Consider the following 55,115-nt stretch of genomic DNA (forward strand, 5'->3'; position numbering starts at 1 on the left):
CCGCGCACACCCTCGGACAAGAAGACATATTTGCCGTGCAGTTCCATGCCCGGCTCGGTGTTGGGACCGTAGGAGCCGTCGGCTTCCAGACCAAAGACACCAGCAACCACGCCTTTTACTTCGCCGTTGTCACCGTAAACCAGTTCCGAGCAGGCCATGCCCGGGAAAATCTCAACACCCAGCTCTTCGGCCTGTTCGGCCATCCAGCGGCAGACATTGCCCATCGAGACGATGTAGTTGCCGTGGTTGTTCATCAGCGGCGGCATCGGGAAGTTGGGGATGCGGATCTTACCCGCTTCACCCAGCATATAGAAATTATCTTCGGTCACCGGCGTGTTCAACGGCGCACCTTTTTCCTTCCAGTCGGGAATCAATGCATCCAGACCGCAGGGATCGAGAACCGCACCCGACAGGATATGCGCGCCCACTTCCGAGCCTTTTTCAAGAACAACAACGTTCAGGTCGGCATCCAACTGTTTCAGACGGATGGCCGCCGACAGGCCCGCAGGACCTGCGCCCACGATCACCACATCGTATTCCATCGCTTCGCGTTCAATCTCGGCCATCGCGGGCTCCTTAGCTAACTTTCCGAATTGGCGCTCTCACCGCATGGTCTGCGCAATTTTGTTTCACGGCTGATTACCTGTTTGAAAAGACCTTGGTCAATCGAAACACGGCGTAACAAAGTCGCATTGCGGCAGTTTATGCCTCTGGCGCGTCCCCCAACAGGTATCTGGGACCACTTCCATGGGACTTAGCCCGATCATCCGGATTGTAGAGGGCGCATTTTGGCAGGCTCAGACATCCACAGCCAATGCAGCCATCCAAATTGTCGCGCAATCGCATCAAGGTGTCGATTCGCTGATCCAGATGGGAACGCAAGCTGACACTGATATCCTTCCAGTCTTTTGGCGTTGGGGTTCTATTTCCCGGCAGGCCAGAGAGAACCTCCCGGATCTCGGGCAGGGTCAACCCGAATTGCTGGGCGATCATGACAAAGCTCAGACGCCGAATGTCCGCCCGCTGATACCGCCGCTGCCCGCCAGCATTGCGCCACGGCGAGATCAATCCCTGCGCCTCGTAGTACCTTATTGCAGAAACCGCCAACCCGGTGCGCTGCGCCAATGCTCCGATTGCCAGGCCTTCAGAAACAGCCATCAGATCCTCAAAAAAAAAATATCTTGACCTAAAGTTAGGTTTAGAAATTACGGTGAGTCGAAGCAAGTCAAAAGTTGAAAAGGAAACACTATGACGGCGACACTTGAACACACCAACTTCACTGTAAGGGATCCAAAGGCATCTGCAGCATGGATGGAAAAAGTCTTTGGCTGGAAAACCCGCTGGGAAGGCGCGGCCATCGCGGGCGGCTACACGGTGCATGTTGGCGGCGCCCACACCTATCTGGCACTTTACGCCCCTTCCGATCCCAGGCCAGCAGGGGAAAGCAGCTACGATGTTGTCGGCGGGCTGAACCATGTGGGCGTTTTGGTGGAGGACATCGACGCCACCGAAGCCAAAGTCCGGGACGCCGGGTTCGACCCTCATAATCATGCCGACTACGAGCCGGGCAAGCGATTCTACTTCGACGATGACAATGGCATAGAATTCGAAGTCGTTCAGTATGATTGAGATGTTGTGGCTCGGAACCGACGCGCATCGGTGGCGACGGGGTGAGCTTCTGGGGCAACGCCACAGGCGATCCCCGCCACCTCCGAGACGGCGCTAAGTCGCGAATCCAGCGCCTCGCGGCCTTTGGCCTCTTGCAATTTACACGCCATTTGGGTCAGGTATTCGCCAACCTATCCTTCGCCCCGACGCTTTTGTGCGGCGGGGCGACTCAATTTTTGCGTGGACAAGTAGAGTATGGAAAAGATCCCAATGACGCCTTCGGGCAATGCCGCGCTCGGAGCCGAGCTTAAAAATCTCAAATCCGTCGAGCGTCCGGCGATTATCGAGGCGATTGCGACGGCTCGGGAACTTGGGGACCTGAAGGAAAACGCCGAATACCATTCGGCCCGCGAAAAGCAGGGATTCATCGAGGGCCGTATCAAAGAGCTTGAAGGCATTCTGTCGCTGGCCGATGTGATCGATCCGGCCAAGCTGTCCGGTGCGATCAAGTTTGGTGCCAAGGTCACATTGGTCGACGAAGATACCGACGAGGAAAAGACCTGGCAGATCGTTGGCGAATACGAGGCCAATATCGAAGCTGGTCTGCTGAACATTAAGTCGCCCATCGCCCGCGCGTTGATCGGCAAGGAAGAAGGCGACAGCGTCGAGGTCAGCACGCCGGGTGGCGTCCGATCTTATGAAGTTCTGAGCATCACATACGCCTGACCGGAGCACGCGTCATGTCAGGGTCAAAACCTGATCCGGAATCCGAACGACCAACATCGCTTGGCATCTACGACCGCCCTCGCGTGCCGTCTGTGACCGGAATCGAAATTGCAGCATTGGTACTCAGCCTGATCTGGCTGGTGGTGTCCGTTGTCTTTCTGGTTATGCCGGGTCAGGAACAGGGCAGCGGTCTGATTGTGACTTTTCTGGCAGTATTCATGCCTGTGGCAATGATCTGGGTTGCCGCCATGGCCATGCGTGCCAGTCGGATCATGCGCGAGGAAAGCGCCAGGTTGCAAACAGCGATTGATGCGATCCGCAATACCTATGTCATCCAACAACAGCGCGCCGCCAGCACATATGAACCGACTGTCAGCAAAAAGCTGGACGAAATTGCTCAAACCGCAAAGAAGACCGAGGATGCGCTGGCGACTTTCTCATCCAAACGCAGTGCGCCAGCGAGAGTTGCATTGCAACAGGCCGGCACCGGCGATCAAACCTCGTTGGAACTTGGCACCCCAGCAGAAGAAATCGCGCCGCCACTGACCACAGATGTTTTCGTCAAGGCCCTGAACTTTCCGGAAACGCAGGACGATACCGAAGGGTTCGACGCCCTGAGGGTGGCGTTGAAGGATCGTAAGACTGCGCAATTGGTCCAAGCCTCGCAGGATGTGCTGACACTGCTCAGCCAGGAAGGCATCTATATGGACGACCTGCGCCCCGACATGGCGAGACCTGAGGTCTGGCGGCAGTTTGCTCAAGGGGCACGCGGAAAGACGGTCGCAGCGTTGGGCGGTATTCGGGATCGTTCGTCTTTGGCACTGACCGCGGCTCGGATGAAACAGGACCCGATCTTCCGAGATGCCGCGCATCATTTTCTGCGCCGTTTCGACAATATGATTGTCGAGTTCGACTCGATCGCCAGTGATGCTGAGCTGACGGCATTGGGCGAAACCAGAACAGCGCGTGCGTTTATGTTACTTGGACGCGTGGCTGGCACGTTCGACTAGTCAGGAACAACCACCCAGCACATTTTAGTGGCGCTGTTGAACCCGAATATGTGTTTGAACGGGCCAGTCTGTTCCTGACCCATGGCCTGGAACCCTTCTCGTTCATACAAAGCGCGGGCACGTGGGTTGGTATCGATCACATCCAGTTGCACTTCGGTCATTCCGGCCTGCCGCGCCTGGGCTTTGATGGCGGCCAGCAGCGCTGTTCCCACACCTTGTCCGCGCGCCTTTGCTGCAACGAAGATGCCGTCCATCTGAAACACACCGGGTTTCAGGTCACGTTCCAGAACGCTCAGGATCAAACCGCGCCAGATCGCACCAAACCACCCGTAAACGCGGGCAAGATCGGTCATGCTGCCCCCTGCAAGACCGCCCTCTTTTGTCTTGAAGCCCGCAAGCCCCAACATCTGCCCATCCAAGTCGCGGGCAACAAGCGCGAAGTCCGGGTTCAATACGGTTTCGAAAAACGCCAAACCTTTGTCGTCGGGCCCCATGACCCGGCTCAGCTTGGCCGCGAAGGCCTGCCAGAACAGGGCAGCGGCCTGCGGTCTTTCAGCCGCAGTAAATCCACGCGAAATCGAAATTGTCACAACCCAAAACTTCCATATGGGATAAAGCGCACCAAGTCGCCGGGTTTGATATGACGTTCGCCATCTTCTATTTCAACCAACCCTTCGGCCCAACTGAGCCCGCTGATACGGCCTGACCCTTCCGAATGAAAAACTTCGACCTGACCCTCGCGAACGCGCGCGCGCAGATATTCCCGCCGCCCTGGCTTTTTGCGTTTTTCAAACGCCGCGGGAACGTCGAACCCTTGTGGTTCTGTCCAGCCCTGCCCCGACATCAGGCCCAGCGCCGGGCGGGCAAAGATCAACGTGCAGACCAGTGCAGCCACTGGATTGCCGGGCAGGCCGAAAACCGGCTTCCCCGACCACATGCCCAGAGCCAGCGGGCGTCCCGGCTTAAGCGCGATGCGCCATTCCTGCATGGCCCCAGCCTGCCGCAACAGAGCCGACACATGGTCTTCATCCCCTGCGGACGCCCCGCCGCTGGTAAGAATGACATCCGCCTGATCCGCTGCCTCATCCAAGCGAGCCTGCAGCTTGTCGCGGTCATCCGACACACGTCCCATATCAACCGGGATAAACCCTAATCGGTCAACCAGCGACAAAAGCATCGGGCGGTTGGCGTCAAAAATCTGCCCCGACCCTGCGCTGGCGCCCGGCTCCACCAATTCATCTCCGGTAGACAGGATAGCCACGCGCAACGGGCGGCGCACCAACACCTCGGAGACTCCAACCGCTGACATCAACGCCAGATCAGCAGGTGTGGCTTTACGCCCGGCACACAGGGCCACGTCGCCTTCGACCACATCCTCGCCTGGGCGCCTTGTGTTGGCGCCTTGTTTCATTGGGCCATGAAACGCAATCTGGTCATCCTGAACTGTTACGTCTTCCTCTAGAATTACAGAGTCCACACCTTTGGGCAGCGCGGCCCCTGTCAGCACGCGCAGGGCACTGCCTGCGGGGACCTCACCGGCAAACGGGATACCCGCCGCTGCGCGACCATGGGTCAACGGCATGATGCATACGCCTTCAGGGATCGGCCCCGCAAAACCATAACCGTCCACGGCTGTGTTAGGTTGCGGCGGGTTCGACCGGTTCGCAATTACATCCTCGGTCAGAACCCGCCCCATAGCTTTGGATACCGACACACGCTCAGACGATGTGACCGGGCGCAATCTGTCCTGCAATAGGGCCAGCGCCTCGTCGACCGGCGTCCAGGAGACGCCAGCGGGCAACGCGAAACAATCGTTTCGCAACGGCGGCGGTACGATGTTCGACTTGTCCTGAGATACGCCCAAAATCCAACCTTCCTCTGCGGCTGAGACATCCAATTGGCCCATCAATTCCTGATCTGTCAATTGCGACAGTGCCAGGGCGACCTGCTCGACCTGCCACGCATCCTTGATCCGTCCTTCTGGTGCAGCACCAAGGATTAGCGATGGCCAGATTTCGACGAACGCGACCGGTTTATCAAGTGGCTCGAATGGCCAGATCGACACTTGACCCTGAAACAGGCTCCGCAGCCGGTGCAACACCGGCAGACCCATCATCACCTGGCCGCCAACCGCACCTGCACCCGCCATTTGCCAGCATGTGAAGCTGCCCTTGGCCAGGCCTTCCACCTTTCGACGGTCGGGAAACGGGTTCTGATAGTCTGCTTTGGTGCGCGGCAACCCGTCGATATCCCGACGCAGGCCATTCATCCAGAACGGGCCTTTGCCGCCAAACTGCCTGTTGATCTGACCGGCTAGGTCAAAGCGATTATTGGCCGCTGGGGTGTCGCTGATATGCGCTTCCAACCACTCCCACAGGACAAGTGGATTGTCTGTCCCGGTAATCGCCTTTGCAAAGCCCGACGGGTAGCCGAATGGAAAGTCAAATCCCACAAGCACCTGTCGGTCAGCTGCAAGCTCACTTCGGATAAAACTGCTCAACCAGTCCTCAGCAACCTTCCGGTTGCGCAAATACACGGGGTCGCCTGATTGACCCCTACGCGCAACGCAAACCCAGATCGCATCCTTGCGAGGGCGTGGCCCGGTATCATTTCCACCGGACCAATCCACCATCACAAAGCTATGAAACAGTGTCACAAACCGACCTCGTCCAAAATAAAATCCGCAATTTTGGCGGTGGCGTTCAGATCAAAAACCGGGCGGTCCAGCTCCAGCGGCGTGTCGCTGGCAACAGCACGGATCGTTTCATCATCGGTGGCGATCGGAGTGTTGCCAGGTTCAGCGCGAAATGCCTCGATCTTGGGATGACCTGCGCGCTTGTACCCCTCGATCAACACGAGATCGACAGGAGAGAGACGGGCCAGCAGCGACTCCAGTGTAGGTTCTGGTGCGCCCCGCAGCTCTTGCATCAGCGCAACGCGCTGGCCCGAGGCTAATAGCACCTCATGCGCACCGGCCACCCGGTGGCGATGGCTGTCGCGGCCTGGCTGATCGACATCAAAGCTGTGGTGGGCGTGTTTGACGGTTGAAACAGTAAAGCCGCGCCCGGTGATCTCGGTCACCAGCCGCTCCATCAACCCGGTTTTACCGGCGTTTTTCCAACCGGTGACACCGTACAGCCTCATGAGTGTTCCAGCAGTTCTTTGGCCCGGTGCAGGTCTTCGGGTGTGTTGACGTTGAAGAAGGGATCAAAGGGCTCGGCCTCAAACAAGGCCTCGCGCCCGTCATGTTTGTCGGTCCACAACACCACTTTGCGCAGGCCGTTATTCAGCGCTGTGCGCAAATCATCGCGCAGGGCGACCGGCCAGAGGCCAAAGGTCGGGTGTCGATTTATCCTTTTCCTGCCGCCAGATTTCAACATGTCTTCCCCGGTCCGGGGGGTTGTCGCGAGTACAAGTGGATGTGCCTGGCCCTCAGAGGCCTGCACCAGACGAGCAACCAGATCACGTGGGAAGAACGGCGTATCCGCAGCCGCAGTGATGATGCTATCTGCCCCGAGTTCGGCAGCCCAGTCCAAACCTGCCAAAACCCCGGCCAACGGACCGGCAAAACCGTCTATCGAATCTGGAACGACCGGAAAATCCAAGTCGGCAAAACGCGCAGGATCGCCATTGGCGTTCAGCGCCAGACCGTCCACTTGGGGTCTAAGTCGATCAATGACATGGGCCAATAGGCTTTTAGTCCCGAGCTGTAGCAGGCCCTTGTCCCCACCGCCCATCCGGGTTGCCAAACCGCCCGCGAGGATCAGGCCTAATGGCTGTTTCATTTGGTGGCCCCGATCAATTGTTCACATCCTCAACTCCGCCCGGCACGATAGCGTATCTTCAGCTCAGCTGAAATGCAGATGGGTATAGGTGATGCAGAATAAACAACCACATAACCAACGTGCCTATCGAAAGCAGCGACGTCACTGAAACAGAGTGTGCCGCCAGCTCTGCTTTCTGGTCGTAGTGCTTGGCCAGAAGGAAAGCATGTTTTGCGGTTGGGACGGCGGCGGACACGGTCGCGGCAATAATCCAAAGCGGTGTCATTCCCAACGCGGCGGCGGTTACAAGCACCAAGCCGGGCAGCAAGATCAGTTTGATCAGCGATACGCCAAGGACGTACAGGCCGGTTTTCCTGATCGCCCCAAGCCGTGTTGCAAAGCCGATTGCAAACAGCGCCACTGCCGACAGCCCTTGGCCCAGGATATGCAAATAGTCGGACACGATGTCCGAAAACCCCAACCCTGTCAGCGAATAAAGAACACCCAGAAAAGCGGACAAGATGATTGGGCTTTTAAGTGCGTTGAACACCAGCGTTATCAGCCCAGCGCGGTTCTGATCCTGCGCCGACGACGCGTTTTCCAGCATCACAGTGACAACAAACAACAGAACCGCAATCACGACGATAGAGATTACTGCTGGCAGCGACCCCTTTGAGCCGAACAAGGAATGCAGAACCGGCAAAGCCACCAACCCTGCGTTTGAGGCGATAGCCAGATAAGCCAGCATCGTCGCTTCACCTGCGTTCCATCCCAGTGCGCGGCGGATCAAAATGTACAGCACCATGAACAAGCCGGCCGTCACGCCGCCGAAAGCAATCAGAAATCCGTAGTTCAAAAGCATGCTAAACTCTTCCTGCCCAATCAGCATAAACAACAGGGCTGGGATCAGGACATAAACGGCAAATTGCACAAGCACATCGGCCAGTTTCTCATCAAAAACCTTAGTGAGAGAAAAGAGGTACCCGGTGGCGATGACACCAAACACCGGCGCGATCAGGCTGACAAACTCCAAAAGTACTACCTCCGAAATTGATTGTGCTCACCAGTTCGGTCCTCGAACTGGCCATGCGCTTCTATGCGTTTCCCGAGGCGCTTTTCCTGCGGTGCTTTTTGTCCTCGACACTTACGCTCGCTGGATCCGCGTCGCGGACCAGGCGATCTTCACCCGCAAGACACACAAATCTCTGCCCTCGCATTCGGCCGATCAGCGTCAAGCCGACCTCGCGCGCGATTTCGACGCCCCATGCGGTGAAGCCGGACCGTGAAGCCAGGACTGGGATACCCATCATCGCGGTTTTGATTACCATCTCGGATGTCAAACGGCCTGTGGTATACAGGATTTTGTCCTCTGGTGCCTCACGCTCGGAGAGCATCCAGCCTGCGATCTTGTCAACGGCGTTGTGACGGCCAACGTCCTCCATGTAGACAAGCGGCCGGTTCTCCCGGCACAAAATTGTGCCATGGATCGCACCCGCCTCGAGATACAGCGACGGCGTGCGGTTGATCTTGGAGGCCAAGTCATAGAGCCATGAGGTTCGGACCGTGACCCGCGGCAGGCGCACGTCCTCCAGCCCCTCCATCATATCACCAAATACCGTCCCTACCGCGCAGCCGCTGGTGCGGGTCTTTTTCTTCAGTTTGTCTTCATACGAAGTCTCGCGCGCGGTGCGCACCACCACGGTTTCCAGATCGTCGTCATAGTCGACCCGCGTGATCTTATCATCTGATAGCAGCATCCCCTGATTGCGCAAAAACCCCAACGCCAAGTATTCAGGATAATCGCCGATGGTCATCGCAGTGACGATTTCTTGCGCATTGAGGTAAATCGTCAGCGGGCGTTCCTCGACCACCGAAATGCGGCTGACCTCTCCGTTCTGATCCACGCCCTCGACAGCACGGGTCAGACGCGGCGCACCCGGGTCTGGCGCGATGATGTAGTCCGTGACATCCAGTTCCGTGGACAATTGCAACCCTTTCCCAAGACGGCTACTGCTGCTGGCATCACCATAGGATTTAGCCATGGCAATCACCACACCCAAGTCATACTTCTGGAAGGGTTTTCGCGACGGGGCACCTTTCGTATTCGTCGCGGTTCCCTTCGGCACCTTGTTTGGCGTGTTTGCCACCGAAGCCGGGTTGAACATTATCCAGATTCTTGCCTTTTCGGCCACCGTCTTTGCAGGTGCTGCGCAATTCACGGCGCTGCAATTGCTGCAGGAACAAACGCCGACCGCGATTGTGCTGGCCTCAGCCTTGGCAGTGAACCTGCGAGTGGCGATGTATTCGGCATCTCTGACCCCCTACCTTGGGGCCGCCCCGATATGGCAAAGGGCATGTGCGGCCTATCTGACCGTGGATCAGTCTTACGCCTGCTCGATGATTCAGTTCGAAAAAGAACCTGAGATGTCCCTGCCGCAACGCATGGCGTATTTTTTTGGCTCGGTCACACCAATCACACCTCTGTGGGTGTTTGCGACCTATCTCGGGGCTGTACTCGGAACCCAGATCCCGGACAGCTGGGCGTTGGATTTCGCCCTGCCGATCACGTTTTTGGCCATGGTCGGGCCGATGATGCGCACCTTGGCGCATGTGGTTGCGGCGATTGTAGCCATTGCGGTTGCAATACTGACAGTCGGGGTTCCGTTCAACCTTGGCCTGCTGATTGCGGGTGCTGCAGGCATGATGGCGGGGGCACAGGCTGAAGTGATGATGGAGCGTCGGAAAGCATGACACAGATTGACGCGACCACCATCTGGTTCATCATCATCGGGCTGGCAATTGGCAGTTTTGCCTTGCGTTTTGCCTTTATCGGTTTTGTCGGCAATCGCCCTATGCCGCCCTGGCTGCTGCGCCATCTTCGGTACACTGCGGTGGCTATCTTGCCTGCCCTGATCGCCCCGTTGGTCGTCTGGCCATCGGCGACTGAAGGTCAGCCCGACGTGGCTCGTATGGCCGCCGCCGCCGTGACACTGGCGGTCGGGCTAATCACCAAGAGTGTGCTGGCGGCGATCTTCACCGGCGCAGGCACGCTCTATGGTTTGCTGTATCTATTGGGTTGACGTCGCGCTCAGTTGATTGAGGCGTGCATTGTTGGCGGCAAGACCTGCTTGCAGATCGGCATCATCGTTCTCGCGGTACTCTTCCGTGACAACACCGGGTATCTGGCCGAATTGTTCCGAGAGTTTGACGGGGAAAAAGGTGACGTCGATCTGTTCGAACCCGGGCACCTGCTTCAGGATGCTGGCCGTCGAGTTTGCGCAATATGCGCCTGCGACCGGACCACTCTGCTTGGCCAGTTGAAGTGCAATCTCAGCCTGCTGAGGCGTAACCTGGATCGTCTGGATACGAGCATAGTGCGTTTCGCGAGCATGCGAGCTTCGATAGGCCTGCTCGACAGCCGGAGTGATCCCATAAAGCACGTCATCGACAACCGGTACCACATCCGCCCGGAATGACCCCGCAGGATCGAAGATTACCCGTTCACTGCCGCCGATCATCAAAGACGTATGCGCCCCGGACCCGGTGCGCGTATTGATCATCGTATACAACGTCAGAGTTGATGGACCGGGATCGCGGTATGACCGGGCTATAACCTCAGCCTGATCCGCCTGCGGCCGCTTCGACCCGGCGCAACCTGCAACCGTGGCTGCCAGCAGGCAGACAATCAAAATCCTGAACACAGCCGCCCCCGGTAAAATCTACGACGCGAAGACTGCCAGAAACACGCAAAGGATTGCGATGGCGACTACGCACCATGTGGTGGCCTTGATAAACCCGTCAAATGTTTTGGTTTGAACGGTAATGTCCATGTCGCCGTGCTTGTGTTCAGCCATGTGTCTAAGATTCCCAATTCGCATGTTTGATATGTTGGATAATAGAAAACGAAGGGCCTGTCACCACGTCATTCGCGCGCAGGTCCGCGCTCTGCGAAAACCGAACATCCGGCGTAGCCAAAGCCCCACCGCCATGGAAGACCGCTGCACGGCCCTCCGCCGAAACGGACAGCCCCGAACATGGCATCGGCAGTTATGGAATGCACAGACCTGACTTGATCGGGCGTCAGGTCATAGCGTTGGGCGTACTCGTCGGCATGGCTATCGCCATGATCCCTAACGCAAGACCGTAAGGTCTCGTCAGCGGACAGTCGAGCATCATAGCTGTCTTCCGCCCGCAGCGCGCCGCCCGCATTGTGGTAGGCCCGATCATGGATCATACAGCAGTCTTCCCACGGCGGTTGTGTCTCATACAGCTCGCCAATTTGCGGGAACGTTTTGGCAACCCACCGCCAACTTGTCGACAACCCGCCCGAGCATCCGTCGGTTTCAAACGGTGTCAGATCAACCACGTCTCGCTGCGCTATCAAAGCGTGATGGGCCGGCATTTCAAAGCTGCGCATCAAGTCCTGAGCTGACGCGCAGATTGGCAGAACTAGAAAAACCAAGGCCAGGCTAGGGGCTTTCATCACGCATCGCCTCAGTATCGACCTGCATTCCGAACGTGGTGGCCAGCCACAGCATCAGCCTTTCACCGGGTCCCATTTCCGCGCGAACGCGCAGCACCTCTTTTGCCATGGCCGGGCGATCCGTGATCAGGCCATCCACACCCATCGAGGCCATTGCGGACATCTGCAGCGGATCATTCACCGTCCACACATAGATATCCTTGCCCGCTTCATGGACCGAGCGGACAAGACCCGGCGATACCATCGCAGCGTTGACAGCTACAAAGTCGCCCTCGAGCCCCGCCAGATCACCGATCGCTGTTGCAGCCAACACACCTGCTCGCCAATCCGGGCGCAGGGTCTTCATCTTTTGAACGGCGGGGTACTTCAGCGACATGGTGGCGATATCGTCCTGCATCCCCAATTCCTCGACCAAACCGGCGACCCGGTTTTCCAGATCAACGTCATGGCCATAATACTTCAATTCGATGATGACCTTGGCCCGGCCCTTTGCCGCAAGCAGCACGTCATGCAAAGTCGGAGAACGCTCCACGGCATATTCTGGTCCGTACCAACTGCCTATATCGATCTCCGCCACATCCTCCATCGTGGCATCCCACACCTTGAGGTTCACGCCAGCAAGTTTCATGAAATCGCTGTCATGGGCAACGATAACAACGTCATCTGCCGTTTCCTGCACATCGATCTCGACCCAGTCTGCGCCATCTTCGATCGCTTTCAGAACCGAGGCCATGGTGTTTTCGGGTCGCAATGCCGCCGCGCCACGGTGGCCAATGACATCGGCGTGATCCGGGGCCTGAACACGCTCTAGCAATCCCTGCCCTAACCACAGGCCGATCAACACGGCAGCAGCCGCCGCGCTGACGGTTACGAAAACGGGTGCCTTAATCTGTCGCGGTTCGGGATGCTGAAAGTCTTTTGTTTGGGTATCAAAAAAGCCGTCCAGCAGAACAGCCAGAGCCCCCAGCGCAGTGGCCGCCAAAATCAGACCTGCCAAGGACCACAACCCCGCGACAACCAAGCTGAGTATCAGCGCTAGTCTCAGGTTCACACCGTCTTGCAGCGGCACAAGCCCGAAAAGCACGCCAGCCACCGCAGCGATCAGCGCCGCAACAACCAGGCGCAGGCCCAACCAAAGGGCCAGCTCGACCTTCAGGCGACCGCGTTTCCCATCCATCCGCCGCGTGCTTTCGTCAAACGCCGCCTTGGGGGCACAATCTTCGAAAAGGACCAGATGCAAAGCCAGCGCCCAAGCTGACAGTCGACGGATCAGCACCCAGGCCAAAGAAAGAACCACGACGCCAATCAGAATGACCGCGAGCCAAAATGCTGGCGGATGAAACGTCAGGTAGTAGTTGATGTCATATTCGGTCAGCGTCCACCACGCGATCAAACCCGCAACGGCCACAAATGGCAGCGCCAGAAGCAACACGCGGAAAATGAAACGTACTGCGAACCCAAACAAAGCCGGCAGGCGGGACAGGATCAGGCCGATAGCCGCGCTGCCTGCTCGCCACGGGTCGCTTTCCCCCATGCGCAGCGATCCGGCCATGACCGAGAAGACAAAAACTTCGGCCAGCAAAAACAGACTGAGTACGACAATGGCCGCGATAAACCCGGCAGGTGAAAGCAGGAACATTGCGATGTCCTGGTCTGTCAGTGCGGACTGGTTGGACAAGGACACCGCAAGATTGACCGCGATGGCGACGCCCGGTGCGATCAATGCAACCAGCAACAATCGCACCGCAATATAGATCGGCCAGAACACCCGCCGCCGTTCCCAGGCCCCGGCATAGGCATTTGTAACGGCAGAGAAATAGCTCACGCGGCGGCCTCCTGAATGGTGAACTCATTCAAGGCTGCGCCAACGTGAATTGCAAGTCAGACGGTTAGGTTTCTTCCAGATCCGCGGCCAGCCGGAACCCGATACGATTGGCTGGTTTGTCTTCGACCGATTTTGGCAGGGCCCGCAGCATGACGTTCAGTTGGCTGACATGCTGCACCAGTTGGGTCCGCGCGCCTGTCCCGTCCGAGCCATAAAAGGTGATGATATCCGGGTCGAAATACCCCATCCCTTCGATGCGCATCACACCTGCATCACCTCCGGTAAAGCCCATGGCGACCTCCTGATCACCATCCAGCGTCTTTTCGAAATTCTGAATATAGAGGATCAGGCGCTCATAGGCCCATTGTGCCGGGCTTTTGTTGGCAACCGGTGTTTGCAGCGTTTCCGGCAGATCCTTCGATCCGGATTCAGCCTCGGGGTTCGAATGGACCTCATAACAACGCGGCAGCGCTGCTGCTTCGGCGGCCTCGGCTGACGTTTCGATCTTGTCCTGCATTCCTCATCCCTTGCGTTGGTACACCCACGCCCCATCCGCGCGGCGCGTCCGGGTTACAGCTCCAATGTGGTGAAGATGGTTCACGTGTGCAACCGCTTCGACCAAAGCAAGACCATACTCCTCTTCACGTATCGTGCGTTTGAACAAGGGTGCAAAGCATTCCGAGGCGGCTTTGGGCGTTTCCAGATCGTCCAACAGGCGCGTCAGCGCGCCGTGATGGTTATCAATCAATTGCCGCATCCGTGTCGGTAACCCGGTAAAAGGCAGTTTATGGCCACCCAGAACCAGATGATCGGGATGGGCCAACGGCTGCAACCTCTCGCAGGCCTCAAGCCAGTCCGCGACCGGGTTCGCCATGGGTTCGGTAGCGTACACACCCAGATTGGGGCTGATGGAGCTTAGGACCTGATCTCCGGTCAGGACAAGACTGTCATCCCGGCTCCAGAATGTCGCGTGTTCGGGTGCATGACCATTGCCCATATGCACATCCCAATCGCGGCCGCCCATGCGGATCACATCACCCTGTTTGATCCGAGTGAACCCCAGGGGCATAGGATAGACAGTGTCAGCAAAGTTGAACGGGCGATCCGCCATTCGTTTGGCCAAAATCTCGGGCGTCATGCCCGCGCTGCGATAGAACTCGAGCGTTTCCGAAGGCCAGTTTTCCTGCACGTCCAGCGTCAGCATGCGCGCAAACAGCCAGGCGGTGCGGCTTGCCACCAACTCAGCACCATGCTCGGACTGAAACCAACCGGCATTGCCGACATGATCCGGGTGATGGTGGGTGACCACGGCCCGGTTCACTGGTTTTCCCGCCAACGGGCCCGCCAGCAGTGTTTCCCAGATGCCCCGCGTCTTTTTCGACGACACGCCCGTGTCGATCACCGTCCAACCGTCACCATCGTCCAGCGCATAGACGTTGACGTGATCCAAGGCCATGGGCAGTGGCAGCCGCATCCACAACACACCCTCGGCGATTTCGATGGCCTCGCCGGATGCAGGCGGTTCAGACCACGGATATCGGATCGTCGGGGGGTGTTCGTCGTCCATCACGCAACCAAATCGTCGGCGCTGAGCGCAAACAAATCCTCTGCCCCGCTTTGTGCCTGGGCCAAAAGGCCCGAGTGTTCGGGAAGCAGTGCATTGATGTAATAGCGCGCCAGCTTGGCCCTTGGCCCATCAGGGTCGGCAAGTGCGGCAGACAGATGGTAATGCCCACCCAGCACACGCGCAAAGGCGTTCAGATAGGCCACAGCCCCAGCAAAACGGTTGTTCATGTCATCCTGCGAAACCAACCATTCTGTCGCCTCACGCAGCGACTCACTGGCTTCCCAGACCGGTCCTGCAAGCTCGGGCAGGGTTGCACGGGCTTTTTCCGCCTGGCCTTCAATCTCGTCCAACAGGCGCGAGGCTGCCTCACCGCCGTCCATCATTTTGCGAGCGACAAGATCCATCGCCTGAATACCGTTGGTGCCTTCGTAAATCGCCGTGACACGCACATCCCGATAATACTGCGCAGCTCCGGTCTCTTCGATGAAGCCCATGCCGCCATGCACCTGCACCCCGGTTTCAGCCACGCGCATGCCAGTCTGCGTGCCAAAGGCCTTACCGATCGGCGTCAGCAGAGCTGCGCGCGCAGCCCAATCCGCGTCACCGGTCGCATGTGCCATATCGATAGCGGCTGCGTTGGCCAGCATGATGGCCCGAGCGGCGAATACATCGGCGCGCATTTCGGTCAGCATCCGCCGCACATCCGCATGATCGATGATTGTGCCCGAAGGTGTTTTGCCCTGCTTGCGCTCCAAAGCGTAGGTCATAGCATGTTGATACGCACCTTCCGCGGCGCCAACCCCCTGCCCGCCAACGCCAAGGCGCGCGTTGTTCATCATGGTGAACATCGCCGCCATACCGCCGTTTTCCTTGCCAACCAGCCATCCGGTTGCGCCGTCATATTGCATCACACAAGTCGGAGAGCCGTGCAGACCCATCTTGTGTTCCAGCGACACAACTTTCAGATCATTGGCCACGCCCGGATTGCCATTTTCATCCGGCAAGTACTTTGGCACCAGAAACAGAGAAATCCCTTTTGTGCCCGGTACGGCATCAGGCAAACGGGCCAGAACGAGATGGCAAATGTTCTCGCAGAAATCATTGTCACCCCAGGAGATATAGATCTTTTGCCCGGCTACGGCATAGGTGCCATCCCCGTTCGGCTGGGCCTTCGAGGACAATGCACCCACATCCGAGCCGGCCTGCGGCTCTGTCAGGTTCATGGTCCCCGACCAGTCTCCTGAAATCAGTTTGGGCAGGTACAACGCCTTAAGCGCGTCATCCGCGTGATGTTCCAGTGCTTCAATCTGACCCTGTGTCATCAGCGGTGCCAATTGCAGTGACAGGCACGCGGCGCTCATCATTTCGTTCACCGCAGTTGTTACGGTCATGGGCAACCCCATGCCGCCATGCTCGGGATCACTGCTCATCCCGATCCAACCGCCTTCGGCGATTGCCTTCCATCCGTCGCCATATCCCGGTGACGTACGCAGCACACCGTTCTCTAGACGTGCAGGTTCAAGATCGCCAGGACGCTGAAGCGGGGCCAGAATCTCTTCGCACATTTTGCCCGCTTCGGACAGGATCGCACTGACAACATCCGGGCTGGCATCTTCGAATTTTTCGGTTGATGCAATCTGATCGAACCCCACCACTTTGCTTAGCAGGAATTCGTAGTCTGAAATCGGGGCGCGATATGGCATGGTTTGCCTCTGGGTATGTCTAAAAGGATTGCGCAGGTGGGCTTGGATTCCGTGTCCTACGCCGGTATTCATCTGTGCTTTGATGAATTACCTACCCTTCCCTATGTTGCAAGCAACCAAAACGCGGCGTCACCAGACATGATCCCCACCACACTTGACCTGACAGCCGACCCACAAGGCATAGCACGTGCCGCAGATCTGCTGCGGCAAGGCTTGCTCGTCGCCTTTGCAACCGAAACCGTCTACGGCCTGGGAGGAGATGCCCGGAACGGACTAGCCGTAGCTTCGATCTACGAGGCAAAGGGACGGCCCAGCTTCAACCCGCTGATTGCCCATGTCGCTTCGGTTCAGGCAGCACAACGGTTTGTAGAGTGGTCCGATAAGGCTCAAATGCTGGCGGATGCCTTTTGGCCTGGTCCTTTGACGCTGGTCCTGCCGCTGCGGGAGGGGAGCGGAATCTCCGCTTTGGTCACAGCAGGGTTGGATACTTTAGCTGTCCGTGTGCCTGCGCACCACACGGCCAGAGCCTTGCTGGCAGAGTTCGACGGCCCGGTGGCTGCGCCTTCGGCCAACCTGTCTGGTCAGATCAGTCCCACGACAGCCGAACATGCACGTGCGGGTCTTGGCGGGCGCATTGCCGCGATACTGGACGACGGCCCGTGCGGTGTAGGGCTCGAATCCACAATCGTTGGTCTTGTAGAAGAACCAACCTTGTTGCGCCCTGGTGGCGTCGCTCTGGAACAGATTGAGGCGGTTCTGAATGCCCGCTTACACCTGCACCAATCCGGCGACTTGCTGACCGCCCCCGGCCAATTGCAATCTCATTATGCCCCGGACGCGCCGGTTCGATTGAACGTGCGTACACGGCAGGGCGATGAAATCCTGCTTGGCTTTGGTTCTGTTGAGTGCGATTTGAACCTGTCAACCAAGGGTGATCTGACCGAAGCGGCATCAAATCTGTTTGCGGCTTTACACAAGTTGAACGAAACGGGCCGCCCGATTGCCGTGTCCCCGATCCCGAACACTGATCTGGGCGCCGCAATCAACGACCGTTTGCACCGCGCCGCCGCGCCGCGCGACAGCTGATCAGGCGCGACCGGCGCTAGCCGACAGTGTCAACGGATCAACACCAAGCGTCGCCAAAGCTGCCGCCCATTTTTCGTCATCAGGCACATCAAATACAAGATTCGATGTCGCCTCGGTCGTTAGCCAGCCATTCATTCCGATTTCGTCTTCCAACTGATCAGGCCCCCACCCGGAATACCCCAACGCCAGCATCGAATTCAGCGGTCCGCGCCCCGAGGACAGATCTTCAAGCACATCCAGCGTGGCTGTCATGCTGAAATCCTCGGATATCTGCATGGAGTGCAGATTGGCCTCATAATCTGCACTGTGCAGAACAAAGCCGCGCGACATTTCGACCGGACCGCCGAAATGGACCAGTCTTTCACCAACCACTGGGATATTGCATGCGATGTTCAGCTGGCCCAGCAGCGTTTTAATGCGTAGATCCGAGGGCTTGTTGATGATCAGCCCCATCGCACCATCTTCGCCATGGCTACACATATATACGACCGAGTGATCGAAGCGCGGATCACCCATGCCAGGCATCGCAATCAACAGTTTTCCGGTCAGGTCCATGGTCGGGCATCTCTTGATGTGTACCCTTCAACAATGACCCTGCGGCATGTGGATTGGCAAGGGAGCAACGGGTATTTCGCCAGATTTCATTCAAGTGACCGGAACGTGACTTGGAATCCGGCGCTGTACCGCGCATTTATAGGCTATGAAAACGTTGATAGGATCCACTGCTGCCGCTGCTTTGACGGTCTGCCTTTGTCTTGCCGCCCCCGTTTCGGCGCAAGGCTTGGATGGCGTCGTTCAACTGGACGTTCTGGATGGGGGGCGTACGGCCAAAGGCACCTATCTGGGTGCACTGCGCCTGACGTTGAAGGACGGGTGGAAAACCTATTGGCGCGCGCCCGGCGATGCCGGAATCCCGCCACAGTTTGATTGGACCGGATCGCGCAATGTTGGCGATGTCTCGATCACCTGGCCTGCTCCCGAAATCTTCGATCAAAACGGCTTGCAATCCATTGGCTACGAAGATCAACTGGTCCTGCCGGTCGAAATTACGCCCAAGAACCCTGCCAAAACCGTGCACTTGCGTGGCGAGATGGATTTGGGCGTATGTAAAGATGTCTGCATCCCCGAACGGCTGGGCTTCGATCATACTCTGGATGCCGACGCAGGGCGCAATCCGGCCATAGCGGCCGCGCTTGCACAGCGTCCGTATTCCGCCCGTGAAGGGCGCGTGTCCAAGGCCAGCTGCCGTCTGACACCGACGGCGGACGGAATGCAGATCGAAGCACGCGTTACAATGCCCTCAGCCGGAGGGCGCGAGGTTGCTGTGATTGAACCCGGCAACCCGGCGCTTTGGGCATCGCAACCGGATACGGTCAGGCAGGGCGATACCCTGATCGCCCGGTCCGAGATCATCAATGCCTCTGGTGCACCCTTTGCGCTGGACCGGTCCGAAATCCGGATCACCGTACTGGGTGCAAAGCACGCAGTGGACATCAAAGGCTGCAGCGCCGGTTGATTGCATGACACACACACCCAAGATCGGCGCTCTGGCCGTTGTTTTGCATCAGGGCCAAGTCCTTTTGGTGCAACGCAGCAAACAGCCCGATGCGGGTCTGTGGGGGTTTCCCGGCGGCCATGTCGAATGGGGGGAAACCGTGCTGCAAGCGGCGCAACGGGAGTTGCTGGAAGAGACCTCGGTCACCGCACACCCATCCCACTATCTGGACAATCTCGACCTGCTGCGTTGGAACGATGAAGGTCAGGTCGTATCCCACTATCTGCTGGTCGGGGTCGCATGCGCATATCAGTCAGGCGAACCAATCGCCGGTGATGACGCGCTGGATGCCCGTTGGTTTTCCATAGAACAGATAAGAAACGGGGACCTACTGATGAGCGACCGGGTTGTTGACCTGTTAGAACACGCTTTACGCGTAAGTTAAGCGCTGACCCGGCCTCTTAAGCGAACGTAAACCAGACCTGACATCACGACGCTCAAAATCACAATTGGGATCGCTCCGGCAAGAAACGCGCCAAGGCCCATTTGCAAAATAGCTGCACCATCATCACCTGGATACAGGCCCGACAACAGCCCGACCGGCGCATCCGCCACCATGGGCCAGACCATCGTCAGACCGAACCAGACCATTAGCACCAGACCGGTTCCGGCAAGCGCCCCCTGAACCACCCGATCCGGGGCCCGCATCGCGCGTCGCATCGCCGTCATCGGACGTGAAACGTCGTTCAGAATGGCAAGCAATGCAGGCACCAGAACCAGAACCAACAACATCCCGAATCCAAGCCCGTAAACCAGCGTAATGACGGTTGGTTTGAGGAATTGCGCCTGTTGTGAGCTTTCGTACAGCAGCGGCGTCAAACCCAGAACTGTTGTTAGTGTCGTTAGCATTACGGGCCGCAACCGATCTGCCGTACCTTCGACAATGGATGGCACCAGACCACGTTCCTGTTGATAGCCGTCGATGGTGGTCACCAAGACGATTGAATCGTTGATGATGATCCCCGTCATGCCCAGCAGGCCCACAACCGTAAACATACTCAGCGGCACGTCCCAGATGTAGTGCCCCCAAATCGCACCAACCAGACCGAACGGAATGATAGCCATCACCACCAATGGCCTGCTCCAACTGGCAAAGACCCAAGCCAGTACCAGATAGATTCCAGTCAGACACAGGATCAAACCAGTGGCCGCCTCGGACAGGAACTCATCTTCTTGTTCGCTCAGACCCGCCACACGCCATTCCACCTGACGTTCCGAGGCAATCTTCGGCAGGATTTCTTCGTTCAGTGCACGCTCAATCTCGACCGCGCGTGTGGGATCGTCTTCGGAAATGTCGCCGTTCACCGAAATCACCCGCAGACCATTTTCGCGCCGAACCGTCGAGAACCCCGATTTGCGCTCGACCGAAACGATGTCGGCCAGCGGCACATAGACCCCGTCTGGCGTTCGCATCAACGTTCGTTCCAGGAAGTCGGCGGTCAGCTCACCCTCGGGTAGTTCTACGCGTATCTCTGCGCTGCGCGGGCCATCAGGGAAGGTCGCGGCCTCAATCCCGTTCAAGCGGTTGCGCAGCACACGGCCCAGCGTTTCGATCCGGAAGCCCAGCGCCTGGCCCTGCGCCGTCAGGTCCAGAATGTATTCTTCCTTGTCATAGGCCAGATTGTCTTCCAGCGCCGAGACCTCGGTGTACTTCGACATCTCGGTTTGCAAATCCTCGGACGCGGCCTTTAGCGTATTTACATCAGCGCCGTAGAACTGCACATCAATCGCATCCCCACCCGGACCCGAGCGCCAGCCACGGAAGGTCAGCAATTCGACCTTCGGATGGCGCGGCACGAAATCCTGCAACTCTCCTACAAACTCAAAGCTGGAGTAGGGGCGCAGGTCGGCATCGATCAATTCGATGGAAATACCACCCAGCAGATCTTCGTCTTTGCCTTCGGCTGCAGACAATCCAAACCCGGCGCTGCCGCCAACCTCGGCCAAAACATAGTCGATCGGGTTACGACCATGTCGTTCTTCGTAGATCCGGCCCAGCTCATCCGTTGCGCGCTGCAATTGTTGCATCATCTCAAGCGTATCGGACCGGGTCGCCCCTTCGGCCATGATGAAATTGCCGGTGACCGAGCCTCGTTCAGGCGCATTGAAGAAACGCCAGTTCACATCCCCGCGAATGAATAGGGCAATCTGGCTGGCCAGGATCACGACCATCAACGCCACGACCACATATCGCGCCCAGACGACCCATGCGATGAGCGGGCGGAACAGATGATCACGCACCCATCGGAAGCCCCGGTTCACTACGCGGTTGGGCAGGTCGTACCAGTGCTCCTTTGCAGAATGCGCGATGGCATGTGCCATGTGGTTTGGCAGGATCAAGAAACACTCGATCAGCGAGGCGATCAGGACCGCAATCACCGTGAATGGAATATCGCGGATCAATTCGCCGAACCGCCCACCAACAAGGGTCAGGCCGAAAAAGGCGATTACCGTTGTGACAGTGGCCGCAAAAACCGGCATTGCCATGCGTCGGGCGGCGCGTTCAGCCGCAACCACCGGAGGTTCGCCCAAACGGCGCGCGCGAAAATCGGCGTGTTCTCCGACAACGATGGCATCATCGACAACGATGCCCAATGTTATGATCAGCCCGAACAGGGACACCATGTTGATCGACAGACCACCAAGATACATCAGTGCAATGGCAGCGGACATGGCCACTGGAATACCGGCAGCAACCCAAAACGCGATCCGGGCATTCAGGAACAAAAACAGCAGGCAGACAACTAGCCCAAGTCCCACGAGCCCGTTGTCGATCAGGATATCCAGCCGGTCGGTAATGGCCTGAGCCCGGGTTCGGATCAGTTCAACCGAGACCCCCTCGGGCAGGCTGGCCTGCATCTCGGCCACGACGTCTTCGACCGTGTGTTGGATGTCGATGGCATCGCCCTGGTTCGATCGGTCAACTCGAATGGACATGGCCGGGTCATCGCCAACAAAATAGCTACGATTGCGATCGACCCCTTCAACGCGGATCTGCGCCACGTCACCAACAAACAACTTGGACCCATCCGCAAAACTGCGCAGCGCGATCCCTTCTATTTCTTCCGGCGTACGTTTTTCTGCCCCCGTACGGATACGAGCATTGGCACCGGTCACATCCCCGGCCGGGTTGGCATTAACCTCGGCGGATACGGCGGATGCGATATCCGACATTGCAATATCGTTAGCGATCAATTGCGCTGTCGGTACCTCGACCACCACGCGGGGGGCGGCAATGCCCCGGATCGTCGTGCGGGTGACCCCCGCTGCAAACAACCGGTTTATCAACTCATCCGTGAAGTTTGCCAGCTGATCCGGTGCGACCGGCCCTGTCACAACCACATCGGTCACCCGGTCACGCCAGGCACCACGCCGGATCGTCGGTTCTTCGGCGTCTTCGGGCAGGTTGGTTACCCCGTCGACGGCCGTTCTGACCTCTTCCACTGCACGGGACATATCCCAGTTGGGCTCGAACTCCAGCCTGATGCTGGCTGACCCTTCTCGTGAGGTTGTATCCGTGCTGGCCACCCCTTCGACCGCCAGCAACGCGGGCTCCAGAACCTGGACGATGCCATTGTCTACATCCTCGGGGCCTGCGCCGTCCCATTCAACGCTGACATCAACGCGTTCAAGTATGACGTCCGGAAAGAACTGCGCCCGCATGTTCGGGATCGCTGCGGCACCCAGAACCAGCATCACCAGCAACAGCAAGTTCGCCACGGTGCGGTGTCGGGTAAAGTAGCTTAGGACGCCACCCGCCGCGCCGGGTATCTCGCGCATCATGGCGCCTAGCCCCCTGCCCGGTTTTCAATGCGCCGCACCAATGAGGCGGGGACTTTTGCCTCGCTTAGCTGACCCAGCACCTGCGTTTTGACGTCCCGTGGCATGGCTTCGCTGGCTTCAACTTGGGCGACCAGTTCCGCACGTTTGGCGTCCGTCAGTTCCACCATCTCAGCGTCAGCGCTGGCCTCAATCCTCAGGGGGCGCACGCGTACGCCAGCACCCAATAGGGGCGTTCTGCCAATGACCACCTCGCGCCCGTCCAACCCTTCACCACGCAGCAGCACTTCGTCGCCTTGTCTGCGGATCAGAAGCACGGGCAAAGCCTCAAGCCGGTCATCCGCACCAAGCACCAGAATCGAACCTGAGGCGTCGAGAACGGAAGAGGGCAGACGCACAACCGCCTGCAGCGGTTGTTCCTGGACAGTCACGGTTACAAAATCACCCGGCTTGAACCCCGAAGCGCTGTCCAGACGAGCATAGATCAACCGTCCGGTCTGCCCCTCACCTGCCGAGCCGCTATCGCGGCTGATACGTCCCGTTGCTGTCAAATCAGTACCAGTGACTTCTAATGAAACAGCGACAGGGGCGTTCATCAGCGCGCCAGTGTTGTTCAAAAGCCGAACATACTGCGCGGTCGACACCCGAAAGGCCACTTCCAGAGCATTGGGGTCCACCAGTTCGGCCAGTTTTTCATTGGCCGCAACCAGTCGCCCTTCGACAAGGGTCACGTCTGTCAGCGTTCCACCAAAACCGGCGCGAATTGTCATGTCGTCCAGATCGCGCTCGGCGGCCTCAAGAGCGATGCGTGCCCTCGCCAGCAGAGTCGTCGCCTGATCCACCCGGGATTCCGCTTGCGCCAAAGCGATACGGCGTGCCAGCACGGATTGCTGGGCAGAGGCCGCCGTAAGCTCGGCTTCTTCGACGCTTGCGGTCGCCCCTACGCCCCGCGACTCCAGATCGCGTTGTCGCTGCAGGGCCCGCTCGCGCAGATCGGCCTGCGCCTCGGCGGACTTTAACTCGTCCTGCGCCAGCAGCAGGGAACGTTCGGCGTCCCGTTCTTCGAATTGGGCATCCAGCAGATCGGACTTGGCGCGATCCAGTGCAGATTGCGTATCCGCCGGATCAAGTTCGACAAGAATTTCGCCCTCAGTCACAGACCCGCCATCTTCAAAATCTTCGGCAAGGGAAACCACGCGCCCGCCAAGGGCTGCGCGCAGTTCCAGGCGGCGGCGACTCTGCACCTCGCCAAAGGCTTCCAGATAGGGGGTTACAGTTTCCAGTTCAGCGGTTCTGAGTGTGACTGCGAACACGCGCTCGCGTGCTTGCGGCTGCGTTTTGTCGCGTGTCAGCACATCCTGCATCGCACCAACGATCATCTGAACGGCAACAAACAGCAGTGCCAGCGTCAGGGACGCCAGAAAGACACCGACAATACTCTGCCGTAGAAATCGCATTAATTACTCACCCCGGTTGCGTCAGGCTGCCTTCCGCAAGATGTAGCTGAAGCCGGAAAAATGCCAAGCCACAATGCGGTTACAAGGTATTGAACGTATGACCAGTCTACTTCCGTCGCAGATGTTCGTCCAATCTGGGCATTATCTCTACAAAATTGCAGGGGCGATGCCGGTAGTCGAACTGTTTTTCCAAAATGCCATCCCAGGCATCCTTGCAGGCACCCGGGCTGCCGGGCAACGCAAATAGATAGGTACCGCCAGCCACGCCACCTGTTGCGCGGGATTGTACCGCAGAGGTGCCAATCTTCTCCATCGACAGGATGGTGAAGACGGTGCCGAACGCTTCGATTTCCTTCTCGTAGACATCGCGGTGTGCCTCTACCGTCACGTCCCGGCCGGTCAATCCTGTTCCGCCAGTCGAGATCACGACGTCTATCTCCGGGTCGGCAATCCAGATGCGCAGTTGATCAGCGATCTGCCCACGCTCATCCCGGATGATCTTGCGGTCTGCGATCTGGTGACCTGCAGACTGGATGCGGTCGACCAGGGTCTGACCTGAACGATCTTCGTCCAAAGACCGCGTGTCAGATACCGTCAAAACGGCGATGCGGACGGGGATGAACTGCAGGGACTCATCAATGCGCGACATGTGGTGTCAGGCCCTTTCCATGATGGCCAGCCGGATCGCCAGAGCGGAGAAAATGCCACCGGTGATCCAACCCATGATACGCGAGGCGCGCGGGTTCGAGATCAGGACCTTTCCCGCGCCTCCTGCAAAGATGCCAACCAGACCGTTCACAACAAACCCGCCCAGCGCGATGATGATCCCAAAGGTCAGGAATTGCAGCAGAATCGATCCTGCAGCGGGATCTACGAATTGAGGGATGAAGGCCAGAACAAACAGGATGACCTTGGGATTGGTCAAGTTCACAACCAACCCATCCCTATAGGCAAATCGGGTGGCTTTCGCTGGCCCGTCCGCCGTCACAGCTCCGTTCCGAATGGCACCCCAGGCGAGATACAACAGATACGCGACACCCATCCAACGGATCACATCAAACAGCCACGGCATTGTGGCAACGGCTGCGCCCAGCCCAAGACCTGCGAGCAGCACGTGAACCAAAGACCCCGTCGAGACACCGGCACTGGCGGCAACGGCGGATTTACCACCCGACCGAAGCCCCTGACCAAAGCAGAACATCATATCTGCCCCAGGCGTGAAATTCAGCGCCAAAGCCGCAGGTATGAAAGCCAGAAAAGTGACCGTCTCAATCATGAAGTAACCTCGAACCAATTCACTTTCGGGCCAAGGTTGGCAATATGCGTCCGGCCGATCAAGCCGCGATACCCCCAACCATCGTGGATATGGCCGCAGAAGGCAAAACCCGGTTGTATCCGTTCGATTGCGTCGCGCACGGCGACAGACCCAACCGAGAGACCCTGCGAAGTTGCATCACCATGACCTTTGGGCGGTGAATGCACGACCAGGATATCAGCGCCATCGCACCGATCCAGCATCTCGGCAGCGTCCGCTTCGGTCAGATCACAAGACCAGTCACCAAAGGGCGTAACCGGCACACCGTACCCTAGACCAAACATGCGCACGCCATCGAGGCTCATACCTGATCCGTGCAACACATGCACACCCTCAGGCGCGGCATCGGTCAGTTCTTCTGCACTTTCAGCGTTGCCGGGAACCAGAACCAAGGGCACAGAGATGCCCGACAGCATCTGCATCGCCTCATCCATACCCTGCCGCATATTGCAATAATCCCCGGCCCCGATCACCAGATCTGCATCTGCACTTGCCGCAACAATATCGGCGGCCCGGTTTCGCGCCATGTGAAGATCGGAGAAAGCCAAAACTTTCATCTGTTCCCTTTCAAATGCGCCTTGAGGTCCAGCAAATCCGCCCAGGCTTGCCGCTTCATCTGCGGTTGACGCAGCAGATATGCGGGGTGGAACATCGGGATAACCGGTAGGTCCATCGCCTGATCCCACTGCCCACGCAACCGCGTGATTCCGCGTTTGCCCAAAACGGCCTGACAACTGATATTGCCCATCACCACCAGCACATCGGGCTTTGCCAACGTGACATGCCGCTCCAAAAACGGCTTCATCATGCCGATCTCTTCTGGTTTGGGGTCTCTGTTCTGCGGCGGCCGCCATGGCAGAACGTTGGTGATATAAACATTCTGCGTGCGATCCAGATCAATCGCTGCCAGCATCCGATCCAGCAATTGCCCGGCGCGACCGACAAAGGGCCTGCCTTCGCGGTCTTCATCCCGCCCCGGCGCTTCGCCAACAATCATCACGCGCGCACCCGGCGTGCCGTCGGCGAACACCAACTGCCGCGCGCCGCGTTTCAATTCGCAATGCTCGAACGCGTCCATAACCGCACGCAGCTGATCCAGCGAACCGGCACCCTTAGCTGCCGACTTCGCCAGCGCAACCGGGTCCACCTGCGCTGGTTTTTCCGAGGCAGCTTGCCGGTGTGCAGGTTTTTTAGCCTTTGGTGCAGTATCGGGCAGCGCGTATCGATCCACCGGGACATCCCCGATCGCATCGGTTGCGCCCAATTCGATCTGCCATTCCAGCAACGCCCGCGCGGTATGATAATCCATAGCCGATTCCATGCCGATCAATCTAACCACCTTTTGACTGAGGGAAAGCGAATTGGCCTTGCCTTGGCACTCGGTCGCACCGACCATCAAGACAATCATGCCGCCGTTTTTGCGAATCCTTCTGATAACACTTTTGCTCACCGTCTCAGGTGGTGGGCCAGTTTCGGCCACGTTTCACAACACGCAAGGCCAATGCCGGGCCGGACAATTTCAATGCGGCAGCCGGTGCTGTTCTGGCGGGCAAAGATGCAGTTTCGATGGTCATTGCATCCGCGCAGGGGGTACCTATTGCGGAGGCGGACGCTCTTGTGGCCCCTTTGAGCGTTGCGTTGCTGGGGGAACCCGCTGTGCGCCGATCGGAGCGAACAAATGCACATCTCGCCTTGATTGCCCCGGTGGCAGTTTCTGCAACGGGCGCGGCGAGTGCGAACGTACCACACCCGAGTTTGATCCACGCCCTGCTACAAAGTGTTCAGATGGGCTAACTTGCAGAGGTGGATCGTCCTGCCTGCCCGGTGGCGGATGCTCGCGCCCGGGCTGGTTTTTGTGCGAAGAAACCGGATCACAATGTCGCCCCGGGTTCAAGTGCTCGGAACATCAAGGATGCGTGCCGATCAAGGCCATAGACTGCGGATACGGAAAATGGTGCAAACCCGGCGAGCAGTGTCTGCCCGAAGGCGGGTGCGAGACGCTGCCAGAACGGACAGAACCTTAGGTTGCCTCGGGACGCCTGACTTCCTATAAGCGGCCCGATTGTCGGACAGGAGCCCGCCCCATGCGTTTTGCCCATCGTCACCTTCTTGGCATCGAGCATCTGTCCCAATCCGATATCACCGCCATCCTTGATCTGGCCGAAAAATACGTCGATCTGAACCGTCAATCGGCAAAGCACTCGGATGTGCTGGCCGGGCTGACGCAGATCAACATGTTCTTTGAAAACTCGACCCGGACACAGGCCAGCTTTGAGATTGCAGGCAAGCGGCTGGGGGCAGATGTGATGAACATGGCGATGCAAGCCAGCTCGATTAAGAAGGGCGAAACGCTGATCGACACGGCGATGACCCTTAACGCGATGCATCCCGATTTGCTGGTCGTTCGGCACCCGCATTCCGGCGCCGTGGATCTGTTGGCGCAGAAAGTGAACTGCGCTGTGCTGAACGCAGGCGACGGGCGGCACGAACATCCAACACAGGCCTTGCTGGATGCATTGACCATCCGCCGTGCAAAAGGGCGCCTGCACCGTCTGAACATCGCCATCTGCGGCGACGTCGCACATTCACGCGTCGCGCGGTCAAACCTGATCTTGCTGGGCAAAATGGAAAACCGCATCCGCCTGATCGGCCCTCCGACCCTTGTGCCATCCCAGTTTTCGGAATTCGGTGCCGAGATCTACGACGACATGAACGAAGGTCTTCAGGATGTCGATGTGGTGATGATGCTGCGTCTTCAGAAAGAGCGGATGGACGGGGGCTTTATCCCCTCAGAACGCGAATACTATCACCGTTATGGGCTCGACGTCGCCAAGCTGGCATTGGCCAAGCCTGACGCCATCGTCATGCATCCGGGTCCGATGAACCGCGGGGTCGAAATCGACGGCACCTTGGCCGACGACATCAACCGATCCGTCATTCAGGAACAGGTTGAGATGGGCGTCGCCGTGCGCATGGCCGCGATGGAACTGCTGGCCCGAAATCTGGGTGAGGCCGCATGAGCGATCTGACCGTCTCTCCTCAGGAACACGGTGTGCTGCGTCTGTTTTCTCTGGATATGCGTCCGGAGGAAGCAAAGTTCCTGCGTGAACCCGGCGCAGTTGATCAGGTGCTGGGGGTCGATGATCTGGACCCCGGACAGATCGACATCTTCCCTACCTCGGACCTCGAAGACCTGGGGCTGTTCGGCTACCTGAATGACGGATGCGGTGTGTCAGCGGACCAGCTAAACCGCGACGAGCTGGATGCCGTAGACGGATGGGTCATGGTAGTGCGCAGCGCGGCGTTCAAAAAAAAGGCCGCAACGCTGGAACCAGACCCGCGCCTACATTTGATTGGCGTTTTCACCGAAGACGTCACGAACTGGACAGGGGGCGTTATTAAAACGGACAGCGCAAAACCATACTCGGCCCCGCGCACCGAACCCAATGATAGCGAAACAACCAACCGAGTCGGATCCGCGGTTTTGGCGCTCGTCATTCTGGTGATTGTTGGGGGTGCCCTATGGCTGATCCTGTGATCTTCCAAGCTGACAAAAGCGCCTATATCCGCACCAACGCATGGCTTGCTGCTGGCGCTATGGCGGCGGCCATGATCGTGCTTTGGCTGATCGGGAACCCATATGTCTGGACCGGCGCACCGGCCGGGCTTGCCGCCATCGGATTTCGCGCATGGTACTTGGCCTCGGAAGAATTGGTGGCCAAGTGGGAAATGACCGAAACAACCCTGACTGGCCCCGGCCCGCGTTCAGTTGCGTTGGACCAAATTGAGGCGGTCAACATAATGGGCAGCTTTGTTCAGGTCGTCACCAAAGGCGGCGATAAACACCTGATCAAGTATCAGGCTGACCCCGCCGCCACCAAGGCCGCTATCGAAAGGGCATTGCCATGAACGATCTGATCTTCACCAATGCCCGGGTGATCGACCCTGAAGCTGGCTCTGACAATCTCGGCTGGCTGCATGTCGTTGACGGTCGCATCAAGGCGGATGGTGAGGGCGAAGCACCGGCTTTGGATGCGGAACTCATTGATTGTGGCGGAAAATGTCTGGCGCCCGGCATCGTCGATATCGGCGTGAAAGTGTGCGAACCCGGTGAACGGCACAAGGAAAGTTATAAATCGGCGGGCCTTGCCGCCGCTGCAGGCGGGGTGACCACTATGGTAACCCGTCCCGACACCAGCCCGCCAATTGATACCCCCGAAACGCTGGAGTTCGCCACGCGGCGCGCTCAGGCTGACACGCCGGTCAACGTGCTGCCAATGGCCGCGCTGACAAAGGGCCGCGAAGGGCGCGAGATGACCGAGATCGGTTTTCTGCTGGATGCGGGCGCGGTTGCATTTACCGACTGTGATCACGTTGTTGCCAACACCAAGGTCTTTTCGCGCGCGTTGACCTATGCACGATCCTGCGGCGCTTTGGTCATCGCCCATCCTCAGGAACCGGGCCTCAGCGCCGGAGCAGCTGCGACCAGCGGCAAGTTTGCGGCCTTGCGCGGGCTGCCCGCCGTGTCCGCTCGGGCCGAGCGTATGGGACTGGATCGCGACATCGCCCTGCTGGAAATGACCGGCGCCGCCTATCACGCAGACCAGATCACCACCGCCCGTGCCCTGCCTGCATTAGAACGCGCCAAACGAAACGGGCTGGACATCACTGCTGGCACCTCGATCCACCATTTGACCCTTAATGAGTTGGACGTGGCCGACTACCGCACTTTCTTCAAGGTCAAGCCGCCGCTGCGGTCTGAGGACGATCGGCAGGCCGTGATCGAGGCTGTACGAACCGGTTTGATCGACACAATCAGTTCGATGCACACACCACAAGATGAAGAAAGCAAACGCCTGCCATTTGAAGAGGCCGCCTCGGGCGCTGTCGCGCTGGAAACACTCCTGCCTGCAGCACTGCGCCTTTACCATGCCGGTCAGTTGGACCTGCCGACGCTGTTCCGTGCCATGGCCCTGAACCCGGCCAAACGGTTGGGGCTGGAAAGCGGTCGCCTCTCGGAAGGGGCACCGGCTGATCTGGTGATGTTCGACCCGGATGTCCCGTTTGTACTGGACCGGTTCACCCTAAAATCGAAATCCCAGAACACGCCGTTTGACGGTCAGCGGATGCAAGGTAAAGTCGTTGCAACCTATGTTGCCGGCAAAGAAGTCTACCGGAGAGTCTGATGCCCCTGATCGACAGTACAATAACGCAGCTGATCCTATGGGCCGTTCTTGGCTATCTTATGGGGTCCATCCCATTCGGCATGATCATCGCCAAGGTGATGGGTCTGGGCAATCTGCGGCAGATCGGGTCGGGCAATATCGGCGCCACCAATGTTTTGCGCACCGGCAACAAAGCGGCAGCTGCGCTAACCTTGCTGTTTGACGCAGGCAAAGGCATGGCGGCGGTATTGCTGGCCCGTACCTTTGCGGGCGACGATGCAGCGCAAATTGCTGCCCTGATGGCCTTTCTGGGCCATTGCTTTCCGGTTTGGCTTGGTTTCAAAGGCGGCAAAGGGGTTGCAACCTTTCTGGGGATCTGGCTGGCGCTGGATTGGCGCGTCGGTATCGCTTGCTGCCTGACATGGCTGGTTGCAGCTGGGTTCTGGCGAATTTCGTCCGTCGGCGCACTTGGGGCGGCAGCTTTGTCAACAACCTGGGTTGTGTTGCTGACGGATGGATCGGCCTTCTTTCTTGGGATCATTCTGACAATCTTGGTTTACTGGCGCCACAATTCCAATGTTGCCCGCATCAAAGCCGGAACAGAACCAAAAATCGGAAAATCGTGACACCGTCAGACGCTTTTCTGACAGCATTCCTGGCACTGCCGATTGGCACGTTCACTGGCACCTCGGCACGTCGACGCTATGTTGTTACACGGCAGGTATTTGCCCAAGGAAAATCCCACAAACTTGTCGCGCATGAGCTTGGCGGCAACGACTATATCAGCCTGAATCTGTATCATACCCAAAACAGTGGGATGCTGCTGCGCCCATGCGAAATGACCGCACGCAAGGTGACCGAGTTCGTTATAGCACTTGAGCCAGACAGCTGACACACCCTGCGTTTTTGAACATGCACTCTTCACTGCTGCACATTCACGATTGATTGCTTTGAACGTGATCCGGCCGCTTCCCACCTGAGATTTTGTGACGGCAAATTACCGGCCGCACTGGACAAAACCCTGGCGTCATCAGTTGCAATTTCAGCGACACACGGTGGCCCATTCACGAAAGGTGAAGCTATGAATACGTTTAAATCTCTGGTTGGCGGCGTTGCGCTGTCTGTTGCAATCGCGACTTCGGCCCTGGCCGCTGGTGTTGAAATCAACGCAAGTTCGACCGGGTTGGCCATGCAAGGGTATGACCCCGTTGCCTATTTCTCTGAAGGCGAAGCCACAAAAGGGGACTACCGCATCACCACTCTGCATGACGACGCGATGTATCGCTTTTCATCGGAAGAAAACAAAGCCGCATTTGAGGCCAACCCAGCGGCTTATCTTCCGGCCTATGGCGGCTATTGCGCCTTCGGTGCCGCGATGGGTTTCAAGTTTGACGGCGACCCTAACAACTGGAAAATCGTCGACAACAAACTGTATTTGAACCTGTCAAAAGACATCCAGGAACGCTGGGAAGGCGACATCCCGGGCTTTATCGAACAGGCCAGCGCAAACTGGACTGACATCGCCGACAAGGATCCGGCGGAATTGCAGCAATAATCCGCTGAAAACCATGAACATGTCGGCGGCGGAGTGTTCCGCCGCCGCACCTCATTTGAAAGCATGATGTACCAAACCTATCTAATCTGGAAACAAGCGTCCTATTGACGTGGATGCAGACCTCCGAAGGCAATCGGAGCAGCCGAGACTCGGGTCGGAATACAAAAAACATCAGTGATCCGGTTCCACGACCGGACCGTAGAAGTTTGTAGATGCACGCAGGTGAATTTGGCCGTGCAGTTGGGAATTTTGATCGAAAGGATAAACAGATGACAGGAAAATTGGCACTCGTCACCGCCGTCGCGACTTTGGTAGCAGGATCTGCGATGGCGCAGTCTTCGGGCAACTGGACAGGTTTTTATGGCGGTGCCCAGATCGGGTATGCCGACATAGACACCAGCGCGTCTGGCGTCGACGGAGACGGGCTGATCGGTGGTATCATCCTGGGCTATGACTATGACCTGGGGGATTGGGTTGTTGGCGGTGGTTTTGACTATGACTGGTCCGATGTTGACCTGTCTGGCGCTGCAACGGTCGAGAACGTCTGGCGCCTGAAGGCACGCGCAGGCTACAAAGTGAACCCGCAGGGTCTGCTGTACGGAACCGCCGGCTATGCCGAAGCAGATACCGATACTCTGGGCAGCGACGATGGCTGGTTCATCGGTGCCGGTTACGAACAGATCGTCGCCCCTAATATCAGCATCGCTGGCGAACTGCTTTATCACGAATTTGATGACTTCAATTCGTCAGGTATTGATGTGGATGCGACCACATTCCAGATCAAGGCAGCCTATCGGTTCTAAGTTCCTAGCTGCCATGAAGATCGACCCGGCGTATCGCGCCGGGTCTTTTTTTTGTTTCAGACGTCCAGAATAGTACTGCCTGTGGTCTGTCGCGCTTCAAGCGCGCGATGCGCATCAGCGACCTGATCCAAAGGGAAACGCTGATCAATATGTATCTTGACCTCGCGCCCTTCGACCTTTCCAAACAAACGCCGCGCCATCGCCTGACACACCGCGTGATCGGCGATATGCGTGAATAGAGTTGGCCGCGTGATCTTGAGCGATCCTTTCTGACCAAGAACACCGATGTTCACCGGCGGAACCGGGCCAGACGCATTGCCAAAGGAAATCATCATACCTAGCGGTTTCAGGCAGTCCAAAGATCCTTCGAACGTATCTGCCCCAACCGAATCCATAACCACATCGACACCTTTACCGCCTGTGATCTCGGCCACTCGCTCGGCAAAATTTTCTGTCCGGTAGTTGATGCAATGCGCAGCACCATTGAATTGCGCCAGACTGCATTTTTCATTCGTACCTGCGGTTCCAATCAGGGTGATGCCTTCGGACTTCGCCCATTGGCAGGCAATCAATCCCACACCTCCGGCAGCCGCATGGAACAGGACGGTATCCCCCCGTTTCAGCGGAGTTGTGCGGTGGAATAGGTATTCGACCGTCAGGCCCTTTAACATCATCGCGGCTGCGGCATCGTTTGAAATACCATTCGGCAGAGGGCAGACCTGCGCAGCGGGCATCACCCGGGCTTCGCAATACCCACCGGATGGGGTCGCAGCATAGGCAGCGCGTTGACCCGGCTCCAGATGGGTCACGCCTTCGCCCACAGCCTCAACCAGACCGGCAGCTTCCATGCCAAGTGCGTGCGGTAGATCCAACGGATAAAGGCCTGTGCGCTGATAAACATCGATAAAGTTCAACCCGCAGGCATGGTGACGAATAAGAACCTCGCCCGGGCCGGGTTCGCCAATCGGCTGGTCTTCGATCTTCAGGACCTCTGGCCCGCCGAATTCATGAATGACAACCGTACGCGATGTTTGCGGCATGCTGACCTCCTCTTGTCTGATCCTACGCTAACATGCCTGCAAGATGGGGCAATCAGATGATCTTGCGGTGTTGACCCCGATATCCGGCAAACTGTGGTATACTGGTTCCAAGTGTTGCCGGCTGGACCGGCCACGGGCAACCAGAGCCGGATCCATTCCGCGGCGCAGAACTCGCCAGGAAAGGGATGAAAATGGCTAAAACAATCGGAAATCCGATCAGCTGGGCCGCCCAGAGTCTGGGGGCGACAAGAGATCACGTTTCGGAAAGCGTTTCGCGGATCGGCAGTTCGGATACAAAACAGCTGCCCATGGTCCAAACACTCACCCTGCAGGACTTGCGTGCCTGTTTGAGGGCCGGATACCACGATTTTCTCGAAACACGGGCAGACGCGATCTTTATCGTATTGATCTACCCGATCGCCGGGCTGTTGATGTTCGGATTCGCATTGAACATGAATTTGGTGCCATTGCTGGCGCCACTCGTCGCGGGGTTCGCCCTGATCGGCCCGGTCGCTGCGGTAGGATTGTACGAGATCAGCCGCAAGCGTGAGCAAGGCAACGAGGTGCATTGGCTGGACGCCTTCGGCGTGTTCCGATCACCGTCCTTTGGCGCCATCCTTGTGTTGGGGTTTTATCTTGTGATGCTGTTGCTCATCTGGCTGATGGTCGCGCAGAGCATTTACGTTCACACGTTAGGCCCGGAACCACCCACATCCTTCGCTGCATTTGCCACGCAGGTTTTCACAACCGGAGCGGGGTGGACCATGATCCTGTTCGGCACGGCGGTTGGATTTCTGTTTGCCCTATGCGCCCTGGCCGTTAGCGTCGTCAGTTTCCCGTTACTGCTTGATCAGAAAGTCGGCCTGCCGGTTGCAGTCGTAACCTCGGTCCGCGTGCTGCGACACAATCCCGGTGTTATTCTGACCTGGGGTTTCATCGTCGCAGCCCTGCTGGTGATCGGTGCCATCCCGATGTTGCTGGGACTGATTGTGGTTATGCCGATATTGGGTCATGCGACCTGGCACCTGTATCGACGCGCAGTCGCCTGACCCATCCGTTTGACCAGGGTTACCCCGATACGTTCAGAACGATCTTTCCGATGTGACCAGAGCTTTCCATCCGGGCGTGGGCTGCAGCCGCATCCGACAGATCAAACGCACTGTCCATCACCGGCGCAACTTTGCCAGCCTCCAGCAATGGCCAAACGGCCTCCTGCAGATCCTGGGCAATCTGAGCTTTCGCCAGATCACTTTGCGGCCGCAATGTGCTTCCCGTCAGCGTCAGGCGTTTGACCATCATCAGCGCAAAGTTCAACTCGACCATCGGACCTTGCAGAAAGGCTATCTGCACCAAGCGCCCGTCCTCGGCGAGAGCCTTGACGTTGCGTGGGATGTAATCGCCACCGACCATGTCGAGAATCAGATTTGCACCCCCTTCGGCCCGCATGACCCCAACGAAATCCTCATCGCGATAGTTGATGGCCTTTTCGGCTCCAAGATTGACACAAGCCTCGCACTTTTCATCCGACCCAGCAGTGGCAAACACCCTTGCGCCAAATGCGTTGGCCAACTGGATCGCGGTCGTTCCGATCCCGCTGGATCCGCCATGGACTAAGAAACGTTCGCCGGCTTTCAAACCACCGCGCGCAAAGACATTGGACCAGACGGTAAAGAATGTCTCGGGCAGACAGGCGGCTTCTTTGAGGCCCATGCCTTGCGGCACTGGCAGGCAATGCGCAGCCGGAGTAGCCACATACTCGGCATATCCACCGCCGGGCAGCAGAGCGCAAACTTGGTCGCCAACAGACAGGCCTTCGACCCCCGCGCCCAAAGCAACAACTTCGCCCGACGCTTCAAGGCCTGGCAGATCACTCGCACCGGGCGGAGGATCATAAGCGCCAGCGCGTTGCAGTGCGTCGGGTCGATTGACTCCGGCATACGCGACTTTGATAACCACCTGCCCTGCCCCCGGTTCGGGCGCGGGTCTTTCGGTCAGCTGTAAAACATCGGGGCCACCCGGCTTGGTAATCTCAACGGCGCGCATCATCTGAGTCATGAGCAAATCTCCTTTGCTCAATGCCTAGCAGGCATCCGAACAGAGGCCCAGATGGAACGAGGTTCTATTTTCGCGGGTTGAGCAATCCGGGCAAGTCGGCCCGCATCTTCATCGGGGCCTTCACTTGGCTGGCTAGCCAGTTGGGTACCGCAAGGAAGGGCTTGAACAATGGGTTGTCCTTCACCTGCGCTTTCAATTTCTCAAATTGCATGACGTCATCTATGCGGCGGTCCAGAAACTCCCATGCCCTCTGATGGTCGGGGCTGTCATCACCCAGCCAGAACAACAGGGTGGAGGAATACACACCCGACAAAGTTGCACGCTTGGTATACCAGTTCACATCATCCGATGTATCACCCAGCGCGTCCCAGATCATATCGCAGGTCTGCCACACGGCCTTGGCGCCTTCGCCCGCATGCATCGGCAGGGAAAACAAGGTCATCCCGCGACGCACAAGTTCCTTATCTTCGACCGCCTCAAGCCTATAGCGCACGGCAGCAGCGATTTTTTCCCGGAATTTAAGGCCGCTCATGTCTTCGGTCTTGATCCGTTCCAACATGACCGCGTCACCGCGAGCGTGATAGGCCAGCGCCAAATCGACTGCCCCACGCGGGCAAATGGCACGTGCCAAACCGTCCTCGAGATCACTGTCTGTGATTGCAGCGCGAAAGCTTGTTTCAGACCAGCCGTCGAACGGAACATGGTTCAAAGTAGCGTTCAACAATTGCTGTTTGGCGTCTTCGTAAGTAACGGTCATGGTGGTTCTCCGGTTCTCGGACCCAGTACTAGACAACATAGGGGCGCTTTGCTATACGGCCAACTCCTGCAATTTCCTTGCAACTCTATCTAGAAAGGTGGTGACAACCACATGCAGGTTAGTGTTCGCGACAACAATGTCGATCAGGCGCTTCGTGCCCTGAAGAAAAAGCTGCAGCGCGAAGGCGTGTTCCGCGAAATGAAGCTTAAGCAACATTTCGAGAAACCGTCCGAGAAAAAAGCGCGAGAGAAAGCTGAAGCGATCCGCCGTGCCCGTAAACTGGCACGTAAGAAAGCACAGCGCGAAGGTTTGCTCTAAGAGCTGCCTAACCCGTCCAGCTTTGGATGACACTATTTGACGACCCCCGAGGCATCGCCCGGGGGTTTGTCGTTTTTGGGACCGGATACAATCCGCCGACTCGGCTTTTACACGTGCGACAAGCTGCCATTTTCCTGTCAGCGGCATTTTGCCCGGCATTTTGCAGCGCAACGAATCCCGCGGCGGTAGCACTGCGTCGCCAAAATTCGCGCCAGAAACGGACCTCCCTATTTCTCTCAACATGCTCTCTTCTAAGTGGCGGCGTCCACAAGGACACAACCATAAAACGGAGGCACTTATGTCGACTGCAAGCACGTTCGAGCGTGAAATGCTCGCGCTTATCAATCAGGAACGCACATCCCGCGGGCTTGATCCGCTGCAACTTGAGACCCGGCTGAACGACTCATCCGAGGATCACAGCGAATGGATGCTGAACTCGGACACATTCAGCCACACCGGATCGGGGGGCTCCTCGGCAACTCAGCGTATGCAAGATGCCGGGTTTGACCTGTCGGGAAGCTGGCGCACCGGCGAAAACATCGCATGGCAATCTGAACGCGGTGCGCCTGGCATCGACGATGACGTCGTTCAACTGCATCAGGGCCTGATGGACAGCCCCGGTCATCGGGCCAACATACTGAACCCTGATTTCAAGTACATCGGAATCGGCATCGAAACCGGTGACATGCAGGGCTATGACGCCGTCATGGTCACGCAGAACTTTGCCAACACCGACGGTCCTGTGATGCTAGACAACGGCAATGCCCCCACAGCACCCGCGCCCACAACCCCAAACGAGGAAGTCGCTGAGCCGGAAGAGCCAGAGGTCGAAACTCCGGAAACTGGTGTGACGGAAATAGAAGAGCCAGAACCCGAAACCCCCGCGACGGAAGAACCTACAGTGGAAACTCCGGAGACGGATGTGACCGAGACTGAGGAGCCGGAAGTGGAAACTCCTGAGGTTGAAGAGCCCGAAACCCCTGACACTGATGTCACAGAGACCGAGGAGCCTGAAACAGAAACCCCGGAAACCGAAGAACCTGAAACGCCGGGCACCGACGTCACCGAGACCGAAGAGCCCGAAACAGAAACCCCAGAAACAGAGGTGGTCGATGCTGGTGAACCAGAACTCGCCTGTTTCGATGTTCAGGCTTTCCTCGATGAACTCACATCCTTCATCGAAGGGCTCCACACACAGTTGGATGAATTCAACTGGAACACCACCCAAACGGCGGCAAACGATGCGGGTGACACGGATGCCTTCGAAATGGTTCCACTGGCAGGAACCAATCCGGAAGAAGAAGCGGCGGCAAACGATGTGGACATGGTCACGAACGATACCTGTGACTTCTATATGTTCAACGCGTTCAGCTTTGACTGCATGATGGACGCCGCTTGATCAGGCGCTCCGGTGCGGGGCAGTCGCTTCTGCCTCGCACCACCTTAGGCCGTTTGCTGTCAGTAGATTTTAGGCACATACAACTCGTCGGGCAGGATGCGACGCTCGTATTCCGGATTGTACCGCCGATCCGGCAGATTGACCTTTTCCTGCGGAACGTCGTCATACGGAATTCTCGTCAGCAAGTGTTCGATGCAATTCAATCGCTCGCGCTTTTTGTCGTTGCCTTCAACAATGTACCAGGGCGCCTCGGGGATATTGGTGCGAAACAACATGTCCTCTTTGGCTTTAGTATAGGACTCCCAACGAATGCGAGACTCCAGATCCATCGGTGATAGCTTCCACTGTTTCATCGGATCGTGAATACGCATCAGGAATCGCAACTGCTGTTCTTCGTCGGTGATCGAGAACCAGTATTTCAGCAGGATGATCCCCGAGCGGACAAGCATTCGCTCAAACTCGGGAACGTCTTTAAAGAACTGCTCGACCTGATCCTCGCTTGCAAACCCCATCACGCGTTCGACCCCGGCGCGGTTGTACCAGGACCGGTCGAACAACACGATTTCACCCGCCGCTGGCAGATGCGGCACGTAGCGCTGGAAATACCATTGGCTCTGCTCACGACGGCTGGGCGCAGGCAAGGCGACAACGCGTGCTACGCGTGGGTTCAAACGCTGTGTGATACGTTTGATCACCCCCCCTTTGCCCGCGCTGTCGCGCCCTTCGAACAGAATGCAAACCTTTGCGCCTGTGTGCTGAACCCAGTCCTGAACCCGGATCAATTCAGCCTGCAGCCGCAACAGATTGCGAAAATAGACCTTGCGATCCAACATGTCCGGATGCTGTTCGCGATAGATCTTGCGAACCTCCATCGAAAGCATGGGTTCGCTGAATTCAATCTCAAAATCTTCGTCCAACGTGTCTTCAAGCTCGGCTTCGAGCCAGTCTTTGGGGGCGCCATTGTTTTCGTATGCCAAGGTCTGCTCCTTCTCAGTCATCGGGTTCGGACCGTACCGGGTGTGTGTAACTGCCTGATGTCATCTGATAAAATGATGTCACCGCAATGCCCCGGCTTGACCGGATCGAACCTGCAAAGCACTTTCGGCACTGGGGTAGCTGTGCCGTATCCGATTGAATGTGAACGTCTCGCCCCGTGGATACAAGCGCTAGAATTGACGCATTGCATGGGCGTTACCGCTATAGATCACATTCGCGTCTTGTGCTGAGGTGCAAATGCGCGGCATCACAGCCGGACTCCAATCAATGAGATGGGCGTGACGCAATTTCTCTCTCTCCTGCCTGAAATCTGGCCTTGGCTGATCCTGATCACGGCGCAATTGGCGGCATTCGCGGGGCGATCCACCCTAGGCCTGTCGCTATTGGCTTTGTTCGGGCTCGTCTCTTTGATCATCGGGCTGATGTCGCCGCTGGCAACTACACTTGTGGGCATTGGTTTGTTAGGCGCGTTCCACCTCCGACACCAACCAGGGTGGCTCGCCGCCATCGGGCATATTGCACTGATACTTTGGTGTTTTGCGCTAGGTGCGCATCTTTTGCCGGGGTTCAACAACACACGTATTCTGGATCAGGTGACGGCAGGTGCCGACAGCTCTACTTTCACGATGTTCCTTAACGTCGACAAGCCAATGGTGTTTTTTGCGGTCCTGCTGGTCTGTCCGGGAATGTTGAACAGCCACCAAAGAACACGCATCGCGCCCCTTGCACTTGGAACCGGACTGCTCCCGCTCTTGTTCGCTTTGGGGCTGTATGCCGGAGCCGTACGATTTGAGTTTGGCCTGCCGTCCTGGTGGTTGATCTTTGCCTTCTCAAACCTGTTCCTGACTTGCTTGGCGGAAGAGGCATTCTTTCGCGGTTATCTGCAGTCGGTACTAACGTCAAAGCTAGGGACGACCGGCGGGATCGCTGTCGCCAGCTTGTTGTTTGGCCTTGCTCATATCGGCGGCGGGCTTCAGTTGGTGGTGTTTGCAACGCTTTTGGGCGTGGGGCTTGGGCTGGGTTACATGGCAACCGGTCGTCTATGGGTGCCTGTAGCGATGCATTTCGGGTTCAATTTCCTGCATCTAGCCCTCTTTACGTATCCCGGTTCAGTCTAATACATCAGACCGGCAAAGCCGTGGTTTTGAAAACTGTACGCAGAGCGAAAGAACTTTGCATCTGGGCAACCCCTGGCAACCGCGACAGATACTGACGGTGAATACGGGCAAAATCTTCGGTATTTTCAGCAACCACTTTCAGGATATAGTCCGCCGTTCCCGCCATCAGATGGCATTCCAGCACATCCGGAATACGGGCCACGGCCTTTTCGAACGCTTCCAGAACTTCCTCGGCCTGCCCTTGCAGCGTGATCTCGACAAACACGGTTGTTGGAACATTCATTTTTCGGGCATCAAGCAAAGCCACGTAGTTGCGGATATACCCGTCAAACTCCAACCGCTGCACACGGCGATGGCATGCCGATGGTGACAGATTCACCTGTTCGGACAGTTCCGCATTCGACATGCGGCCATTTCGCTGCAGGGCGGCCAGAATCTTACGATCCGTCGTATCCAAGCTCATTGACGCACATCCATTGCAAGAAGATTATCTTCTACGGGATATTCTTTCAAAAGTCAGCCCAAAGGCACGTTTTGTTTCACAATAATTGCGCTGAAAAATGCTCATAATTTAGGCAGTTTACAAATGGAGACCACAAATGAAAATCGGTTGCCCCAAGGAAATCAAACCTCAGGAATTCCGCGTCGGCATGACCCCTAACGCTGCTCAGGAAGCGACTGCGCGCGGTCATGAAGTGCTGATCGAAACCGGAGCCGGGATCGGCGCAGGCTTTGAAAACGAGGCCTATGTCTCGGCCGGTGCTCGCATTGTGGACACCGCAGAGGAGGTTTTTGCAACGGCCGATATGATCGTGAAGGTCAAGGAACCACAAGCGGTAGAACGCAAGATGCTGTGGGAAGGGCAATTGCTGTTCACTTATCTGCATCTGGCCCCCGATCCGGACCAGACGCATGACCTGATCGAATCCGGATGCACGGCGATCGCCTATGAAACCGTGACAGATGCCAGTGGCGGTCTACCGCTGTTGGCTCCGATGTCCGAAGTTGCAGGTCGGCTTGCGCCTCAGGTCGGTTCTTGGACCCTGCAAAAAGCCAATGGCGGTCGCGGCGTGCTGATGGGTGGCGTTCCTGGTGTGGGCCCCGCCAATGTCGTGGTCATCGGTGGTGGCGTCGTCGGCACTCACGCAGCCAAGATCGCGGCCGGTATGGGCGCGGACGTCACCGTGCTGGACCGTTCGCTGCCACGGTTGCGATACCTGGATGATGTTTTTGGCGGCCTGTTCAAGAACCAGTATTCGACCGCCGGGGCAACAGCCGAACTGATCCAGACCGCTGACATGGTTATCGGTGCGGTGTTGATCCCCGGCGCTGCAGCCCCAAAACTGGTCACCCGCCAGCAGCTTTCCACTATGAAGCCAGGTGCGGTTTTGGTGGACGTCGCCATTGATCAGGGCGGTTGCTTTGAAACATCGCGGGCCACGACCCATGCCGATCCGATCTACGAAGTGGATGGAGTGATGCACTATTGCGTTGCCAACATGCCGGGGGCGGTTGCGCGCACATCTACAATCGCATTGGGCAACGCGACGATGCCCTTCATGCTGTCGCTTGCGGATAAAGGCTGGAAACAGGCGTGTCAGGACGACCCGCATTTGTTGGCGGGTCTAAACGTTCACGCCGGTCAGTTGACCTATTACGCTGTCGGTAAGGCGTTGGGCATCGATGTCGTCTCACCAAGCGTTGTCATCAAAGCCTGAAAACCTCCCGCCTGTGAAAGGCCCTGTTGACAAGGGCTTTTACATTGGTGGGGGTGGCGCCGCACCAAAGGTGCGGCGCCACCCCCAACCTAACGAGGGCATTTTGAATGCCCGATCGACGGGCGGGAGCCCCTAGCCCTGTTTTTGAATTTCCACCGAATGCGGATAGGGAATCGAAACGCCCTTACTGTCGAAGGCTTCTTTGACAGTCTTGGTCGTCTCGAATTTAACGTCCCAGTAATCCGCTGCATTGCACCAGAGGCGCGCCGTCAGATCGACCGAGCTGTCGCCCAGATTTGTGACCCGCGCCCAGGGCTCGGGATCGGTGTGAACGCGGCTGTCGGCTTTGGCGATGTCCAAAATGATCTTCATCGCCTCGTCAGCATTGTCACCATAGTCGATGCCAAAAACCAGATCGACCCGGCGCGTGTCATGAGCCGAGAAATTGGTAATGACCGATCCCCAGGCTTGGCCATTGGGTACAATGATCTGCACGTTATCCGGCGTCACCAGCTCAGTGGTAAACAGGTTCAAGTCCAGCACTGTGCCTGCTGTTCCACCGATGTCCACATACTGACCCAACTTGTAGGGGCGGAATACAACCAGCATGACACCCGCTGCCAGATCGCTAAGCGTGCCTTGTAGCGCCAGACCGATGGCCAACGAAGCCGCACCCAGAATGGCGACAATACTGGTGGCCTCGATACCAAAGATCCCCAGAACGGCGACCAGCACCATGGCAAGGATCACCCATTTCACGACGCTCGCCGCGAAATTCCCAAGCGTCGGGTCAATCTGAGGTGTCTTGTTGATGCGACGTCGAACCATGCCCGCGATCGCACGGGCCAGGATCCACCCCAGCACCAGAACAATCAAAGCCTTGCCAGCACTCATGATCATAGGCCATGCCTGACCCGCCATATCCACAGCCTGATCCATCCGTATTGTCCTCATTTCTAAAGGGTGTCGTATAAAACCATCAAACGGCCCCGCCAAATCGGCAGGGCCGAACTTTGTAACACACGGTGTTTCTTACTTTTTCAGCGAGTCGCGGATTTCCATAAGAATATCCAGTTCGCTAGGGCCTGCGGGGGCTTCTTCTGCCGCTTCTTCTTCCTCTACAGCCGCGTCTTTGACACGGTTGACCATCTTCACCAGCATGAAAACCACCCATGCAATGATAAGAAAATTGATGATTGCCATGATAAACGAACCATAGGCAAACACCGATGCCCCGGTTTCCCGTGCGGTGTCCAGGCTTGCACCTTCGGCCACATCACCGGCCAAAACGGCATAGTTATTGGTGAAGTCTACCCCACCGGTGACCAAACCGATCAGCGGGTTGATCAGATCACCCACCAATGAGGTTACGATGGCGGTGAAAGCCGCACCAATGATTATACCAACGGCCATGTCCATGACATTGCCCTTGGCGATAAACGTTTTGAATTCTTCCAGCATTGCGTCCCTCGCTGTCGAACTAAGGTTTCTTTTTTCATTTGGCGCATCAGCGCAGGTCAATTGTGCGCAAACTGCATGCTAACAAGCGTGTTTTTATGGGAAACTTTACCTAAATTTCCCCAACATGTCGATTTCAGGAGACACCATGACCCAAAATGCGCAATTTTCCGTAGGTGAAAGATGGCCCGCCAAGGATCCATCTGTCATTCAGCTTTATTCATACCCAACGCCAAATGGTGTCAAAGCTTCGATCATGCTTGAGGAAACTGGCCTGCCTTACGAAGCACATCTGGTCACGCTGGCCGATGCCGATGTAAAAAGCCCCGAGTTCCTGTCCCTTAACCCCAACAACAAAATACCGGCAATCATTGACCCCAACGGTCCTGACGGGCATCCGGTGGGTCTGTTCGAAAGTGGCGCGATTTTGCTTTATCTGGCCGAGAAAAGCGGCAAGTTCCTCGGCCAAACTCAATCCGACAAGCACCGCATCACCCAGTGGCTGATGTTTCAAATGGGTGGGCTTGGTCCGATGTTCGGGCAGTTGGGCTTCTTCTACAAATTCGCAGGCAGCGAAATCGAAGACCCCCGCCCGCGCGAAAGATACATCAACGAAGCCAAACGGTTATTGAATGTCGTAGACCAGCAGCTGGACGGGCAAGATTGGATTGCTGGCGAGTTTTCAATCGCGGACATTGCAATCGCGCCTTGGTTGAATGCGCTGGACTTTTATGGTGCAAAAGAGGCCGTCGGCTGGGCCGATCACGCCAACGCTGTGGCCTATGTTGAACGCTTCTTTGAACGCCCTGCCGTGCAACGCGGCAAAAACATTCCGGCTCAGGACCAATAAGACAAACCTGTAACACAGTCCGGGGCGGTGTCATCCGCCCCGTAACCAGCCGCCTAACCTGGCAGTTTTCCGGTCAGCACATATCGCAGAAGTTCAACCACTTGACCAGGCTCTTCGGCAACGGCCAAGGCCGCCGCATCGACCTCTTTCAGTGCATGCTGATGGTCCGGGCCATGCAAGACAATCAGCGACTTGCCTAACGCGGCAGCATAGCCCGCGTCAAAAGCGGCATTCCATTGTTTGTATTTGTCGCCGAACCGCACCACCACGAGGTCCGCGTCAGCGATGCCTTTGCGCGTGCGAATGGCATTGACCATCGCACCTTTATGGTCATGCCAGTACTTGTTTGGTTCCGCGCCCAGAACAGCGACTCCGCAATCGTCGCTTGCTGCGTGATCGGTCACCGGGCTGTTGAACGTCACATCCAAACCCTGTGCCCCGTCGATGATCTGTTCGCGCCAATCGGTGTGGATTTCTCCGGACAGATAGACATTCAGGCCCATTGCAAGCTCCGTTGTTGTTTCACGACCTACTTAAGTCGCAATCGGGCAAACCCCAATGCGGAATGCGCAGAATCCGCCAAAGCGATTGCTATATTTTGCGAGCCACCAGATACCGAGCCGGAGGAGTCGCGGGGAAATTCCCGCTTTCGACAATCTTAAACCCGGCTTTGGTAATTGCGGCTTCAAGAGTATCGATATCAAACTGATTCACAAATGGTGCTTTGCCGAACAGCTGCATTATGGGCAAGAAAAGCTTCAGCAAACCAAACTTGAACCCCAGACCGCCCTGGGCAAGGCACGGTGTTTTTGAGATAAACACTCCGTCGGGTGTCAGTTGCGCATGAATGGCTGCAAAAACCCTGTCGAAATCAGGTACAAGGTGAAACAGGTTGAAGCCCAGGATGGCATCATAGGTCTGCCCCTCAATCGACATGGTAACATCCACATTTCTGAACGAGATGTTCTCGACCCCTTCTTCTTTCGCCTTTGCCCGGCCAACTTCGAGCATGCCTTCGGAAAAATCGCTCGCCGTAATATGTGAAACAGAGGGTGCGAGCAGCAGCGCTGTTGAGCCCGTTCCGCAGCCAAGCTCTAGAACCTTATGCTGTTTGGACAAATAGGACCGAGTCCGGGCCAAAGTGTACTCATAAGACTTTATGTCGCGGATTGGCGCGCGCGCGTACTTACCAGCTATACCGTCCCAGAACTTTGCGGTTGTCGTTGTCATCCTCGATCTCCTTTGCGCGCAAAGTACTCATGCACCAATCGAATATGAATTGTCGAAAATCGCAGAATCCTTATACGTATTTGCATGTCAAACCTGACCGATTTCGATTGGAACCACATTCGCGCGTTTCTAGCGACGGCCGAAACCGGATCGCTGTCTGCCGCCGCCCGGCAGCTGGGGCAGACACAACCGACGCTCAGCCGGCAGATTGCAGCGCTTGAGGCGGATCTGGGTGTGATGCTGTTCGAACGCATTGGCCGAGCCTTGCAAATCACACAAGCTGGGCTCGAATTGCTGGATCATACCCGCGCAATGGGTCAGGCGGCAAACCACATTGCACTGACGGCGTCGGGTCAGGCACAATCTATCGAAGGGCCGGTGCGCATCACCGCCAGCGATATCATGTCGGCATACATCCTGCCTGACCTTCTACGTGAACTTCGCGCTCAGGCACCGCGGCTGCGGATCGACGTCATCGCCTCTAACGACATTCGTGATCTGATGCGGCGCGAGGCGGATATCGCGATCCGGCATATACGCCCCGATCAACCCGACCTGATCGCCAGACTGGTCAATGAGGCATCGGGGCACTTCTACGCCACGACCGAATATCTGAACCGCGCCGGGCGCCCCAAGACCCTCGCCGAGTTATCGAAACATGAGTTCATCAGCTTCGGCGATACAGCCCAAATGATTGCTTATCTGGACCCACTTGGCATTCACCTGACCGAGGATAGCTTTCGGCTCGGCTCGCAGAATGGCATCGTTTCTTGGGAATACGCGAAGCAAGGCTTTGGAATTGCCCCGATGTCTGAGGTGGTTGGCGACGCAACGCCGGGCGTCGAACGTGTGATCCCTAACATGAAAGCGATCAAGTTCCCGATCTGGCTGACCACCCATCGCGAGCTGCATACAAGCCGCCGCATCCGTTTGGTTTTTGATTTGCTGGCCGACCATTTGTCCAAATGAAAAACGCGCCCGAAGGCGCGCATTTCCAATCGCGGGCCCTGGGTCAGGCGCGCAGGACGCCACCCGTGGCCTTGGTCACCTTGGCGATGATCTTTTCGGCCACCGCCTCAATATCCTTTTCCTTCAGCGTCGCATCCGAAGGTTGCAAGCGTACCGTAATGGCCAGCGACTTCTTGCCCTCACCAACACTGCCCCCAATGAATTCGTCAAAGACGCGCACATCCTCGATCAGCGCCTTGTCTGCGCCGGTGGCGGCATTGACCAGTGTCAGCGCCTCAACATCCGCGTCGACAACAAAGGCAAAGTCACGCTCGGCCGCTTGTAGATCGCGCAGTTCCAGCGCCGACCGTGTCGCACCCGACTTGCGGGGCATTGGCACCTGGTCCGGCCAGATGGTGAATGCCATTGCCGGGCCTTTGATGTCCATCGCCTGCAGCACGCGCGGATGCACTTCGCCAAACACGCCCAGTACCTTTTTCGGCCCCAGACAGATCTTGCCGTGTCGCCCCGGGTGCCACCAGGCATCGCCATCGCGCAAAACTTGAACCTTGGCGGGCGCACCAATGGCAGCCAGCACAGCCTCGGCATCTGCCTTGGCATCGAACAGGTCTACCGGGCGGGACGCGCCGTGGACATCTTTGGGTCCGTCCCGACCAACAAGCAAACCTGTGATCTGCGTATTCTGCTCGCCGGGCTCTCCGTCATGGAAAACCGGTCCAACTTCGAACAGCGCCAGATCAGCAAACCCGCGCGCCTGATTGCGGGCTGCAGCCTGCAATAGCCCCGGCAGCAGGTCCGGGCGCATATGGCTCATCTCGGTCGAGATCGGATTTTCCAGCTGCGTCGCCTCATCCCCACCGCCAAACAGAGCGGCCGAGGCCTGATCGATAAATGTGTACGAAACGCATTCGTTGTAGCCCAGCGCCGCGCAGGTGCGTCGCGCCATCGACTGGCGTCGCTGTGCTGGCGTCATCACCGGCTTGGGGATACCATCGGTCACACGCGGCAATGGCTTGCCCTGCAACTTGGTCAGGGATGCGATCCGCGCGACCTCTTCCACCAGATCGGCCTCGCCCATGATATCCGGGCGCCAGCTGGGCACATGCGCCATCTCACCTTCAAGACGGAAACCCAGACGGGTCAGGGTCTGGCGTTGATCGCTTTCCGGAATCTCCATGCCAACCAGTGACTGTACGCGTTCCGCGTCCAGCTTGTAGGCCCGTGAATGCTTCGGCGCTTTGCCTGCAACAACAACTTTCGACGCCTCACCACCGCAGATGTCCAGGATCATCTGGGTCGCGTGCTCCAGCCCCTCAAGCGTGTATTCCGGGTCAACGCCGCGTTCGAACCGATACCGTGCGTCCGAGTTGATTTTCAGCGCGCGCCCGGTCAGCGCAATCTGCACGTGATCCCAGAACGCGCTTTCAAGAAAGACATTAACCGTCTCTTCCGTACATCCGGTTTCCGCGCCGCCCATGATCCCAGCAATCGATTCCGGACCCTTGTCATCAGAAATCACCATCATGCCGGGCTGCAGTGTGTACTCTTTCTCATCCAGCGCAACCAGCTGTTCGCCGCCTGTGGCGCGGTGCACCCGAAGGTTTCCCTCCACCTTGTCGGCGTCAAAGACGTGCAAAGGACGGTTAGAGTCGAAGGTCATATAATTGGTGATGTCCACCAAAGCCGAGATTGGGCGTAAACCAATCGCCTTCAACTGATCCTGCAGCCATTGCGGGCTGGGCCCGTTCTTCACGTCCCTGATCAGACGTCCAGTGAAATGCGGGGCCCCGTCCAGCGTGTCGTCATCGATGGTTACCTTGATCGGGCTTTCAAGATCACCCGGCACCGGAACATAATCCCGCTGCTTCAACGTTCCCAGACCACGCGCTGCCAGATCGCGAGCAATCCCGGCCACGCCTAGCGCGTCCGGACGGTTCGGGGTGATCGCAATCTCGATCATCGGATCAATCTTGGACGGGTCGTTCTCGGACAACCAGTCGACGAACGTGTCGCCCACGTCACCCGAGGGCAGTTCGATAATGCCGTCATGTTCTTCGGACAGCTCCAGCTCGCGCTCGGACGCCATCATGCCAAAGCTTTCAACGCCGCGGATTTTGCCAACGCTGATGGTCAGGTCCAGACCGGGGATATACATGCCCGGTTTGCAGACGACGACGGTGATGCCTTCACGGGCGTTGGGCGCACCGCAGATGATCTGCAGATCACCCTCATCCGTCTCGACCCTGCACACCCGCAACTTGTCGGCGTCGGGGTGTTTCTCGGCATGCTTTACATAGCCCAGCGTAAAGCCAGCCAGCCGGTCCGCAGGATTTACAATCTCTTCAACTTCGAGGCCGAGATCGGTCAGCGTTTCGGCGATTTCCTCAACCGACGCATCCGTGTCCAGGTGGTCTTTGAGCCAGGAAAGAGTGAATTTCATCGGTCGTATTCCGCCAGTAATCTTGGGTTAAACCGCGTGTAGCGGATATTCACTCAAGGTGAAAGAGGCCGTATGACCCACTTACGCTAGTCATCAGCAACTGTGTTAGCAACGTTGTCCGATCCCGCGAACACCGCCAGAATACGGGCAATACCATCGCCGGTGTTCGCGCCGGTGTGGGGAGACTGAAACGCCTCGACAAAAGCGTCGCCCTTGGTATAGGTTTTGGTCCCCTTGTCGCCGTAATCAACGGTGATTTCACCTTCGAGAACATAGGCCGCCAAGGGCGCATCGTGGCGATGCACACCCGTTTCCTGACCGGGTTGCATTGTCACAATAGCCATCGTGATTTGCGGGGTCCCGTCGGGATACTCCAACGGCTCGCCAATAACCGAGCTATCGGTCTGCAGCAGCACATCGACTGGCGGATAAGTGTCACGCGCAAGGGCTGGAACAGCCCCAAAGATCAGGGCAATCAAAAGCAACGTTTTCACTAGCAAACCTCCCAAGTAGCGTCAGTTCGCGCAGCTGAACGCGTTGCTTCGGGCTTGTCAAAGCGCAACTTAGGGGTAAGCCGGCGTCTGGCCCAACAGTTCATCCAGTTGCCAGCCGATCCAGCCATGCGGGATGAAATGTCCACCCGGATGCGTGTCCAACGTGACTTGCCCGATGGCACAATCGGTCCATTCCACACGGCTGAGCGTCAGAAAGGGCACCACGCTCCAATCACCTTGCGGGGTAGCGGACCTGCAACCGTACATCTCGCGCCACAGCGCCACCGGATAGGTCGTGTCGCCACCGGGGCCAAAGGGGAAAGCCATCACGGTATCGTCCAACCCGTGCACATGGCGCACCTCGCCCGGAGCCTGCGGGCAGGTTTCGGTCTGGCGGATCGAGCCTGCGACGGCCAGCAGCGCGGCAGTGTCATTGCCGGACTGGCAAACATAGCGCCAAGCCATCGCGCCACCGAAGGAGTAGCCAGAAACATACACGCGCTCGGGATCGATCGGATATCGCTTGGCGACATCACCCAGCACCCGGTCGGCAAAACCAACGTCACCCGTATCAGACGCCCAGAAGTTCCAGCTTTTCCCCAACCCGTTGGGTGCAACAAGCAGAACACCGCGCCGTTTCGTCGCCCCTGCGATCCGTTCGTGTTTCACCACGACGGTGCCCTGCCGCGCCCAGCCGTGGAAATGCAGCAACACCGGCAGAGGCGTCTCGCCATCCCACCTCTCGGGTTCCAGCACGTGGTACGAGCGGTCGCCGAGTTCACAAGCGGTATCGCCGTGGCAGGTTTCCTTAGACGCTGCTTGGGTGGCGGTCAGCAGGAAGAGGCAAAGCAATCGAAGAAGCATGGCGCCAAAGTACCGAGCGCACGCGCGTTGTCACCTTACATCTAAGTGATCAGCGACCGCCGGTTCCTTCGTTTGCGCTCGGTAGATCACCAATAAAGACGTGCACGACCATCGATAGGACAAATACCCATGTAACGAGCGTTGTCGCATTCAAACAAAACCTGTGTAGATCCCATCGAAACGCAATTTCATCCAAGCGTCCTTCGATCACAACTTCTTCTTCAAGTTTTGAGCCTCTGCCCTGCCCCAAGCGGAAACACTGCAGGCACATTACACCCAGGATCAAGTAGGCTATCATCTCGATCAGAACCACAATTTGCTCAACCCGAGATTCCCCAAAACTGACAAACACAATCCCGACAATCGCCGTCATAAGCGAAATATGTGTCAACAGGGCTGTTGCCTTGACATCAATTGCATCAAGGATATCCCAACAGGCTTGCGCGGTGGGTATTTCTCTTTGCTCACTCTGGCGATTTACGATTTCCTCAATAACGTCAGTGCGTTCTTGAGAAACAAACATCTTTCGCAGCAATGGATAGAAGAAATTTGGCAGACCAATTGGCATAATGTGCCCCACTCAATAAAACAATCACATCGTGAGCGAGGGTATCACATTTTGACGAAAACGCGAGACGGGTTGATTCCCTCACTACACCAAGCCGCGCAATCGCCAGACCTCGGGATGGCGATCTTCGGCTTGTGTTGGGCAGTTTATGCTGGCCAAATCCGCGCGCCGGTCGAGCATTGCGCTTGCGGAGACAAATCGCCAGCCCGTGCGGGCGGTCTGGCGATAGCGCGGCGGCCTAACGGCCTTTGCTCCGCGCCTATTTCTTGAAACGGCCGATGAGCTTCTTTGTCTTCTACAACTGTGGTTGTCGATCACGTGAAGTTTGGTCCCGTTTCTCCCAAACTCGGTGGTGTGCCACCATGAAAAGCCCACAAAATGGAGACGTTGCAAGCAGCATCAATGCACTAACCCATCCAGGGAGGAGACTCGCGAGAACGCAAAATAGCCCGAAGAATCCTAGCAGAACGACAAATCCGACCCATCGTGGATTGCGGCCGGAAAAGGCGTTGCACCAGTCATAGTACCGGGACAGGTAGACGCCCAGTGGGTACACCTATCGACTCAAACCACCATGCAGGTTCGGCATATCCAGCGCCGCAAACCCGTAGTGGCGCAGCCACCGCAGGTCGCTGTCAAAAAACGCGCGCAAATCTGGGATGCCGTATTTCAGCATCGCCAGACGGTCGATCCCGATGCCAAAGGCAAAGCCCTGATAGACCTCGGGGTCGATGCCACCGGCGGCGATCACCTTGGGGTGGACCATGCCGGAACCCAGAATCTCCATCCAGTCGTCACCTTCGCCGATCTTCAGCTGACCGTTGTCCCAGGAACAGCGGATATCGACCTCGGCCGAAGGTTCGGTGAAGGGGAAGTGTGAGGCGCGGAAGCGCAGTTCGACGTTGTCGACCTCGAAGAACGCCTTCACGAATTCTTCCAGTACCCATTTCAGGTTCGCCATCGAGATGTCCTTGTCGATGGCCAGCCCCTCGACCTGATGGAACATCGGCGTGTGGGTCTGGTCATAGTCGGCGCGATACACACCGCCGGGACAAATGATGCGGATCGGCGCGCCCTGCAACTCCATCGAGCGTATCTGCACCGGAGAGGTGTGGGTGCGCAGCACGTGCGGCGGGCGGTTATCCCCCTCGGCACGGTGCATGTAAAAGGTATCCATCTCGGCCCGCGCGGGGTGGTGGCCAGGGATGTTCAGCGCATCGAAATTATGCCAGTCGGTTTCGATCCGCGGCCCTTCAGCGACCGAGAAGCCAAGCTCGGCAAAGATCGCCGTCAGCTCTTCAGTGGCCTGGCTGACAGGGTGAACCGAGCCCTGACGACGCGCACGGGTGGGCAGCGTGACATCCAGCCATTCGGTGCGCAGACGTTCATCCAACGCAGCATCGGCAAGACCCGCTTTCTTGGCAACCAGCGCTGAGTTGATTTCATCCTTCAACGCGTTCAGCGCAGGACCCGCGACCTGACGCTCTTCGGGCGTCATCTTGCCCAGTTCGCGCATCTTCAGCGCGACTTCACCCTTTTTGCCGACGGCCGCAACGCGGATCGCTTCAAGCGCGTTTTCGTCTCCAGCCTCGGCGATTTGGCCCAGATATTTTGCCTTAAGATCGTCCATGACGGTCCTCTGAAATTGGTCGAGAACCTGCTATCGGTCCGGCCACGCAAATGCAAGCCGAACGGGCGGGATCAATAACTGTAGTCGGGGAAAACCCGGGTCAGGTCGCCCTGCCAATCGCCGTTATAGTGATCCAGCAATTCATCGGCAGGCACTTTGCCCGTTTCGATACTGTCTTTCAGCGCATTCAGAAAATGCGATTCATCGGGAACCATGCCACCCGCGCCGGGATAGGCGCGGGCCTTCAGACCGGCCTCGGATATCGCGACCACTTCGCGCGCCAGATCGTGCATATTGATGTTGCCGACCTGTGCTTGCAGACCGTCCTTGGCGGCTTCGATCCGCAATGCTTCGCGCGTTTCGGCATCCCAGCCTTTGACCAGATCCCAGGCCGCATCCAGCGCGCCTTGATCATAGGTCAGGCCCACCCAGAAGGCGGGCAAAGCGCATAGACGCCGCCACGGGCCACCATCGGCGCCGCGCATTTCCATGAATTTCTTGATCCGTGCCTCGGGGAAAGCGGTAGTCAGATGATCTGCCCAATCGCTCAGCGTTGGGGTTTCGCCCGGCAAGGCTGGAAGTTTTCCTTGTAGGAAGTCCCGGAACGACATGCCCAGCGCGTCGATGTATTCGCCGTTGCGATAGACAAAATACATCGGAACATCGAGCGCGTATTCCACGTAGCGTTCAAACCCAAAGCCTTCTTCGAACACAAAGGGCAGCATACCTGTCCGGGCATCGTCCAGATGCCGCCAGATATAACTGCGCCAGCTTTTCTGGCCGTTGGGCTTGCCTTCAAAGAACGGCGAATTGGCAAAAAGCGCGGTCGCAACAGGTTGCAGGGCTAGTGCGACACGCAGCTTTTGCACCATGTCGGCCTCGGATCCGAAGTCGATATTGACCTGAACCGTACAGGTCCTGCGCATCATCGCGCGGCCCATGGTGCCGACTTTCTCCATATAGTCATTCATCAGCCGGTATCGCCCCTTGGGCATCAGCGGCATTTCTTCATGGGTCCAGATCGGGGCAGCGCCCAGACCGATAAAACCCACTCCGATCTCGTCAGCGATATCTTTAACTTCGCGCAGGTGAACATTCACCTCGTCGCAGGTTTCGTGGATCGTCTCCAACGGTGCACCTGACAGCTCTAGTGCGCCGCCTGGCTCTAAGCTGACATTCGCGCCATCTTTTTCGAGGCCAATCAGATGCCCGGCTTCGCGCACCTCGCCCCAACCGTGACGATCCCGCAGGCCTTCCAGCACTGCGACGATCGAGCGTTTTCCGTCGAACGGCAACGGCTTCAGCGTGTCTTTGCAATATCCGAACTTTTCGTGCTCGGTTCCGATGCGCCAATCCTGTTTGGGCTTGCAGCCCGATTCAAGATATTCGGCCAATTGCTCATGGCGTTCGATCGGTCCGCCGCCGGACTGGGGGATGGACATGAACCGTGCTCCGATCCTGTTGAACCTTGTCTTGAAGGCCAGTCCTGAGGGCAAACTGCGCCAGTGTCAATGCAGCCGAAAGTGTGCGGGGCGCGAGGGTGTTCGCTCCCAGATAACGACCGGAATCGACGATCCGCGGTTCAGTTCCGCCAGCATTTGTTCTGTTTTCAAACCCGGCAGATTCGAAAACACATCGAACAGCGCCTCGGCGCCTTCTGCATTCACAGGAATGTGAAGCGCCGGCTGACCGGGTTGGTCCAACACCCAATGCGCAGGGTGCAATGTCGGGTCCAGCGCCAGCCGCTCGATCTCGCGCGTAGCGACGATGCCCCCGTCAAGCGGACCCAGATACGTGATCTGACCTTCG

General features: G+C 57.5%; 61 protein-coding genes (2 of these 61 cut by a window edge). 23 read left to right on the top strand and 38 right to left on the bottom strand.

The window, feature by feature from the left end:
• Positions 1-566, bottom strand: the 5' portion of a protein-coding gene (locus tag Q1B21_RS09795; protein ID WP_299888914.1) for an electron transfer flavoprotein-ubiquinone oxidoreductase. It extends 1,081 nt beyond the left edge of the window; only the first 566 of its 1,647 coding nucleotides appear in the window; the start codon lies at positions 564-566; the stop codon falls past the left edge of the window.
• Positions 567-702: 136 nt separating this feature from the next.
• On the bottom strand, positions 703-1,158 hold the full coding sequence (gene soxR / locus Q1B21_RS09800; RefSeq protein ID WP_298935363.1) for a redox-sensitive transcriptional activator SoxR: 456 nt from the start codon (positions 1,156-1,158) through the stop codon (positions 703-705).
• A 90-nt stretch (positions 1,159-1,248) separates the two neighbouring features.
• On the opposite strand from soxR, the gene Q1B21_RS09805 reads away from it, so the two are divergent.
• The 3 genes from Q1B21_RS09805 to Q1B21_RS09815 all read left to right on the top strand — a co-directional run bounded on the left by Q1B21_RS09805 (position 1,249) and on the right by Q1B21_RS09815 (position 3,344).
• Positions 1,249-1,629 (top strand): VOC family protein, encoded by a 381-nt coding sequence (locus tag Q1B21_RS09805; RefSeq protein ID WP_298935364.1) that lies wholly within the window; start codon positions 1,249-1,251, stop codon positions 1,627-1,629.
• A gap of 234 nt (positions 1,630-1,863) precedes the next feature.
• On the top strand, positions 1,864-2,334 hold the full coding sequence (greA, locus tag Q1B21_RS09810) for a transcription elongation factor GreA (protein ID WP_298935365.1): 471 nt from the start codon (positions 1,864-1,866) through the stop codon (positions 2,332-2,334).
• A gap of 14 nt (positions 2,335-2,348) precedes the next feature.
• The gene (locus Q1B21_RS09815) at positions 2,349-3,344 is read left to right on the top strand and encodes a hypothetical protein (RefSeq protein ID WP_299888917.1); all 996 of its coding nucleotides are present in this window, start codon (positions 2,349-2,351) and stop codon (positions 3,342-3,344) included.
• On the opposite strand, the gene Q1B21_RS09820 is transcribed toward Q1B21_RS09815, so the two are convergent.
• The 6 genes from Q1B21_RS09820 to Q1B21_RS09845 form a co-directional block, all read right to left on the bottom strand.
• The gene (locus Q1B21_RS09820; RefSeq protein ID WP_299888919.1) at positions 3,341-3,934 is read right to left on the bottom strand and encodes a GNAT family N-acetyltransferase; all 594 of its coding nucleotides are present in this window, start codon (positions 3,932-3,934) and stop codon (positions 3,341-3,343) included. The two genes, Q1B21_RS09815 and Q1B21_RS09820, sit on opposite strands and share 4 nt — an antisense overlap.
• Entirely contained in the window at positions 3,931-5,976 is a 2,046-nt protein-coding gene (gene glp, locus Q1B21_RS09825) for a gephyrin-like molybdotransferase Glp (RefSeq protein ID WP_299889186.1), read from the bottom strand. Before glp ends, Q1B21_RS09820 begins: the two co-directional genes overlap by 4 nt.
• A gap of 20 nt (positions 5,977-5,996) precedes the next feature.
• Entirely contained in the window at positions 5,997-6,488 is a 492-nt protein-coding gene (gene mobB, locus Q1B21_RS09830; RefSeq protein WP_299888921.1) for a molybdopterin-guanine dinucleotide biosynthesis protein B, read from the bottom strand.
• The gene (gene mobA / locus Q1B21_RS09835; RefSeq protein ID WP_298935369.1) at positions 6,485-7,129 is read right to left on the bottom strand and encodes a molybdenum cofactor guanylyltransferase MobA; all 645 of its coding nucleotides are present in this window, start codon (positions 7,127-7,129) and stop codon (positions 6,485-6,487) included. Before mobA ends, mobB begins: the two co-directional genes overlap by 4 nt.
• A gap of 58 nt (positions 7,130-7,187) precedes the next feature.
• Positions 7,188-8,141, bottom strand: coding sequence for an AEC family transporter (locus Q1B21_RS09840; protein WP_299888924.1), 954 nt, complete (start codon positions 8,139-8,141; stop codon positions 7,188-7,190).
• 61 nt (positions 8,142-8,202) lie between these two features.
• A complete protein-coding gene (locus Q1B21_RS09845) occupies positions 8,203-9,150 on the bottom strand; it encodes a formate dehydrogenase accessory sulfurtransferase FdhD (RefSeq protein WP_299888926.1) in 948 nt (315 codons plus the stop codon).
• Between Q1B21_RS09845 and Q1B21_RS09850 the strand changes: the two genes are divergently transcribed.
• Together Q1B21_RS09850 and Q1B21_RS09855 are read left to right on the top strand one after the other, a co-directional pair.
• Positions 9,149-9,859: an AzlC family ABC transporter permease gene (locus tag Q1B21_RS09850; protein ID WP_299888928.1), complete on the top strand. Its 711-nt coding sequence runs from the start codon at positions 9,149-9,151 to the stop codon at positions 9,857-9,859. The genes Q1B21_RS09845 and Q1B21_RS09850 overlap by 2 nt on opposite strands.
• On the top strand, positions 9,856-10,188 hold the full coding sequence (locus Q1B21_RS09855) for an AzlD domain-containing protein (RefSeq protein WP_299888930.1): 333 nt from the start codon (positions 9,856-9,858) through the stop codon (positions 10,186-10,188). The genes Q1B21_RS09850 and Q1B21_RS09855 overlap by 4 nt, the downstream gene beginning before the upstream one ends.
• Here the strand turns inward: Q1B21_RS09855 and Q1B21_RS09860 are convergent.
• The 7 genes from Q1B21_RS09860 to Q1B21_RS09890 all read right to left on the bottom strand — a co-directional run bounded on the left by Q1B21_RS09860 (position 10,177) and on the right by Q1B21_RS09890 (position 16,686).
• Positions 10,177-10,809 carry a hypothetical protein gene (locus tag Q1B21_RS09860; protein ID WP_299080621.1) on the bottom strand — a complete coding sequence of 211 codons (633 nt, stop codon included), beginning with the start codon at positions 10,807-10,809 and terminating at the stop codon, positions 10,177-10,179. The genes Q1B21_RS09855 and Q1B21_RS09860 overlap by 12 nt on opposite strands.
• Before the next feature lie 18 nt (positions 10,810-10,827).
• Entirely contained in the window at positions 10,828-10,962 is a 135-nt protein-coding gene (locus Q1B21_RS09865) for an aa3-type cytochrome c oxidase subunit IV (protein ID WP_299888933.1), read from the bottom strand.
• Positions 10,963-11,030: 68 nt separating this feature from the next.
• Positions 11,031-11,591, bottom strand: a complete 561-nt coding sequence (locus Q1B21_RS09870) for a hypothetical protein (protein WP_298935377.1) — start codon at positions 11,589-11,591, stop codon at positions 11,031-11,033.
• Positions 11,578-13,416, bottom strand: a complete 1,839-nt coding sequence (locus Q1B21_RS09875) for a glycerophosphodiester phosphodiesterase family protein (RefSeq protein ID WP_299888935.1) — start codon at positions 13,414-13,416, stop codon at positions 11,578-11,580. The genes Q1B21_RS09870 and Q1B21_RS09875 overlap by 14 nt, the downstream gene beginning before the upstream one ends.
• 64 nt (positions 13,417-13,480) lie before the next feature.
• Positions 13,481-13,933, bottom strand: coding sequence for a DUF6173 family protein (locus tag Q1B21_RS09880; RefSeq protein ID WP_299888937.1), 453 nt, complete (start codon positions 13,931-13,933; stop codon positions 13,481-13,483).
• A gap of 3 nt (positions 13,934-13,936) precedes the next feature.
• Positions 13,937-14,983, bottom strand: a complete 1,047-nt coding sequence (locus tag Q1B21_RS09885) for an MBL fold metallo-hydrolase (protein WP_299888939.1) — start codon at positions 14,981-14,983, stop codon at positions 13,937-13,939.
• Positions 14,983-16,686 carry an acyl-CoA dehydrogenase gene (locus Q1B21_RS09890; RefSeq protein WP_299888941.1) on the bottom strand — a complete coding sequence of 568 codons (1,704 nt, stop codon included), beginning with the start codon at positions 16,684-16,686 and terminating at the stop codon, positions 14,983-14,985. Before Q1B21_RS09890 ends, Q1B21_RS09885 begins: the two co-directional genes overlap by 1 nt.
• Positions 16,687-16,824: 138 nt before the next feature.
• On the opposite strand from Q1B21_RS09890, the gene Q1B21_RS09895 reads away from it, so the two are divergent.
• Positions 16,825-17,772: an L-threonylcarbamoyladenylate synthase gene (locus tag Q1B21_RS09895; protein ID WP_299889189.1), complete on the top strand. Its 948-nt coding sequence runs from the start codon at positions 16,825-16,827 to the stop codon at positions 17,770-17,772.
• On the opposite strand, the gene Q1B21_RS09900 is transcribed toward Q1B21_RS09895, so the two are convergent.
• Positions 17,773-18,327, bottom strand: coding sequence for a YqgE/AlgH family protein (locus Q1B21_RS09900; RefSeq protein WP_299888943.1), 555 nt, complete (start codon positions 18,325-18,327; stop codon positions 17,773-17,775).
• Positions 18,328-18,472: 145 nt separating this feature from the next.
• Here Q1B21_RS09900 and Q1B21_RS09905 point away from each other — a divergent pair, with 145 nt between their 5' ends.
• Entirely contained in the window at positions 18,473-19,288 is an 816-nt protein-coding gene (locus tag Q1B21_RS09905) for a protein-disulfide reductase DsbD domain-containing protein (protein WP_299888945.1), read from the top strand.
• Positions 19,289-19,292: 4 nt separating this feature from the next.
• Positions 19,293-19,712, top strand: a complete 420-nt coding sequence (locus Q1B21_RS09910; RefSeq protein WP_299888947.1) for an NUDIX hydrolase — start codon at positions 19,293-19,295, stop codon at positions 19,710-19,712.
• Here Q1B21_RS09910 and Q1B21_RS09915 read toward each other — a convergent pair.
• The 6 genes from Q1B21_RS09915 to Q1B21_RS09940 all read right to left on the bottom strand — a co-directional run bounded on the left by Q1B21_RS09915 (position 19,709) and on the right by Q1B21_RS09940 (position 27,200).
• Positions 19,709-23,110: an efflux RND transporter permease subunit gene (locus Q1B21_RS09915; RefSeq protein WP_299888949.1), complete on the bottom strand. Its 3,402-nt coding sequence runs from the start codon at positions 23,108-23,110 to the stop codon at positions 19,709-19,711. The two genes, Q1B21_RS09910 and Q1B21_RS09915, sit on opposite strands and share 4 nt — an antisense overlap.
• A 5-nt stretch (positions 23,111-23,115) precedes the next feature.
• Positions 23,116-24,564 carry an HlyD family efflux transporter periplasmic adaptor subunit gene (locus Q1B21_RS09920; protein WP_299888952.1) on the bottom strand — a complete coding sequence of 483 codons (1,449 nt, stop codon included), beginning with the start codon at positions 24,562-24,564 and terminating at the stop codon, positions 23,116-23,118.
• 106 nt (positions 24,565-24,670) lie between these two features.
• Entirely contained in the window at positions 24,671-25,213 is a 543-nt protein-coding gene (gene moaB, locus Q1B21_RS09925; RefSeq protein ID WP_299888954.1) for a molybdenum cofactor biosynthesis protein B, read from the bottom strand.
• 6 nt (positions 25,214-25,219) lie between these two features.
• Positions 25,220-25,840 (bottom strand): LysE family translocator, encoded by a 621-nt coding sequence (locus Q1B21_RS09930; RefSeq protein ID WP_298935391.1) that lies wholly within the window; start codon positions 25,838-25,840, stop codon positions 25,220-25,222.
• The gene (locus Q1B21_RS09935) at positions 25,837-26,436 is read right to left on the bottom strand and encodes a metallophosphoesterase family protein (protein WP_299888957.1); all 600 of its coding nucleotides are present in this window, start codon (positions 26,434-26,436) and stop codon (positions 25,837-25,839) included. Before Q1B21_RS09935 ends, Q1B21_RS09930 begins: the two co-directional genes overlap by 4 nt.
• Positions 26,433-27,200 carry a uracil-DNA glycosylase gene (locus Q1B21_RS09940; protein WP_299889191.1) on the bottom strand — a complete coding sequence of 256 codons (768 nt, stop codon included), beginning with the start codon at positions 27,198-27,200 and terminating at the stop codon, positions 26,433-26,435. The genes Q1B21_RS09935 and Q1B21_RS09940 overlap by 4 nt, the downstream gene beginning before the upstream one ends.
• A gap of 763 nt (positions 27,201-27,963) precedes the next feature.
• Between Q1B21_RS09940 and Q1B21_RS09945 the strand changes: the two genes are divergently transcribed.
• From Q1B21_RS09945 to Q1B21_RS09980, 8 genes are all read left to right on the top strand, one after another.
• Positions 27,964-28,899, top strand: a complete 936-nt coding sequence (locus Q1B21_RS09945) for an aspartate carbamoyltransferase catalytic subunit (RefSeq protein ID WP_298935395.1) — start codon at positions 27,964-27,966, stop codon at positions 28,897-28,899.
• Positions 28,896-29,417 (top strand): hypothetical protein, encoded by a 522-nt coding sequence (locus Q1B21_RS09950; protein WP_299888959.1) that lies wholly within the window; start codon positions 28,896-28,898, stop codon positions 29,415-29,417. The genes Q1B21_RS09945 and Q1B21_RS09950 overlap by 4 nt, the downstream gene beginning before the upstream one ends.
• Positions 29,402-29,788: a hypothetical protein gene (locus Q1B21_RS09955; RefSeq protein ID WP_299888961.1), complete on the top strand. Its 387-nt coding sequence runs from the start codon at positions 29,402-29,404 to the stop codon at positions 29,786-29,788. The genes Q1B21_RS09950 and Q1B21_RS09955 overlap by 16 nt, the downstream gene beginning before the upstream one ends.
• Positions 29,785-31,065: a dihydroorotase gene (pyrC, locus tag Q1B21_RS09960; protein WP_299888963.1), complete on the top strand. Its 1,281-nt coding sequence runs from the start codon at positions 29,785-29,787 to the stop codon at positions 31,063-31,065. Before Q1B21_RS09955 ends, pyrC begins: the two co-directional genes overlap by 4 nt.
• On the top strand, positions 31,065-31,670 hold the full coding sequence (gene plsY / locus Q1B21_RS09965) for a glycerol-3-phosphate 1-O-acyltransferase PlsY (RefSeq protein WP_299888965.1): 606 nt from the start codon (positions 31,065-31,067) through the stop codon (positions 31,668-31,670). The genes pyrC and plsY overlap by 1 nt, the downstream gene beginning before the upstream one ends.
• Positions 31,667-31,936, top strand: a complete 270-nt coding sequence (locus Q1B21_RS09970; protein WP_299888967.1) for a hypothetical protein — start codon at positions 31,667-31,669, stop codon at positions 31,934-31,936. Before plsY ends, Q1B21_RS09970 begins: the two co-directional genes overlap by 4 nt.
• Before the next feature lie 189 nt (positions 31,937-32,125).
• Positions 32,126-32,599 carry a YHS domain-containing (seleno)protein gene (locus tag Q1B21_RS09975; RefSeq protein ID WP_299888969.1) on the top strand — a complete coding sequence of 158 codons (474 nt, stop codon included), beginning with the start codon at positions 32,126-32,128 and terminating at the stop codon, positions 32,597-32,599.
• Between the two features lie 269 nt (positions 32,600-32,868).
• A complete protein-coding gene (locus tag Q1B21_RS09980) occupies positions 32,869-33,402 on the top strand; it encodes an outer membrane protein (RefSeq protein ID WP_298935402.1) in 534 nt (177 codons plus the stop codon).
• A gap of 56 nt (positions 33,403-33,458) precedes the next feature.
• Here Q1B21_RS09980 and Q1B21_RS09985 read toward each other — a convergent pair whose 3' ends face one another.
• Positions 33,459-34,442: a quinone oxidoreductase gene (locus Q1B21_RS09985; RefSeq protein WP_299888972.1), complete on the bottom strand. Its 984-nt coding sequence runs from the start codon at positions 34,440-34,442 to the stop codon at positions 33,459-33,461.
• A gap of 191 nt (positions 34,443-34,633) precedes the next feature.
• On the opposite strand from Q1B21_RS09985, the gene Q1B21_RS09990 reads away from it, so the two are divergent.
• Positions 34,634-35,491: a DUF2189 domain-containing protein gene (locus tag Q1B21_RS09990; protein ID WP_298935404.1), complete on the top strand. Its 858-nt coding sequence runs from the start codon at positions 34,634-34,636 to the stop codon at positions 35,489-35,491.
• Between the two features lie 19 nt (positions 35,492-35,510).
• Here the strand turns inward: Q1B21_RS09990 and Q1B21_RS09995 are convergent, their stop codons facing one another.
• Both Q1B21_RS09995 and Q1B21_RS10000 read right to left on the bottom strand, forming a co-directional pair.
• Positions 35,511-36,497 carry an NAD(P)H-quinone oxidoreductase gene (locus Q1B21_RS09995; RefSeq protein WP_299888974.1) on the bottom strand — a complete coding sequence of 329 codons (987 nt, stop codon included), beginning with the start codon at positions 36,495-36,497 and terminating at the stop codon, positions 35,511-35,513.
• A gap of 64 nt (positions 36,498-36,561) precedes the next feature.
• A complete protein-coding gene (locus Q1B21_RS10000; protein ID WP_299888976.1) occupies positions 36,562-37,254 on the bottom strand; it encodes a COQ9 family protein in 693 nt (230 codons plus the stop codon).
• A gap of 111 nt (positions 37,255-37,365) precedes the next feature.
• On the opposite strand from Q1B21_RS10000, the gene rpsU reads away from it, so the two are divergent.
• Positions 37,366-37,572: a 30S ribosomal protein S21 gene (rpsU, locus tag Q1B21_RS10005; RefSeq protein WP_005614280.1), complete on the top strand. Its 207-nt coding sequence runs from the start codon at positions 37,366-37,368 to the stop codon at positions 37,570-37,572.
• Between the two features lie 298 nt (positions 37,573-37,870).
• Entirely contained in the window at positions 37,871-38,971 is a 1,101-nt protein-coding gene (locus Q1B21_RS10010) for a CAP domain-containing protein (protein WP_299888978.1), read from the top strand.
• A 59-nt stretch (positions 38,972-39,030) separates the two neighbouring features.
• On the opposite strand, the gene ppk2 is transcribed toward Q1B21_RS10010, so the two are convergent.
• Complete coding sequence (ppk2, locus tag Q1B21_RS10015; protein ID WP_298935409.1) at positions 39,031-39,969, bottom strand: polyphosphate kinase 2; 939 nt, start codon at positions 39,967-39,969, stop codon at positions 39,031-39,033.
• Between the two features lie 276 nt (positions 39,970-40,245).
• On the opposite strand from ppk2, the gene Q1B21_RS10020 reads away from it, so the two are divergent.
• Positions 40,246-41,085 (top strand): CPBP family intramembrane glutamic endopeptidase, encoded by an 840-nt coding sequence (locus Q1B21_RS10020; RefSeq protein ID WP_299888981.1) that lies wholly within the window; start codon positions 40,246-40,248, stop codon positions 41,083-41,085.
• Between the two features lie 4 nt (positions 41,086-41,089).
• Here the strand turns inward: Q1B21_RS10020 and Q1B21_RS10025 are convergent, their stop codons facing one another.
• A complete protein-coding gene (locus tag Q1B21_RS10025) occupies positions 41,090-41,548 on the bottom strand; it encodes an Lrp/AsnC family transcriptional regulator (RefSeq protein WP_298935412.1) in 459 nt (152 codons plus the stop codon).
• A gap of 136 nt (positions 41,549-41,684) precedes the next feature.
• On the opposite strand from Q1B21_RS10025, the gene ald reads away from it, so the two are divergent.
• Positions 41,685-42,803 (top strand): alanine dehydrogenase, encoded by a 1,119-nt coding sequence (gene ald / locus Q1B21_RS10030; RefSeq protein WP_299080557.1) that lies wholly within the window; start codon positions 41,685-41,687, stop codon positions 42,801-42,803.
• A gap of 132 nt (positions 42,804-42,935) precedes the next feature.
• On the opposite strand, the gene Q1B21_RS10035 is transcribed toward ald, so the two are convergent.
• Both Q1B21_RS10035 and mscL read right to left on the bottom strand, forming a co-directional pair.
• On the bottom strand, positions 42,936-43,742 hold the full coding sequence (locus Q1B21_RS10035) for a mechanosensitive ion channel domain-containing protein (protein WP_298937708.1): 807 nt from the start codon (positions 43,740-43,742) through the stop codon (positions 42,936-42,938).
• Positions 43,743-43,835: 93 nt separating this feature from the next.
• Entirely contained in the window at positions 43,836-44,264 is a 429-nt protein-coding gene (mscL, locus tag Q1B21_RS10040; protein ID WP_299888984.1) for a large conductance mechanosensitive channel protein MscL, read from the bottom strand.
• Positions 44,265-44,409: 145 nt separating this feature from the next.
• On the opposite strand from mscL, the gene Q1B21_RS10045 reads away from it, so the two are divergent.
• The gene (locus Q1B21_RS10045) at positions 44,410-45,111 is read left to right on the top strand and encodes a glutathione S-transferase N-terminal domain-containing protein (RefSeq protein WP_299888986.1); all 702 of its coding nucleotides are present in this window, start codon (positions 44,410-44,412) and stop codon (positions 45,109-45,111) included.
• Between the two features lie 53 nt (positions 45,112-45,164).
• Here Q1B21_RS10045 and Q1B21_RS10050 read toward each other — a convergent pair whose 3' ends face one another.
• Entirely contained in the window at positions 45,165-45,614 is a 450-nt protein-coding gene (locus Q1B21_RS10050; RefSeq protein WP_299888988.1) for a YtoQ family protein, read from the bottom strand.
• An 88-nt stretch (positions 45,615-45,702) separates the two neighbouring features.
• Positions 45,703-46,341 carry a class I SAM-dependent methyltransferase gene (locus tag Q1B21_RS10055; protein ID WP_299888990.1) on the bottom strand — a complete coding sequence of 213 codons (639 nt, stop codon included), beginning with the start codon at positions 46,339-46,341 and terminating at the stop codon, positions 45,703-45,705.
• Between the two features lie 84 nt (positions 46,342-46,425).
• Here Q1B21_RS10055 and Q1B21_RS10060 point away from each other — a divergent pair, with 84 nt between their 5' ends.
• Positions 46,426-47,310, top strand: a complete 885-nt coding sequence (locus tag Q1B21_RS10060; protein WP_299888992.1) for a LysR family transcriptional regulator — start codon at positions 46,426-46,428, stop codon at positions 47,308-47,310.
• Between the two features lie 43 nt (positions 47,311-47,353).
• Here the strand turns inward: Q1B21_RS10060 and pheT are convergent, their stop codons facing one another.
• The 7 genes from pheT to Q1B21_RS10095 all read right to left on the bottom strand — a co-directional run.
• Positions 47,354-49,750, bottom strand: a complete 2,397-nt coding sequence (gene pheT, locus Q1B21_RS10065) for a phenylalanine--tRNA ligase subunit beta (RefSeq protein ID WP_299888994.1) — start codon at positions 49,748-49,750, stop codon at positions 47,354-47,356.
• Between the two features lie 86 nt (positions 49,751-49,836).
• On the bottom strand, positions 49,837-50,244 hold the full coding sequence (locus Q1B21_RS10070) for a cupin domain-containing protein (RefSeq protein WP_299888996.1): 408 nt from the start codon (positions 50,242-50,244) through the stop codon (positions 49,837-49,839).
• A gap of 69 nt (positions 50,245-50,313) precedes the next feature.
• Positions 50,314-51,108 (bottom strand): polyhydroxybutyrate depolymerase, encoded by a 795-nt coding sequence (locus Q1B21_RS10075; protein WP_299888998.1) that lies wholly within the window; start codon positions 51,106-51,108, stop codon positions 50,314-50,316.
• 49 nt (positions 51,109-51,157) lie between these two features.
• The gene (locus tag Q1B21_RS10080; protein WP_299889000.1) at positions 51,158-51,676 is read right to left on the bottom strand and encodes a hypothetical protein; all 519 of its coding nucleotides are present in this window, start codon (positions 51,674-51,676) and stop codon (positions 51,158-51,160) included.
• 556 nt (positions 51,677-52,232) lie between these two features.
• Complete coding sequence (gene pheS, locus Q1B21_RS10085) at positions 52,233-53,306, bottom strand: phenylalanine--tRNA ligase subunit alpha (protein ID WP_299889002.1); 1,074 nt, start codon at positions 53,304-53,306, stop codon at positions 52,233-52,235.
• A 71-nt stretch (positions 53,307-53,377) separates the two neighbouring features.
• Complete coding sequence (locus Q1B21_RS10090) at positions 53,378-54,748, bottom strand: glutamate--cysteine ligase (RefSeq protein ID WP_299889004.1); 1,371 nt, start codon at positions 54,746-54,748, stop codon at positions 53,378-53,380.
• Between the two features lie 66 nt (positions 54,749-54,814).
• On the bottom strand, positions 54,815-55,115 hold the 3' portion of the coding sequence (locus tag Q1B21_RS10095) for a hypothetical protein (protein WP_298937720.1). The gene runs 227 nt beyond the window's last position; 301 of the gene's 528 nt are visible here — the last part of the coding sequence; the start codon falls outside the window, past its right edge — the gene reads right to left on this strand; the stop codon is at positions 54,815-54,817.

Source organism: uncultured Ruegeria sp. (assembly GCF_947504215.1).
Classification (GTDB): Bacteria; Pseudomonadota; Alphaproteobacteria; order Rhodobacterales; family Rhodobacteraceae; genus Ruegeria.

Excerpts from the sequence above, each read along its gene's own strand:
- soxR (WP_298935363.1), bottom strand. The coding sequence starts at position 1,158 with ATGGCTGTTTCTGAAGGCCTGGCAATCGGAGCATTGGCGCAGCGCACC.
- Q1B21_RS09805 (WP_298935364.1), top strand. The coding sequence starts at position 1,249 with ATGACGGCGACACTTGAACACACCAACTTCACTGTAAGGGATCCAAAG.
- greA (WP_298935365.1), top strand. The coding sequence starts at position 1,864 with ATGGAAAAGATCCCAATGACGCCTTCGGGCAATGCCGCGCTCGGAGCC.
- Q1B21_RS09815 (WP_299888917.1), top strand. The coding sequence starts at position 2,349 with ATGTCAGGGTCAAAACCTGATCCGGAATCCGAACGACCAACATCGCTT.
- glp (WP_299889186.1), bottom strand. The coding sequence starts at position 5,976 with ATGGTGGATTGGTCCGGTGGAAATGATACCGGGCCACGCCCTCGCAAG.
- mobB (WP_299888921.1), bottom strand. The coding sequence starts at position 6,488 with ATGAGGCTGTACGGTGTCACCGGTTGGAAAAACGCCGGTAAAACCGGG.
- mobA (WP_298935369.1), bottom strand. The coding sequence starts at position 7,129 with ATGAAACAGCCATTAGGCCTGATCCTCGCGGGCGGTTTGGCAACCCGG.
- Q1B21_RS09850 (WP_299888928.1), top strand. The coding sequence starts at position 9,149 with ATGGCAATCACCACACCCAAGTCATACTTCTGGAAGGGTTTTCGCGAC.
- Q1B21_RS09845 (WP_299888926.1), bottom strand. The coding sequence starts at position 9,150 with ATGGCTAAATCCTATGGTGATGCCAGCAGCAGTAGCCGTCTTGGGAAA.
- Q1B21_RS09855 (WP_299888930.1), top strand. The coding sequence starts at position 9,856 with ATGACACAGATTGACGCGACCACCATCTGGTTCATCATCATCGGGCTG.
- Q1B21_RS09865 (WP_299888933.1), bottom strand. The coding sequence starts at position 10,962 with ATGGCTGAACACAAGCACGGCGACATGGACATTACCGTTCAAACCAAA.
- Q1B21_RS09870 (WP_298935377.1), bottom strand. The coding sequence starts at position 11,591 with ATGAAAGCCCCTAGCCTGGCCTTGGTTTTTCTAGTTCTGCCAATCTGC.
- Q1B21_RS09880 (WP_299888937.1), bottom strand. The coding sequence starts at position 13,933 with ATGCAGGACAAGATCGAAACGTCAGCCGAGGCCGCCGAAGCAGCAGCG.
- Q1B21_RS09885 (WP_299888939.1), bottom strand. The coding sequence starts at position 14,983 with ATGGACGACGAACACCCCCCGACGATCCGATATCCGTGGTCTGAACCG.
- Q1B21_RS09890 (WP_299888941.1), bottom strand. The coding sequence starts at position 16,686 with ATGCCATATCGCGCCCCGATTTCAGACTACGAATTCCTGCTAAGCAAA.
- Q1B21_RS09895 (WP_299889189.1), top strand. The coding sequence starts at position 16,825 with ATGATCCCCACCACACTTGACCTGACAGCCGACCCACAAGGCATAGCA.
- Q1B21_RS09900 (WP_299888943.1), bottom strand. The coding sequence starts at position 18,327 with ATGGACCTGACCGGAAAACTGTTGATTGCGATGCCTGGCATGGGTGAT.
- Q1B21_RS09905 (WP_299888945.1), top strand. The coding sequence starts at position 18,473 with ATGAAAACGTTGATAGGATCCACTGCTGCCGCTGCTTTGACGGTCTGC.
- Q1B21_RS09910 (WP_299888947.1), top strand. The coding sequence starts at position 19,293 with ATGACACACACACCCAAGATCGGCGCTCTGGCCGTTGTTTTGCATCAG.
- Q1B21_RS09915 (WP_299888949.1), bottom strand. The coding sequence starts at position 23,110 with ATGATGCGCGAGATACCCGGCGCGGCGGGTGGCGTCCTAAGCTACTTT.
- Q1B21_RS09920 (WP_299888952.1), bottom strand. The coding sequence starts at position 24,564 with ATGCGATTTCTACGGCAGAGTATTGTCGGTGTCTTTCTGGCGTCCCTG.
- moaB (WP_299888954.1), bottom strand. The coding sequence starts at position 25,213 with ATGTCGCGCATTGATGAGTCCCTGCAGTTCATCCCCGTCCGCATCGCC.
- Q1B21_RS09930 (WP_298935391.1), bottom strand. The coding sequence starts at position 25,840 with ATGATTGAGACGGTCACTTTTCTGGCTTTCATACCTGCGGCTTTGGCG.
- Q1B21_RS09935 (WP_299888957.1), bottom strand. The coding sequence starts at position 26,436 with ATGAAAGTTTTGGCTTTCTCCGATCTTCACATGGCGCGAAACCGGGCC.
- Q1B21_RS09940 (WP_299889191.1), bottom strand. The coding sequence starts at position 27,200 with ATGGAATCGGCTATGGATTATCATACCGCGCGGGCGTTGCTGGAATGG.
- Q1B21_RS09945 (WP_298935395.1), top strand. The coding sequence starts at position 27,964 with ATGCGTTTTGCCCATCGTCACCTTCTTGGCATCGAGCATCTGTCCCAA.
- Q1B21_RS09950 (WP_299888959.1), top strand. The coding sequence starts at position 28,896 with ATGAGCGATCTGACCGTCTCTCCTCAGGAACACGGTGTGCTGCGTCTG.
- Q1B21_RS09955 (WP_299888961.1), top strand. The coding sequence starts at position 29,402 with ATGGCTGATCCTGTGATCTTCCAAGCTGACAAAAGCGCCTATATCCGC.
- pyrC (WP_299888963.1), top strand. The coding sequence starts at position 29,785 with ATGAACGATCTGATCTTCACCAATGCCCGGGTGATCGACCCTGAAGCT.
- plsY (WP_299888965.1), top strand. The coding sequence starts at position 31,065 with ATGCCCCTGATCGACAGTACAATAACGCAGCTGATCCTATGGGCCGTT.
- Q1B21_RS09975 (WP_299888969.1), top strand. The coding sequence starts at position 32,126 with ATGAATACGTTTAAATCTCTGGTTGGCGGCGTTGCGCTGTCTGTTGCA.
- Q1B21_RS09980 (WP_298935402.1), top strand. The coding sequence starts at position 32,869 with ATGACAGGAAAATTGGCACTCGTCACCGCCGTCGCGACTTTGGTAGCA.
- Q1B21_RS09985 (WP_299888972.1), bottom strand. The coding sequence starts at position 34,442 with ATGCCGCAAACATCGCGTACGGTTGTCATTCATGAATTCGGCGGGCCA.
- Q1B21_RS09990 (WP_298935404.1), top strand. The coding sequence starts at position 34,634 with ATGGCTAAAACAATCGGAAATCCGATCAGCTGGGCCGCCCAGAGTCTG.
- Q1B21_RS09995 (WP_299888974.1), bottom strand. The coding sequence starts at position 36,497 with ATGACTCAGATGATGCGCGCCGTTGAGATTACCAAGCCGGGTGGCCCC.
- Q1B21_RS10000 (WP_299888976.1), bottom strand. The coding sequence starts at position 37,254 with ATGACCGTTACTTACGAAGACGCCAAACAGCAATTGTTGAACGCTACT.
- rpsU (WP_005614280.1), top strand. The coding sequence starts at position 37,366 with ATGCAGGTTAGTGTTCGCGACAACAATGTCGATCAGGCGCTTCGTGCC.
- Q1B21_RS10010 (WP_299888978.1), top strand. The coding sequence starts at position 37,871 with ATGTCGACTGCAAGCACGTTCGAGCGTGAAATGCTCGCGCTTATCAAT.
- ppk2 (WP_298935409.1), bottom strand. The coding sequence starts at position 39,969 with ATGACTGAGAAGGAGCAGACCTTGGCATACGAAAACAATGGCGCCCCC.
- Q1B21_RS10025 (WP_298935412.1), bottom strand. The coding sequence starts at position 41,548 with ATGAGCTTGGATACGACGGATCGTAAGATTCTGGCCGCCCTGCAGCGA.
- ald (WP_299080557.1), top strand. The coding sequence starts at position 41,685 with ATGAAAATCGGTTGCCCCAAGGAAATCAAACCTCAGGAATTCCGCGTC.
- Q1B21_RS10035 (WP_298937708.1), bottom strand. The coding sequence starts at position 43,742 with ATGGATCAGGCTGTGGATATGGCGGGTCAGGCATGGCCTATGATCATG.
- mscL (WP_299888984.1), bottom strand. The coding sequence starts at position 44,264 with ATGCTGGAAGAATTCAAAACGTTTATCGCCAAGGGCAATGTCATGGAC.
- Q1B21_RS10045 (WP_299888986.1), top strand. The coding sequence starts at position 44,410 with ATGACCCAAAATGCGCAATTTTCCGTAGGTGAAAGATGGCCCGCCAAG.
- Q1B21_RS10050 (WP_299888988.1), bottom strand. The coding sequence starts at position 45,614 with ATGGGCCTGAATGTCTATCTGTCCGGAGAAATCCACACCGATTGGCGC.
- Q1B21_RS10055 (WP_299888990.1), bottom strand. The coding sequence starts at position 46,341 with ATGACAACGACAACCGCAAAGTTCTGGGACGGTATAGCTGGTAAGTAC.
- Q1B21_RS10060 (WP_299888992.1), top strand. The coding sequence starts at position 46,426 with ATGTCAAACCTGACCGATTTCGATTGGAACCACATTCGCGCGTTTCTA.
- pheT (WP_299888994.1), bottom strand. The coding sequence starts at position 49,750 with ATGAAATTCACTCTTTCCTGGCTCAAAGACCACCTGGACACGGATGCG.
- Q1B21_RS10075 (WP_299888998.1), bottom strand. The coding sequence starts at position 51,108 with ATGCTTCTTCGATTGCTTTGCCTCTTCCTGCTGACCGCCACCCAAGCA.
- Q1B21_RS10080 (WP_299889000.1), bottom strand. The coding sequence starts at position 51,676 with ATGCCAATTGGTCTGCCAAATTTCTTCTATCCATTGCTGCGAAAGATG.
- pheS (WP_299889002.1), bottom strand. The coding sequence starts at position 53,306 with ATGGACGATCTTAAGGCAAAATATCTGGGCCAAATCGCCGAGGCTGGA.
- Q1B21_RS10090 (WP_299889004.1), bottom strand. The coding sequence starts at position 54,748 with ATGTCCATCCCCCAGTCCGGCGGCGGACCGATCGAACGCCATGAGCAA.